Genomic DNA, 57,671 nt, shown 5'->3' on the forward strand with positions numbered 1-57,671 from the left:
CCTCTGGCTCAGCAAACAACTCTTCGATGCCATCAAGCTCACTGTAATCCTCCTCAACTGATGTTTGCTCAGTCGATTTTGCTTTGGTCTCGATCGTTTGAGTATCATCCTCGTTCTCAATTGACTGAGTATCATCTTCATTCTCAATCGGCTGAGGATCAACTTCGTTCCTAATCGACCCAGCATCAACATCACTTTCAGCGACAACTCCATCAAGCCCACTGTCACCATCCTCGGCCGATGTTGCCTCTGTCAATTCCTCTTCTGTCTTAAGCGACTCGGCATCACTTTGATCGACTTCACCGGCGGATAAACCACTGTCTAATGCTGCATTGTTGGCGGAGTTCTCTGGCTCAGCAAACAACTTTTCGATGCCATCAAGCTCACTGTAATCCTCCTCCTGATTGTCGTCTAATGCGGCACTATCACCGGAGACCTCTGGCTCAGCAAACAACTCTTCGATGCCATCAAGCTCACTGTAATCCTCCTCAACTGATGTTTGCTCAGTCGATTTTGCTTTGGTCTCGATCGTTTGAGTATCATCCTCGTTCTCAATTGACTGCGTATTATCTTCATTCTCGATCGACTGAGTATCAGCTTCAGTCTCAATTGACTGAGTATCAGCCTCAGTCTCAATCGGCTGAGGATCAACTTCGTTGCTGATCGACCCAGTATCAACATCACTTTCAGCGACGCCACCAAGTTCACTGTCAACATCCCCGGCTGATGTCGTCTCTGTCGATTCCACTTCTGTCTTTATCAACTCAACATCACTTTCAGCGACTCCACCAAGCCCACTGTCACCATCCCCGGCTGATGTTGTCTCTGTCCATTCCTCTTCTGTCTTGAGCGACTCGGTATCACTTTGATCGACTTCACCGGGGGATAAACCACTGTCTGATACTGCTTGGTTGGCGGAGTCCGCTGGCTCTGCAAACAACCCGGCAACGCCATCAAGCTCATTGTAATCCTCACCGGTACCGCCGGTTTGCTGAGTAGCATCGGGCTGTGCACTAGGGTCTGTTGCAGAGTCTGTTTGCCCGGAAGGACCCTGCATGATGCCGGGCATCAGCGAAGTCTCCCCTATAACAGGATTATCAATCATCACTGCTACTGCGATATCATCCAAGGGGTCTGTAACACCTCCGGCATCCGCAGAGTTGATGGAAATATCCTGATCAGCCGGGCTTGCCTCAGTCAGACCCTGCGCTGTTGTTTCAGTCCTTACAGAGCTGCCATTGCCCGGCCCCACCTCAGGCTCGGTTTGAGAAGGCTGGTCCGTTGTGGCTGTATGCACTGGCCCTGCCAGAGAACTTCCCATTGTCTGTTGTTGAGCTATCGGACCACCATCAATGTGCGTGGCACTGACAGAACCGTCCTCAACTCTGGCCCGCACATTGATGGTAAGCAGACATTGTCTGTTTTCAAGCTTGGCAAAGTCATTAATACCCGAGGACTCCTCCCCGATTTGTTGGTCAATGTCCGAGACTTGCTGTTTCAGATTGGTGATTTCCCGGTCAGTGCTGGCCTGATCAAATGATGCGAAGTTTTCATCGCGATGCTTATCAAGAATCTTTACGGCTTTATCCATCAGATCGCCCAGGTTGAGCTGATCTTCCAACTCTTCCCCGGGGGGGATCAGGCTCAACTTTTCGCCACTTTTAAGCGTAATTTTAACCTTCAGGGCGGGCGGGAAGTCTGCGTTTTTAAGTGCCTCAAGAGCCCTCTTCGGGCTATCGTTCTGAGCATTTTTCAATTCGGCTACTGACTTTTTCAAGCCTGTCAGAGAGGCATTTACCGCCTTGTTTTCACTACTTTTCTTAAGCAGTTCATCGGCCTGGTTGAGCAGCTGGCCTTGCGTTTCCTTCAGTTCTGTCTGGTCAGGTTTATCCAGCTGATCACCCTTAACAGAGGGCAGCGATTGATCAGTAGCCTGTTGAATACTCCTGTCACTGAGCGCTTTATCACCGATGGCGTTCCCCGTATGGTCAAAACTGTCTACCCCCGATTGGCTCACTTGTGGTTGCACATCCTGCATGACTTCAGCCTGGTGAGTCGCAAATTTGCCAACAGTCGTTTGAGAGGATGGCAGTGGCACCGAAGCATGTTGGACTGAGCTGGGGTCAATGGCACCAGAAGGGATGCTGCAAAGTGGGTATCTCAGGAAATTGTGCATGATTCATAACTGGTCAGTAGTATTGCCATTGCTATCGGCAGCAGTCGGGAATTAGCAACATCTTCGTAAAGCCATTCGTTCGGGCACAATCACATGGTGATCTAAAACAGGAGTGTTTTCTGTGGGGCGGCCATCCGTGGGGCGGCCATCCGTGGGGCGGCCATCCGCAGGGTAGCCATCCACTTGTTTGTGTGTGTTTGCTTTATCCCCCTATGTAATAGTAACCAGTGTAACCATATTGGCTAAAGACAACTCTCTGATAAAAAAGCGAATGTTGCCCATAAATGGTATGCCCCAGACCACTAACTCAGGAAAAGGACTGCTGCCAAAGAGAAACAATTAACTATTTACCGTAACAAGCCCAGAAAACGCTTGGTATACCACTTGTAACTCCGATGTGGAATTAACCTTGGTGGTAGCTATTCAAAATACCTAACATAAATCTGGAATTTTCTGATTTATATACCATTCTCTTAAACATTATTGTTTATCAGCACTTATCAAAATTAAACGACTTCAGACTAAAGGTTTCTCTAAACGTCATTCTTTATTTTTTGATATTGAAGGACAGATGTTTGATATAGAAAAACCGGATACATTTTTAGTGGCGGCCTGCAGGTCTGAAGTCAAAAACTGTACATATGGAGACCTTAGTAAGGCTATGGACGTCTATCTTAACCATGACGATTTTCTGCCATCCAATGTAAGTTTACCAGTCACTGTTTGGTAATAGCTGTTCAAAACTACAACAATATACCTTTGCCGTGTGCTGAATTATTACAAAAAACAATAGCACCTGATTTATCCGTTTATCTGCCAGAAAAAATCATAACAAAAATGGCCAACACATTGTTTCATGCCAATTGACCAAAACACAGGTATCAGGTAATGAATAACCAGATAGCGCCAACGACACTCACTTATCAGAATGCATACACTGCTGAGACTGTTCACAGTGACTTAGCAGAACAATCAACCCAAAAGAAATTCCTATCTTATCGAACAAGTGCCGAGTCAGATGTCCAGAAACTGATTAATAAAAACCAGGCAGAAACAAAGGTTCTGGAAGGCAAGATACAAAATATGCAAAAAAAATTAACTGAATGCCTTCAGTATCACGCTCATGATAAACTTTTCATTAAGCCTGAACCTGGAAAGAACCACAGCAATAACACTGAGACAAATTACCTTGCTAACAAACCGCTAAACCCATTATCCGACAACACCACCACCACCGACATTAGCCCGGAAATCACACGACTACCGCCGGGTTCTGCCATTGACAGCACTGTCTCATCACCCGGCGTACCAGCTACTGACAATACCCTCACGCCATCAATACCCGCACACACAACCCTTAACGACGGTTCAGCAACGGCTTTAACCACTCAATCGGTAAACACAACCCAGGCAACCAATGGAACAAGTGCAATTATCCCGACTACTGCCCTCCCACTACTGGGAGAGCTGGTTTCCGATAGTGTGAAAATCACGTTACTGACGTCACTGAGAGACAAGCTGGCAAACTATCAACAACAAAACAGGCCCATGGCAACTGCCGATAATCACGGGGGGAGTATCACCGGGATAGGCCGGGAGCCGGAGACCATGATCGGGATAGGTCAGCAGCCCGACTCCCTCATCGATGTACGTCCGGATGATCAAACTCTTCGGCTAATCCATCAGTTCCTTCAGCAGCATTCAGACCCAACTTCACACCCAACGTCACAATCAGCGGTTGACTTGTCCCCGTTAATATCAAGTATTGAAAAAAGGGTGGTAATGTATAAATTATTCAATCTGGTATTAATGGTTTCTTCCTTCACTGAGTCTATTAAAAAATCCTTCCCAGCCGTAGCCACGATTTATGACAATGAACTGAAACAGCTCACCAATGAAATAAATAATTACGCCCTGCAGAACGAACAGGATGACACGAAAATCAAAAGAACCAGAAGAACCATTACGAAAGAATTAACTGATATTCTGCTCAGAGCGCTGAGAAATTTTGAACTGACGCCAATGACTCACGAAATGAAGGTATTCTTCAAAGGCTTCGAAGAAAGGCGCAATGCCTTCAACAAAGCTCTGTATAAAGACGACAGCCTTATTGATGACCATGAATTTAAAGATATGTTTGAATGCATGAAAAACAAAAGAACACTTATTCTGGGACTGAAAAATTACAACCAGGAAATTGAACAGGCCATTGCTGACGGCAATTATTACCGGGTTGGCCAAATCACCTTCAGTGTTAATACACTTCATAACAAAGTACAGAGCACACCGGATAACTTCATATCAGGAAATCCTTATCTTGATCTGTTAATCAAGATCAGTAATTTAGAAGCCAAACAGATTAAACCCTTACTATCACTGGCCAATGAGGCAGCTGCCTCGGTCCCTATTAATGCACTCATTTTAGAAGCATGTGCGCAGGATGCCCTGGACCTGGCATTCAATGAAGGTTACTCACCCGGATTTTGTGCCGGGGATTTAATGGCCACAGCCATTGCCGGTCGTTATGGAATGTTCACCAATTCATTGGTGAGTCTGGCAAATTCAATATTATATGGTTTCGATTACAGTCGACTACCACTCCAGGTCAGAGTGACCTTGCAGGATGCATTATTTTACAAGGCCCACTCTCATCCCTGGAACCATGCCGAATCAGCGGGCCTGGGTGACCAAAGCCTATATGTCTTGAAGGTGCTGAAAAAATCTGTTCCTGTGGGGACAGGTATAATGTCTCAGATTCGCGCGCACACTTTCAATTCAATGAATAGTCTGATCAATATAATGTTAAACAGTATTCCTGTTCGCAACCTTGGCACTGAGTGGGTCCAGTTTGCGGTTGGTCCTAATGAGAAACATGTCTGCTACTTTGCTTTCAGCAAAAGCAACAATCTCTTCAGGCTCACTGTTCAAGATCATATTACCGGTGTGACCACGGTTACCGGTACTACTCTGGAGCAGCTAAAAACTGCCATACCAAATGCGTTAAGGCAATTTGCTCATACCTATAAAATACCGCTGACCCCCGGGCCTCAGGCTGTCCCCGTTCCCGGTAGAGGTCTCTTTCTCCTTGGCAACTCGATACTGGACCCGCTGGAAGACCTGGAACTTATCAAGGATTCAGCACTCACCGTTAAAGATATCCTGACCCACGCCCCCTCCCAACTCCAGGAACTGGACAAGGAAAGAATCGGAGCCCTGACGACAAAATACCTTGAAACCGTCAAAAATGCTGCCACCCGGAAACTTCTGAACATCAACCTGAAATCCCTGTCACAATCAGAGTCAGAAGCACTGGCAGAAATTGCGCAAATGCCCATGGTTTATCTGATGCGGGAAGTCCTGACAATGCTCGAACTGCATCAGAATCTTGCTGCATACCTCCCTAACAAACTTACCGACGTAAAGTTGATGAATGCCCACGTTGTTACAACGCTGCATAAGATTGACCAGGCCGCCTCCGGGAAAAACACCGCTGATGCCGATGCCCAATCAGAGCCACAGGGTGCAGCATCGGCACCAGCAACCACTGACCTGACCGCCAGCACTGCCGGAGAGCTGATCAAGCTGGCTATTGAAAGGGACTTAAGCCTGCTTGACCCAGAGCCGGTCACTGATTCCGTTACAGTGCAACCCGGCGGAGCCGGAGCCCATGCCGCGCCCGAAAATACAGCGCCAAAAAATGCTGCGCCCAAAAGCCATGGCAGCAGTGTTAAAGGCATAAGTACGGGAGGGAAAATCGGTGGCGGGCTCGCCAGCTTTGCTACAGCGGTTATCGGACCTTTGGGATTATTCAAGCTTTCCTGCCCCGGCTGCCTGACAGAAATGGCCAACGAACTCACCGAGAGTGTTGGCGACAGCCTGACAAACGTCATTGGACGAGTGTCACAACACGCAGGAGAAGAAGTCGGGGAGAAAGCCGGGGAGAAAGCCGGGGAAGAAGCCGGGGAAGAAGCCGGGGAAGAAGCCGGGGAAGAAGTCGGTGAAAAAATCGGAGAAAAAGCCGCGAAAAAAGCCCTCAAAGAGGCTGGAAAGAAAGCAGCAAAAAAAGCCCTTACATGCAGACGGTCGGTTGGCGGCTGTAACCGGGAAAACGGCGAAAATGATGCTGGTGAAACTGGCGGTGAAACTGGCGGTGGAGCCGGTGGTGAAACTGGAGCAGGCCTTGGAGCTGGTGGTGCAGTTGGTGGTGCAGTTGGTGGTGAAGTTGGTGGTGAAACCGGTGGTGAAGTTGGAGGAGGCATTGGAGCAGGTGGTGTCGCGGCACATAAAGCAGGCAAAACACTTAAAAAGTTGTACGAGGCCATAAAAAAAGCTATCGAAAAACATCATCATAAAGAACACTCTGAAAAGCAAACCTCCCAAGGCTCAGCAGCAAAACCAAACCAACCGCCAATAGTGCCGGTGATCATTGCAGAAAATGCAGCAAAAAAGGTAATCGCTGCAGAGCACACTACGATACAGCCAACAACCAAACCAGCGACGGCATCAAGCACCGGAAACAGCAACCATATAAATGCAGGTATTGCCACTGTTCCAGACGATGCAACCAGTGCTGACCAACCAACAGAAACATTAACAACTGATAAAAAAGCAATACATCAATCGATAACCGGACAAACAGCATTATCATCTGAAACCACCTCAAAAGAAGGCAACCTTGGTATATCTGACAGTACAACGGTGTCTCCAGCCTCAAAAGTAATCTCAACCGCTGCACAAACCAGGCAATCAAGCCAGACGACAACAATCCAAGACACCACCACTCAGCCAGTCACTTCTGGCTCCACGGATAGCTCAGCTGCTTCTTCATCAATAACGCCTGCATCAACAGGCACGACAACCGAACAGACAACAGCAACAACTGACAGCACCCCGCAAGAAAAGACTGCCAGTATTTCCGATCGTACAAACCCAAAAGAAACCCCAACAGACACTGCAACAACAAATGCTTCACCTGCGCCACAGACAGAATCTGATAACAACCAACAACTGCTGGGAGTCATCAAATCATTTAAAGACAAAAGCAAAAAGATCCATTCACGCTTCAATAAAAAGATGGCCAAAGCCTATATCCGCACACGCAACCAGGTCCGCCGGGCACCAACAACCATGGGGCAGCCGTTAAGCAGTTTTAAAAAAGGGGTTCTTCTGGGGGATTCTTCACTGAACAAACTGAATCAACAATTCAGTAACGATTTCCTGAGTATTTATAAATCTGCTCACCGGTTTATGAAGTCTCTACGCTCGGTTTCGGTCAGTGAAAATAGCCGCCGTACCGCCCAATCCATTATCAGCAGCAAGGTCATTTCCGAGTTCCGGGCAATGTATGCCACATTCAGCAATATACGTCTACAGATGCTGTCTGACCTGGGCTATACCAACCAGCAATCACTGGACCATGCCACCATCATACGACTTTCGTCTGGTGTTTATACCCCTCCTGCAACGGCCTCCGTGAATACAGCTCATTTGCTCAAGGCTATAGAGCAGCAACCACAGTCAACCAACCCTGACGGCTTTGATCGTTTTATGAACGATCTGGGCCAATTTCTGCATGGAAAAACCGGCCAGAAACAACAGACGACAACAGAAACCGCAAACTCCCGACCACAGTTGAACCCTGAGCCAACGGAAAAAGTGGAAAAGCTGAACAGTGATATCATTGCCCGGCAAAACAGGCCCCACAACCATGAGTTATTAACCCGTATCTTGCAACAGGAGCAAACCCTGTTGCTTGAGAGTATCCAGCAGCAACCCAATATAAATCCTGTCAGGAAACTGGAAAGTAACACCACTCCAACTCTTCAAACCCAAGGCATAACCAGTGTCCAGCCTGACCCGGGAAAATCCGGCGACCATCCGGGACCCATTTCCGGCAAAACCAGCACACCACCGGCCATAGCCAGTACACCCAGCACCAATGGCCAAACCGCCACAAGTGCCATAACACCGGCAAACTATCCCCTCACCGACAACCTGACGCTGGCCAACATGCTGGCTGCAAAAATCAGCGATCATCCCATACACCTGAACCACACCGTGGCACCAGGAACCACAGGAAAGAACTCCTCCCCGCTTGACCAGTCATCGGGCATGAAGCTGCTGACTGACAGCCTGGCCCTGGCCGGACAGCTGCACAAAGAGCTTTCGGCCCTGGCCAACGATCTGACCACCCCCGATAAAAATATCAGTACACAGTGGGACCAGGACGATCTGATTAACCTTGCCATTGTCCAGACCCTGCCTGAAGCATCCGCTGGCAAGGCAACGGAAAACTTTCTGTCAAGCGTCCTCACCTCAACGACAGTGGGCATACAACACCGGCAACCTGGCCATCTTTTCCGGGCCGATGGCTCCCTGCGTGGCACCAGCCAGGACCCTGGCACACCACTTTTCCATGACCCGTCAACGGGCCAGACCATCGACCACAGTGCAACCCGGCAACTGGCGAGCATCATGTTACAGGCCATGGCCAGAAGCCGACTGGCTGAACAGACAGAGAACGACGGTATACCACAACATCTGTCCAGCAAAATTATTGACCAGGCGGCAAAACTGCAGAGTCACCAGTCCCAGAGGTTTGTCGATCGAGTAAGTCAATGGCTTTGGCTGGAGCAGGGTTCGGAGGCACGCACCAGGGCCTCACTGGCCTCACGATTTGAGCAACGACTGTCGTCCAAGCAGAGTATCGACATCACACCACCAACCGGCCTGCCACTGATCAACGATCTGGTCTCCGGTCGTTACCATAAAACCCAGTCCCGCTTTATGAATCTGGGCCCGGCCAGGCAACTGGAGCTATTGAAGTCCCTGGCCGACAGCCCTGACTACCTGGGGCTTGACCATTTTGCTGAACCCCTGGCCCGGTTGGAAGCCGACTTCACGACAGCTACATATACACCATCGCCTATCCCGGAAGACTCGAATCAGATTTCGGACAGCCAGCCCCCCGATTGGCGGACCTTCCAGCTCAACCAGAAAGCCTGGCAACTGTTTACCCATCTGTATAACGCCCGGTTTGAGGCACCGGCAGAGGCCATCAACCGGATAAAAACCGCGGCACTGATCCAACGCCAGGGCATTGAGTCCCATCCGGATGAGGCCCAGCGGCTTAATCAGCTGGTGATAACACTGCTGCCGATGCGAACCAGTGCCAGTGACCGGGCCCAACTGATCAACACCAGGGACAAGGCGCTGCCGAAGCCAGTCAGACTGCACCAGTTCAACCAGCAACGCATCACCGAAATTCTCAGCAGCTATGCAACCATCAAGTCGCTGGCCAGCAGGCAATTCCCGCAGGTATTCGGCGACCAGGTCAGTGATGCCCGGTTAAAGGATGAACTGGTCTCCCAGATAGCAAGGGCGAGTTTGCAGAAGCTTAAGGGCAAAACGACAACCGGTCAGTGGCAACAGGCAGTGACAGGACAAATGATCAGGGAGTTTGCCGACTTCCGTAGCAACTGGGCTGAAGCCAGCTGAAAAATCAGTTATTCAATCCATTCCATGGTTAACCACTTTAATTAACCAAGACACAGGTTACCGGTAATGAATAATCAGATAGCACCAACAACCGCTACTTATCAGAATACTTATACTGCTGAAACCGTTCAAAGCGACTTACCCGAACCATCAACCAAAAAGAAATTTCGGTCTTATCGAGCAAATGCCGAGCCAGATGTCCAGAAACTGATTAATAAAAACCAGGCAGAAACCAAGGTTCTGGAAGGCAAGATACAAGATATGCAAAAGAAATTAACTGAATGCCTCCGACATCGTACCGATGATACACTTTTCATTAAGCAGTCCCCTGTGCCTGGTCAGAATACTCATCAGAATAACAGCAATAGCCCTGGCACAAATTCCACTGCTCACAAACCGCTCACACCATTATCCGAAGACTCCACTACCACCGACGTCAGCACGGAAACCACAGAACTACCACCAGTCTCTATAACTGACAGTACTGCCTCGTCACCCACCTTATCGGCTGCTGACCATGCAGCCCATAACAGTGCTTTCACATCCTCAATACCGACACACACAACTGTTAACGACAGTTCAGCAACGGCTATAACAACCCAGGTGGTAAACACAACCCAGGCGACCAACGGAACAGGCACAATTATCCCGACGACAGCTCTCCCTGCACTGAAGGAGCAGGTTTCCGACAGTGTAAAAATCACGTTAATGGCGTCACTGAAAAACAAGCTGACGGAATATCTACAGCAGCGAAACAAGCACACAGTAAATACGCCAAATTACCCGGGCAATGTCACTGGGCTAGTTCAGCAGCCTGAAACAATCATCGGTAAACGTCCGGATGATCCATTGCCGCACATTCGTTACAGTCAGCAACCACACCCAATGAGTGACTTGTTCGAGTTAATATCAAGTATTGAAAAAAGGGTGACAATGTATGAACTATTCAATCTGGTACTAGTCGTTTCAACCTTCACTGAGGCCATTAAAACATCCTTCCCAGCCGTTGCCCGGATTTATGATAACGAACTGAAACTGCTCACTGATGAAATAAAAAATCTCCTCCCAGATCTCGAGCAGGGTGACACGAAACGCAAAAGAACCAGAAGAACCATGACAAAATCATTCACTGATCTTCTGCTCAAGGCGCTGGTTAAATTTGAGAAAGCGCCTATGACTAAAGAAATGCAAGTATTCTTCAAAGGCTTCGCAGACAGGCGTAATACCTTCAACAAATCAGTGTATACAGACAAAAGCCTTATTGAAGACGACGAATTTAAAGAAATGTTTGAGTGGATGAAAAACAGAACAACAATTATCAAAGGAATGCAGAAGTACAACCAGGAAATTGCACAAGCCATCGCTAACAGGAATTATTACCGGGTTGGTGAAATTGCCTTCACTGCTAATATACTGCACCAAAAAGCATACTTTAGCCCAGAAGACTTCGTATCAAACGACCCTTATCTTGACTTTTTAATCAAGGTCAATCATTTACTGGCCAACAACATTAACCCCTTAGTAACACTGGCCAATAAGGCAGCTGCCTCGGTCTCTCTGAAACCACTCATTCTTGAAACAGCTGCCCAGGATGCCCTGAACCTGGCATTCGATTCAGAATTTGCAAGAGGATTTTGTGCCGGGGATTTCATGGCCACAGCCATTGCCGGTCGTTATGGGATGTTCACCAATTCATTGGTGAGTCTGGCCAATTCAATAGTATTTGGTTTCGATTACAGTCGACTCCCGCTCCAGGTCAGAATTGCCTTGCAAGATCTAATGGATTACAAGACCCCCATAAAACCATTCTACCATCCCGAATCGATTGGTCTGGATGCTGAAAGCCTGTATGTTGCCCAGATTATTAACAAATCTATTGCTGTGCGCAAAGATCTATTGTCTCAGGTTGACTCGGGCAGTTTCAATTCAATGAGTAGTCTGATCGATAAACTGATAGACCAGATTCCTGTTGGCAGCCTTGGCACTGAGACGATCCAATTTGCAGTCCGTCCTGTTGCGCAACACGTCTGTTACTTTGCTTTCAGCAAAAGCAACAATCTCTTCAGGCTCACTGTTCATGATCATCTAACCGGTGTGACCACGGTTACTGGCGCAACTCTGGAGCAACTAAAAGCAGCCATACCCAATGCGCTGCAGCACTTTGTTCATGAATATCAATTACCGATGCACGCCGGGCGTCAGACTGCCCCTCTTCCCGGTAGTGGTTTCTGTCGCCTTACCAGCGCTTTGCTGGATCCGATGGAAGACATGGAAGTGATCAGGGATTCAGCGCTCACAGTTAAAGATATCGTGACCCACCTCCCCTCCGAACTCAAAGCACTTGACAAGGAAAGAATCAACGCCCTGACGACAAAATACCTTGATACCGTCAAAACTGATGCCACTCGAAAACTTCTGAACATTAACCTGAAATCCCTGTCACCATCAGAGACAAAAGAGCTGGCAAAGATTGCGCAAATGCCCATGGTTTATCTGATGCGGGAAATCCTTGCAGCCATTGAATACATTAAAACCAATCCTGAACTCACCGATCACCCAATATTTACTAACTTCAAGCTGATGAATGCCCACGCAGTCACCACACTGCATAACATCGGCGAGCACCTGTCCACTGCCCCGAAAAAAACCGCTGATGCCGATGCTCAATCAGTGCCACAGGGTGCGGCATCGGCAACCACTGACCTGGCCACCAGCACTGCCGGAGAGCTGGTCAAGCTGGCTATTGACAGGGACTTAAGCCTGCTTGTCCCAGAGCCGGGCGCTGGTGCCTTTGGAGCGCAAGCCAGTGGAGCCCAACCCGACGGTGCCCATGCCGCACCCGACAGCAAGGGCAGCAGCGATGTATCCAGTAGTACTATTGGTGGGATAATCGGTGGCGGGATCGGCGGCGCTGCCGCAGAAATTGGCATGGCAGTGTTATCATTCATCGCCCGTTGCCCCGAATGCCTGTCACGAATGGCCACTGAGGTCACCGAGGATGCTGCCGACAGAGTCCTTAGCCGGATATCTCAAAACACCGGCGAGAGCGTCGGGGAGAAAGTTGGAGAAGAAGCTGGGAAGAAAGCTGCCGAAGAGGCCGAAGAAAAAGCCGGGAAAAAAGCCCTTGAAGAGACTGGAGAAAAAGCTGTAAAAAAAGCTGGAAGAAAAGCTCTTAAATGCAGGCGGTCAACTGGTAGCTGTGACCAGGGAGACGACGGTGAAGGCGGTGAAGGCGGTGAAGGCGGTGAAGGAGTCGGTGAAGGAGTCGGTGAAGGAGCAGGCACTGGTGGTGCTGGCGCTGGCGCTGGAGCTGCTGCTGGCGCTGGAGCTGGTGCTGGCGCTGGAGCAGCTGCTGCTGGAGCCGGTGCAGGGGGAGCAGCCGGCGGGGCAAGTGCCGGTGGCGGGGTAGCCGCTGGCGGTGGTGTTGTCGTGTTAAAGAAAGTAGGCAAAACATTAGAAAAGCTTGTCAAGGCGATAAAAAAAGGTATTGACAAACACAAAAAACACGAAAAAGAGCAACACGCAAAACAGGTGGTTATTGCAGAAGATGCAGTAAAGCAGGCGATTATCGCAGCACATGCCATGCAACAGTCAACAACAAAACCAGTGGCGTCTACAACCTACGGGATCAGCAAAAAAACTAATGCAGCTAATGCCATCGTTCCAGACGATACAACTAGCCCTGACCAACCAACAGAAGCAGCTACTGCTTTAGTAACCAGGGAGTCTTCAAATGGCAGGGAGTCTTCAACGGGCAGGGAGTCTTCAACGGGCAGGGAGTATTCAACTGGCCAAACCGAAACTCTTGATGCCATTACAATATCTGCTCCAGTGACAACACAGGCTGCACAAAGAGAAATAACAACAGATGAAGATGAATCAACAAATCAACCAATAGCCTCAACAACGCCTGAGACTATCACCAAGGAAAGCACCTCCAACATTCCAGCTGGCACAATAGCAGCTTCAACACCAACGGAAGACTCGACGGCCACAGAAACTGATCAATCTACGACAGCCACTACAACTCAGGCAGCAATTGAGAAAACAGTAAGACATCAATCGACAACCGGTCAAATAACATCATCAACACCGGAAACCACCGAAACAGAAGGCGACCCTGGCATACCTGGCAGCACAACAGCGCCTCCAACCCCAAAAGCCATCTCAACCGATGCACAAACCAGACAATCAAGCCAGGCGGCAACAACTATCCACGACACCACTACTCATACAGTGACTTCTGGTTCAAGAGATAGCTCAGCTGCTTCTTCGTCACTGCCTCCTGCATCAACAGACACGTCAGCCGAACAGACAACAACGCAACAATCAATCACTCAAGAAAAAGCACGATCAACGTCTGATGCCACCAGTCAAAAAATGACTTCTGGCATTTCGGCTAGCACAACTGCCGCTACACTGCTGACAGAAACTTCAACAGCCACAGGAACCGCTCCATCAACAAAATCACCAATAGCCGCTACAACTCAGACAACAACTGATAAAAAAGCAATACATCAATCAACAACCGGACAAACAGCATTCTCGTCTGAAACCGCCGCAACAGAAGGCAACCTTGGTCTATCTGACAGCACAACGGCGTCTCCAGCCTCAAAAGCAATCTCAACCGCTGCACAAACCAGGCAATCAAGCCAGTCGGCAACAACAATCCATGACATCAACACTCATACAGTGACTTCTGGTTCAAGAGATAGCTCAGCTGCTTCCTCGTCATTGGCACCTGGATCAACAGGCACGGCAGCCGAACAAACAACAACACAACAATCAATCACTCAAGAAAAAGCACGATCAACGTCTGATACCACCAGTCAAAAAATGACTACTGATATTTCAGATAGCACAACTGCCGTTTCACCGCTGACAGAAACTTCAACAGCCACAGGAAAAGTTCTATCAACAAAATCACCAAGAACCACTGAAACTCAGGCGACAACTGATAAAAAAGCAATACACCAATCGACAACCGGACAAACAATAATATCAACTGAAACCACTGCTACAGAAGGGAACCCTGGTATACCTGACAGCACAACGGCGTCTTCAACCTCAGAAGCCATCTCAGCCGATGCACAAACCAGACAATCAAGCCAGGCGGCAACAACTATCCACGACACCACTACCCATACAGTGACTTCTGGTTCAAGAGATAGCTCAGCTGCTTCTTCGTCATTGGCACCTGCATCAACAGACACGCTAGCCGAACAGACAACAACGCAACAATCAATCACTCAAGAAAAAGCACGATCAACGTCTGATGCCACCAACCAAAAAATAACTTCTGGCATTTTGGATAGCACAACTGTCGCTTCACTGCTGACAGAAACTTCAACAGCCACAGGTACCGCTCCATCAACAAAATCACCAATAGCCGCTACAACTCAGACAACAACTGATAAAAAAGCAATACATCAATCAACAACCGGGCAAACAGCATTCTCGTCTGAAACCACCGCAAAAGAAGGCAACCTTGGTATATCTGAGAGCACAACAGCGCCTCCAGCCTCAAAATCAAGCTCAACCGCTGCACAAACCAGGCAATCAAGCCAGTCGGCAACAACAATCCACGACACTAACACTCATACAGTGACTTCTGGTTCAAGAGATAGCTCAGCTGCTTCTTCGTCATTGGCACCTGGATCAACAGGCACGGCAGCCGAACAGACAACGCAACAATCTGTTTCTCAAGCAGTATCTCAAGAAACAGCACAATCAACGTCGGATAGCCGCGGACTCCCGGTAACTTCCGGCACTTCAGATAGCGCAACGACCGCTTCACCGCTGACAGAAACTTCAACAGCCACAGGAAAAGTTCTATCAACAAAATCACCAAGAACCACTGCAACTCAGGCGACAACTGATAAAAAAGCAATACACCAATCGACAACCGGACAAACAATAATATCAACTGAAACCACTGCTACAGAAGGGAACCCTGGTATACCTGACAGCACAACGGCGTCTTCAACCTCAGAAGCCATCTCAGCCGATGCACAAACCAGACAATCAAGCCAGGCGGCAACAACTATCCACGACACCTTCACTCAGACAGTGACTTCTGGTTCCAGAGATAGCTCAGCTGCTTCTCCATCAATGACGTCTGCATCAACAGGCAAGACAACCGCACAGACAACAACGCAACAATCTGCACCTCAAGCAGTATCTCAAGAAACAGCACAATCAACGTCGGATAGCCAGGGACTACAAGGAACTTCCGGCACTTCAGATAGCACAACGACCGCTTCACCGCTGTCAGAAACTTCAACAGCCACAGGAACAGCTCCATCAACAAAATCACCAACAGCCGCTACAATTCAGACAACAACGGATAAAAAAGCAATACATCAATCGACAACCGGACAAACAGCATTCTCGTCTGAAACCACCGCAAAAGAAGGCAACCTTGGTATATCTGAGAGCACAACAGCGCCTCCAGCCTCAAAATCAATCTCAGCCGATGCACAAACCAGGCAATCAAGCCAGGCGGCAACAACAATCCACGACACCTCCACTCAGACAGTGACTTCTGGTTCCAGAGATAGCTCAGCTGCTTCTCCATCAATGACGTCTGCATCTACTACAGGCACGGCCGCTGAACACACCACAACACAACAGCCAACCACAGCAGCGTCAGCATCCGACCACACCACGCAAGAAAAGACCGCCAGTATTTCCGATCCTGCAAACCACACCGAAACCACAACAGACACTGCAACAACAAATGCTACATCTCAGACGGCATCTGATAACAACCAACAACTGCCGGGAGTTATCAAATCATTCACAGACAAAAGCAAAACAATCCATTCACGATTCAATAGAAAGATGGCCAGAGCCTATGTCGAAACACGCAACCAGGTCCGCCGGGCAACAACAACGCAAGGGCAACCGTTAAACAGTTTTCAAAAAGGGGTTCTTCTGGGGGATTCACTGAACGAACTGAATCAACGATTCAGCAACGAGTTCCTGAATATTTATAAAAATGCTCACCGGTTTATGAACTCTCTGGACTCCGTTGCAGCCGGTGAAAATCAACGTCACACCGCACAATCCATCATCAGCGGCAAAGTCATTTCCGAGTTCCGGGCAATGTATGCCACGTTCAGTGGTATACGACTGCAGATGCTGTCAGTCCTGGGCTATACCAACCAACAGCCGCTGGACCGTGCCACCATCAAACAACTGGCGTCTGGTGTTTATGCCCCGCCCGCCGCAGTCTCCTTGAATACAGCCCACCTGCTCAAGGCCATCGAGCAGCAACCACAGTCGGCCAACCCTGGTGGCTTTGATCGTTTTATGGCGGAACTGAGCGAGTTTCTGCTGAACACCGGGCCAGTGGAAAAAGCAGAAGAGCTGAACAGTGATATCATGGCCCAGCAAAACAGGCTCCACAACCATCAGTTATTAACCAGTATTTTGCAACAGGAGCAGGCGCTGTTGTTTGAGAATATCTGGCAACAGCCCGATATAAATCCTGCCAGGGAACTGGAGAGTGGCTCCGTTCCAACTCCCCCATCCCATGGCATGCCCCGTGTCCAGCCTGACCCGGGCAAGACCAGCACACCATTGGCCATAGCCAGCACACCCGGTGGTACCGCCAAAAACGCCATAACACCGGCAAACTATCCGGTCACCGACAACCTGACACTGGCCAACCTGGTGGCCGCAAAAATCAGCGATCGTCCCATATATCACACCACAACTCCACAAACCATGGATAAGACCGCCTCCCCGCTTGACCAGTCACCGGGCATGAAGCTGATGACGGACAGCCAGGCCCTGGCCGGACAGTTGCGGGAAGAGCTTTCGGCCCTGGCCAGCGATCTGGCCAATGATTTGGCCACCACGGACAAAAAAATCAGTTCACAGTGGGACCAGGACGATCTGATTAATCTGGCCATTGTCCAGACCCTGCCAGAAGCATCTGGCATCAAGGTAACGGAAAACTTTCTGTTAAACGTTCTCACCTCAACGTCGGTGGGCATACAACACCAGCAGCCTGACCATATTTTCCGGGCCGATGGCTCCCTGCGCGGTACCAGCCAGGCCTCCGGCACACCACTTTTCCGTGATCCATCAACGGGCCAGACCGTCGACCATGGAGCAACCCGGCAACTGGCAAAAATCATGTTACAGGCCATGGCCAGAAGTCGGCTGGCTGAGCAGGCAGATAACAACGATATACCACAGCTTCTGTCCAACAAAATAATTGACCAGGCAGAACAACTGCATAGTCGCCAGCCCCAGAAGTTTGTCGAACGAGTAAGTCAATGGCTTGGGCTGGAGCAGGGTTCGCAGGCCCGCGCCAGGGTCTCACTGGCCATACGTCTTAAACTACGTTTGTCGTCCAGTCAACGGGTTGACCTCACACCACCAGCTGACCTGCCACTGATCAACGGCCTGGTTTCCGGTCGTTACCATAAAACCCGGTCCCGCTTTATGAGTCTGGCACCGGCCAGGCAACTGGAGCTATTGAGGAATCTGGCCAGCAAACCGGACTATCTGGGTCTTGACCATTTTGCTGAACCCCTGGCCCGGCTGGAGGCCGATTTCGCCGGAGCGACACAGACACCATCGGCTATCCCGGCAGGCGCAGATCAGCCTTCGGAAAGGCAGCCCCCTGATTGGCAAACGTTCCAGCTGAGCCAGCAAGCCTGGAAACTGTTTACCCATCTGCATAACGCCCGATTTGAGGCACCGGCAGAGGCGATCAACCGGATGAAGACAGCGGCACTGATCCAGCGCAAGGGCCTTGAGCCCCATCCGGATGATGCCCAACGCCTCAATCAGCTGGTGATAACACTGCTGCCGGTGCGCACCAGTGCCAGTGACCGGGCCCAACTGATCAACACCGGGAGCAAAGCGCTGCCGAAGCCAGTCAAACTGCACCAGTTCGGTCGACAACGCATCACCGAAATACTCAACAGCTACGCAAACATCAAGTCGCTGGTCAGCAGGCAATTCCAGGAATTATTCGGCGATCAGATCAACGATGCCCAGTTGCAGGAGGAAGTGATCGCCCAGATAGCAAGGAGCAGTTTGCAGGAACTCAAGGGCAAAACAACCGGTCAGTGGCAACAGGCAGTCACACAGCAAATGTTCAGGGAATTTGCCGACTTCCATAACGACCCGGCTGAAGCCAGCTGAACAATCAGTCATTCAATCAAGTTCAGGGTTAATCTCTATGAATCATCCAGTCCCATCAACGACATCTGCCTATCAACCTGCGGCGACTTTCACCCGTGTTGACAGTGCTTCCGGCCAATCAGCAAAGGGCAAATTCAAGTCCCGGCAGATAGCGGCCAACTCACAGGCGCAGCAATTGATCAGGAGTGAAGAAAAGTTGTTCCAGTTGCGCAAGCAACTCAGTCTGCTGGAGCACAAATTGTCCGCCTGTCTAAACCAGCAGCCATCTGCATCCGTTGGGCAAAACAGTCAGCGGCCGGAAACCCACACGACCACAACCCCTGGAAAAGCGTCGTCTACCTTGCAGGTACCACAGACCTCTACCATCAGCTCCGGTACCACCATCACGCCATCAGCTACTCAACTGTCAGACAGCTCAATGGCAGTTACCACGACCACTGACAACGTCACCATTGCGCCGTTATCACAGTCCGTTACTGATAAACCGCTATCGAACATCACCCAGTCGTTCACCGACAGCACCAAAGGCATCACCCGGCTGTTCAATGAGGGGATTGAGGCAACTCGCAACCAGACACTGACACACATCCAGCAATTACCCACTGCTGATCAACAACAACACAGCATTCAGAAACGGATCGCGCTGGGTGACGGACTCAACAGCTTCAAGGGGCAGTTCAGCGACCACTTTCTGGATATTTTTCAATTAGCCCATAATGCCAGCCAGTCAATACGCTCAATAGCAACGGATGATGACCAGTCAATGCTGTCAGCCAGTAGCGGAATCACCAGCACACTGATCTCCAGCTTTCAGAACATGTATACGGCCATGGAAAATCTTCGCCTGCAGCTGTTTGTTGACGCCAACTACATTGACAGCCAATGGCTTAGCGGGAGAGACAGCAGGCAACCGGAGGCAACTGACAACCAGGGCAGGAATGCTTTGGCTGGAGACAACCTGGTCAAAGCCATCAAACAACAACCGTCGTCTCAATCCCCGGACAGCTTCGACCGTTTTATGGTGGATATGGGCCTGTTACTGGAAAGTCAGGACAAAATCCGGCAGTTGCACCAGGCAGAGACTGAGTCGACAACCAGCAACCCAGTGGCTCGCCAACAGGAACAGCTGTGGGCAGCAGCCATGAAGTTTACCCGGGCCGAGATCAGCCGGACACTGGTTGCCGATCCGGACAGAGCCCATAATCAACAGGTGTTAACCGATATTCTGCAGCGGGAAAAAGGGCTGTTTATTGATGACGTCCAGCAAATCCACCTGAACCACGGAGGCCGATTTGACGGCGAAATCACCCGGGCAGAGGCGGGCCCGGATGTACTCTTCCTGCCATCGACCTTCCTGGATGTTATTCGCGACCCGGATGGTTACCGCTCAGGCCGCCCCAACAAGCCAGCAAAAGACCTGGCAACTTCAGCCGGACAAAGCCACGGGCCAATGGGACATCAGCCGGGCAACACGACGGCCAGTCTTGAGCAGCCAGACACCGGTCGTCAAACCTCCGGCGATACTGCCGCAAACACCCACACCGGGAATTATCGATTGTCAGCGACCACCATCAAACAGTTTGTGGACAAGGCCCTCCACAATCAGTCACGATTCAACCAGGGCATTGCCGGGACCTACCACCAGGCACTGGCACAGATACGCCAATTGGCAGGCCCGGACACAAACCCCGGCAGTATTAAGAAACGCATCATTCTGGGTGATACGCTGAACCGGCTTAACAACCAGTTCAGCGACAGTTTTCGCCGTATTTTCCAATCTGGCGACCAGTCTATGAACACCCTGTCCTCACTTTCAGATGATGACACTCAGCCAATTGTTACCGGTAAAGCCCTTATCCGTGCCCAGTTGACCGATAAATTTATCGACATGTACGCCACTCTTAACGATGTTCGTCGACAGCTGTTTTTTGCTGCTGGCTATAGCGACAAGCAGACAATGAGCGCAGAGGACATACGACAGCTGGCAAGTGGCACCGATGATCGCACGGGCAGAAATCCATCGGCTTCAACCCACCTGATCAAGGTGCTGTTGCAACAGCCGACGGCATCCGATCCTGATGACTTTGACCTGTTTATGACCGACCTCACGCTGGCGCTGGAAGGTCGGGATGAGCGCAGCCAACTGCAACAGGCTGAAACAGAGTCAGGAACCGACAGTCCGGTGTTACAGGCGCGTGAAAGCCTCTGGTCAGCGGCCATGAATACTAACTCCAGCCGACACGTCGATAGCGATCTGCTGGCCAAACCGCAGAGCTCAGACAATCAACCGTTACTGGACACTGTCTTGCGGCAGGAGAAAGAGCTGTTCATTGATGACCTGCAAAAAACCTATCTGCGCAACCATGGTCATGGTGCCGATGAAGTCGCCCCTGGTGAAGCCGGTCAGGATGTACTTTACCTGCCGTCTACCTTTATGGATGTAATCAAAGATCCGGATGGCTATCGTGCTGAGCTGCCAAAACCGGTAAATCTGCAGCCAGCAAGCAGCAGGAACCAGAGTCACCCCAGAAAGCGCCGGGATCTCTCCGGGCAGCCCACCATCTCAGGGGCAAGCCAGCATAAAGGTATGCTGGCAGGCGCTGTGCAAACTCTGGGTCAGCTGGCTGGCTATCTGAATCCGCTGTCACTCCGGGGCAGTGCACCACCGGCAATTAACGGCAATCTCCAACAAAGCAGCAACGCCATCCTGACCCCGGCAAACTACCCGGTTGCCGGTACACTGATGCTGGCCAATCTGCTGGCCGCCAAAGTCAGTGGCCGCCCGCTATTGCCTCAGCACCAAGGGGTTGCAGCAGATAACAGCCAGAGCGCCAGGCTGATTGGACAACGACTGAACGCCACAAACCCGATTGACCATCTGCCAGCAAAAACCGTTCCCCTGACCAGAGAGCTGGCCAGCGGCAACTATGATAAAGCTCAATCCGGCTTTATGAAGCTGCCACTGTCTGAACAGCTGGAGCTGCTGGTATTGCTGGACAAACAGCCGGATCACCTGGGCCAGGATTCTTGTTCCGGACCGCTGCGGCAATTACAGGCCGATGCTCGCAGCCTGGCGGCAGCCAACACTGGTGAAATTGGCACCCGGACACCTGACTGGCAAAGCTTCAGGCTGAGCCAGAGAGCCTGGCAACTGTTTACCCACTTGCACGACACCAGGGTGGAAGCCTTGGGTGAAGCGATCAACCAACAGAAAATTACCAAACGAATTATCCGCGAAGGGATTGAGCAAAACCAGGAGAATGCCCACTATCTTGGTCAACTGGTGGTGCAGTTGCTGCCGCACCGGACCAGCGCCAGCGAACAGGCCAACCTGATGGCAACCGGCACCGAGTCCATGCCGACCGTGGCCGGGCTGCACCGGTTTACGACTAAGGGTATTACCGACATACTCAGCAGCTACCGCACCATCAAGTCGCTGGTCAGCGAACACTTCCCACAGCTGTTTGGCAACACGGTCAATGATCCCCAACTGCAAAATGAATTAATCGCCCAGATAGCACGAACCAGTCTGCAGGAATTACGGGGCAAAACCACAGCTGATGGCTGGCAACAGGTGGTCAGGGACAATATGCTGGCAGAGTTCGAGGAGTGGCTTTGAGCCAGGTACCCATGACCGACATAGTGATCGTGAGACCTGGTATTTACTGGACAACACAATACTTTCTGTTGCTCCCTTCCTTGCCAGGCATTGATCAGGAACTGCTGGCAGTAGGTATTGCCCTTCTCGGCAGCGATGTGCAGCGGGGGCATCATCTGCTGCCCGGGTGGCGTTCAGATCCGCCCCCTGCCTGATCAGAAGCTCGACGATCTCCTTGTATCCGTTCTTTCATGCCAACATCAAAGCAATGTAACCATCATTCTTTTTTGTGTCTTGTCTGCTGGCTAAAACTCACGCTTCATCAGCTCTGCCTCTACCAGCTCCTTAATTTCACCATGACACGCTTCAGGGGCTAACGCTATTAAAGACTGTTCAATATCAGCACCGTGTTCAATAAGACGTTTAACAACGTCAATATGCCCGGCTTTGATCGCCATCTGTATCGGGGTTTCGCCCTCGTCCGTTTTATGATTGATTTGGACATCAGCCCGGGTGAGTAATTTTTCCACTATTTCAGCGTGACCATAATAACAGGCACTGTGTTTTGATCCCTGATTTCAAATCCTTCAGGAGTCACCTTCAGAGATAGGAGATGCCTGCCGGTATTGAGATGAAAAAGGCGGCTGCCCTGTGCCGGAGTCGTTTTTGCAATCTTGTTTAATAATAGGCACAAACCGGGTTCGGTAAGCCCAATCGGGTATGCGGGAGTTGAGTGTAATATCGGAGTATTGCTATCAGCAGCTGAGGCAATCCATTGCGCCGTCTGCTCTGTATTTTGATCAGGCACTACTGTGTGCAACGTGGTGTTTTGCGGCACCTGAAAAGCCAGCAGTGATTCACAAAAAGGCCGCAGTTTTAATAAAAAAAGTGTCTGATGATCTTGCGTAGCAGGATCGTCTTTAAACATCTGCTGCGCAACTACAATGGCATCAGCCAGATGAGCGTAGTACTTATTCCAGCATACCCAGCCCAATGCCGGATCCTGGCTTAGGGTGCCCAATAGTTCATCATATTCCTCCGGACACCCCATCTGCTCGTATAGCACGTAGCTTGATGCAAGACCAAAGCAACAGCCTTTACTGAAATTATAAAGTCTTGCCTTATCCGTACCATCAAACCGGGTTGATAGTGACATCAGGTTCTTAAGCAAAAACGGATATCTTCTCTGCGGCTCTGATTTTGATTGCTCAATTTTCTGCTTTCTGGTTGACAGAAACTCTCCATAAGTAATCAGGTGGGTCAACGGCCTGAATATAATTCGCTCAGCCAGACTGCGTAAAAAAGTTGTTGATTGAGCGATTGCTGCAGACTGCCTGTGTAGAACGGTTTGACCACCGGTATTATTGACCTGCCGGTGTTTAAATCGCCCTGAATGCAGGTCCTGCTGCGGGAGTATCTGATCACACTGGACCCGATCAGTCGGCGGGAGTGGCTCTGTTTTCATAGACCTTCCTGAGTCACAACATGACCGGTCGCAAAATTTCGCTTCATTCCTCCGAGTGGTCACTGGTTGCTGGCCGCGATGGTTCCATCAGGATGCGATCACGAACTGACTTGTCCAGGCCTTGCAGCGCAGCGATAGAGGATGCCCAGAGTTTATTGGCAACCCCGCCCAGTACCCAGGCATAAAGCACCTGGGCCGCCAATACCGAAGGGGTCTGTTTGACCATGATTTTCTGGAAAATATCTTTATGGGACAAGCCCAGTGCCCGTGCGTTAGCGTGGGTTTTCAGAAAATTATTCAGCACCCCGACAACTCCGCCCAGACTTGTCTGGATCACCGTCATTTGTGCCAGGGATATCTCTCCGGCCTGATGACGGGCAATCAGATGGCGATCATTGCGATCCAGACTAAACATCAGGAAAGTACTGAGAAAATTGCTGGCACTGCCACGCACAGGGTGTGCCAGCAACCCTTGCAGGAAGTGCTGAGGTCCCACCGCTGATGTATTCTGCCGGACCTGTCGGTAGACCTGCATGGAGGTCATGGGCTGACTGGCACAGGTCATCATGGCCGACGAGGCCGCATCCACCAGCAGGGTTAACTTTTCCTGTGGCTGTTTTGTTGAAGGAATATCAGTCTCATTGATGTTTGCCAGCCTCTTGATGGCCTGCTCACTGGCCAAACGGGCTGTGTCAGCGATGAGATAACGAATGCCGGTACGACCCAGGGCAGGCAGCCACCCCCGTGACGAAAACATAAGGCGCAGCTCAGGCCGTTTTCCATCGTATTGTGACTGCATCAATGGCCTGGCCAGAGAGGTGGTGATTGGCGTATTCATCAAGGCAGGTAATAACATGCTGTTGCCTGCCCAGGCCGTCAGTGTGGTCAGCCGGTATCCCCAGGACAAGACCTGAACCTGCTTTTCTGCCGGTTGAATGTCCGCTTTTTTTGGGTGCTCTGCAAGGGTTGACGATGAAGAGGTCGCAGACGGTGATACAGGCATATTTTGACCTCCGGACAGGATATTTACGTTATAGTTGGATTTTCGGCTGGTGTCATGAAATTAAAATACTATTCTTATTACTCATTTATTGTTTCACCAGAACAACAACGCAATAAAAAACCATGCTTGCATCTGCACAATACTTTCAACCCCCGGGCACAAAACCTTCCTCATTGCCGGCACCTGATCATTGTAACCAGGCTGACAATTCAACAATTAAACGGATAGAAAAACACACTCAATATGACTGGGCAAAAACACTCACAAAGTCTATATTCCAAAGATTTATCAAACATGCACAGGCAGCACGATTTATTTCCATGGACTTATTACAATGGGAGTCATTAAAAGAAATCAGTACAATTTTAACCATCTGGGATACTCTGAAAAAACACATTCCCCACAGCCCTGATGATAAATTGATCGCTTTAGATGTGGGTGCGGGTCCAAAACCAAAACTGGGGGCATGGATAGCTTTAAATACTGACTGGCCAGTACTGTCCATTGACCCGGTATTACAAACACCTAAATCAGTACTGCCTGACAATCTGACGCTGATTGCCAAGCCTGTCGAAGAGGTCAATCTACCGAAAAAATATGATCTGTCAGAATATCATGTGATTGTTTTAATGATGCATGCCCATGTTTCAACGGATCAGGCATGCCTGCCAGTCAAGACTTGTAAACAGCTCTCATTGATCACTATTCCATGCTGCGAGTTTACTTCCAGACAGAACGACATTCATAACGTCCCCTTTGATTTTGAACTTGAAGCCAGAGATATGTTATCCGCCGGTGGCACTGTGCGGGTATGGTGTTCCAAATCCTTTCCTCTCATTCCGACTCGACCATTGCAGAAAGATAAATGTATTGGCATTGAAGATGTGAACGAAGTCCATCCGCTATACGCAGAAAAAAACGTTCAGCATATTAAAGTGGATACTGCCAATATATATTCTGAGTATGACGGCACTATTGAACATATTGATCATTTTATAAATCACTGGCAAAAATCACTACGCTATTCCCGACATCTAATGTCTGAAGATGTATATAGCAGACCCTGGTTATTCAAGAAAAATAATATGATTAGCTGGTTATCCCGAGCCATTCATATTGAGGGAATTGCAAAAAAAATATTGCCTGATAAATACGCTGACAGAAAGACTCAGGAGAGTGTATCAGTCGTTATTGTCGAAGCAGGAAGAAACCCCCGTTTTGGCGCATGGCTGTCCGGCAAACTGAAGAAAAAAATCATATCTATATGCAAACCCTCTGATAACAAGCAACTTTCACCTCACTGGAAGGTGGGTGTTAATCTTGAAATATGCAGCCTTGATGATCTGGATATTCAGAAAAAAAACTATGTAGTTATCGTTGTCAGTGACGAGTTTACGCCGGATGGGATTGTGCCTTTATTTCATCAGGCAAATCGACTGTCAATGATTTTTAATACCAGCTACCCATGTCATCGTCGTGGACAGATCAAACCAGATGAAAGCCAACTGATCTGGGACGTCATATCACCACTCAGAAGGTTTCATATCTGGCACTCAGTGCTTTTACCAGGCGAAACCTGAAGAGCTCCCGGTATTGGAACTATTCCCTTTTCGAGTGGTCATATATTGCACAATAATTCAAACTGTTGCTGAGTATCGATATGATCCATTCAAAATTAGCCCCATTCCCTCCCCTTGTTCATTTCAAAGATGTACTGAAAGCGAACAGTGAAACAGAAAAAAAGGTTAGCGCCGGTCTGTCTGTCACCCCCCCCGATATTGAGTACCAGCCTGCAAATTACCCAAAAAAAATCAGAGAATACAAGAACATTGAAAGCATCACCGCCCCCTTGCCAACCAATAATTCTGACAAGTTATTTGCTTGCATTGTGGAAAAAATGAATGAATTGATTAACAAGGATGCTACTGAATTGATTGATTATCTGAACAATGCCGACACGGTCGAAAAAATCAAATCACTGAATGCCGAAGAAACATCAAAGCTCACCTGGATACTGTTTAATGGCCTTAACCGCCCTGACCTCCAATCAGCTTTAGCCAGTCAAACCGGCCAATACCTGGTTTCCCGACCAACATCAGACCAGTTTATGGTGGGCTTCACAGGCTGCCTTATTGAAGATAGCGGGCTATTGAAGCAAGCAGAGCGTGCAGGCGAAAACGTCTGGCTGGATGTCTTTCGCGCTCAGAATGCATCACATCTGCCAGAAAGCTCTACCAGAAACTTATCGTTTCCTGTGGCCAGTGAAAATGAGGAGTACTTTGGGCTTGTTGATGGCAATGCAACAAAAAATATTGCCGAATCCTGCCCAATCTGCCGGATTCCACAGACGGATCCCGGTGAGCACAATAAAATTTTCCACCCGAACAATCTGATGGCATTTGGGCCCGATCACCAACTCACCACACTGATTTATGCACAGGACTTTTTAGCGTTCATGGCTGGCGACCAGTTAACTGCCGGGGAAAAAGATCGCCTGTTTCCACCGGTTCTGTGTCGCCTGTTTAATGAAAATGGCATCAATTACTCTGCCTTCAGTGAGAGTGCCCTGATTTTACCGGAAGCATTTCTCAGCCCTGCGCTATGCCAGGATATCGATAATTTACGAAACTCTGTCGTCCAATATATTGCTGAACACATATTCAATGATGTTGACACTCCTGAGAAACTTATAGCGCTTACCAGGTGTTGCCGTTCGATGATAGAGTTCAGTACTCAAATACCGGTACTTGCCAGGGTTGGTGCTGAGATAGAAGCATTACTTCAAGCGCAAAATACCCCAAAACCCAATGGCACCGTAGCGGATCGTTACTATGTCCAGAAATTTCCTGCTGCTATTCGATGGGAATCTATCCGTAGCGATGAACTCGACACTCCCAAACGTCTGCTCGCCCTGAATATGTCGCAACATCTCAATACCTACTCTTTCCTTGCTGGCAATAATGGCACGAACCATGAACAGCGCTTTTTCCAACGGGAACAAATGCAGGGCATCGTTCGCAAAGCCATGAACAAAGTCTGTGCAGACAGTGGTAGTGATTTACGCCCGGGCTCAGCGCCCATTTTTATTGGTTTTATTCCGCCGGACATTGCCAACGCTATTGCCAGACAGCACGGTTTTCTTGACAGCAACTGGGCCGGTAATTTTTTACACGGCAAATATTCTCACCCATTGGCCCTCACCTGCCTGGCCAATCTCGCTAACCTGGATCAGACCCTGTTGAAAACCATCGTAGATAAGAATTTTTGGTCCATCATTCTCGATCAAAACCCATACAATCTCATTGATATAGAACCTGCATTCCCGGACTTACCATTTTTACGTGTTAACCACAGGGCAGCAGTCGCTAACTTTGCTACTTCACCTTTTAAGCATCAACAATTACTCACCACCGGGCAGCTCTCGGTCAACCTGGAAGACATAGCCAAAGTGATTTCAATTCACCCTGTCGAAGCACAGGGTGAATTACTGCAAGCACTTACCCGGCGTATGGGGATGGAAGACACGTTAACATTGGATAAGCTGCAACAGATAACCGAAAATATCCGGGTTCTTGAAATGGTGTTGTCAACCAAACACTTGAATTCAATGGAGGCGATGTACAAGGTAGATACAGATTCCAAAGATTTACCAGGGCACTGGAGGATCGAAAGTCCTGAAGGATACCAAATTGGTAATATAACGCCCTCTGGTACTCAATTTGCAAGAATAAAAGCAACAAAATATTTCCATAAAGATGGCTATCAGATTAAAGGAATCATCAAAACTGATAAGAACAACATGTGTGATAAGAAGCTCAAATTGTTGGATATAACGAATGAGGAGAAGATTGAAAAATGTCACGCCTTTATCGTCTTTCCACCGGACTGTAAATACCAACAAAGTGAATTGAATAAAATGTAACTACATTTGATAACAAGACGATCAGGGCAGGCACTTTTCTAAGGTCCTGCCAATTTGAACATATTTGCGGTGGTTTAAAGGGCCAACACGCCAACGCCAATAAATATCACCACCAGCCAGAAAACAGAAATCTTCAATACACGAAGCAGGAAACAGCCAATCAGAACCAGAGCCATCGCCATTGCCGAATGAACCGCAGAGGTAAATACCGGCGAGTAAAGCGCAGACAGCAGCAGCCCGACAACAGCAGCGTTAATACCGGCAATCGCCCCGGCAATCCGGGCCCGTGCGGCCAGAGCCTGCCAGGCAGGAAGGACACCAATCACCAGCAGAAAACCGGGCAGGAAAATAGCCAGCGTCGCGGCAATAGCTCCCAGAACCGGAGTCGACCCGGAAGCAAAATATCCGAGATACGTAGCCAGGGTAAACATCGGGCCAGGTACCGCCTGGGCTGCGGCATAGCCGGTCAGGAAGGTATCGGTGCTGATCATGCCTTCCGTTGTGCTCTGCAGCAATGGCAGAACCACATGGCCACCGCCAAACACCATACTGCCCGCCTGATAGAAGTCACTGATCACGGCTGCCAGGGGGGAATAATCAGCCAGCAAAGGCAGGCCAAACAGCAAAATGGCAAACAGAATAAGTGGCCAGAAAACAAAGCGACACCTGATCTGACTGTCGTCATTACCCGGTAACCAGCGATAACCAATCAGAGCGGCTGCAATCAGACTAGCCATCTGAACCAGTATGCCAGGAAACACCAGCAACAGGGCGGCACTGAAAATACACAAACTAATAGTCAACTGACTTTTACAGAAAGACCGGAACATCTGCACAGTGGCATCCGCCACCACAACAACGGCCAGCAATTTCAAACCGGCAATCATCCCCTGATACCAGTCAGCAGACAGGAACAGCTGACTGCTCATGGCTACCACCAGCAGAATCGCAAAAGACGGTAAGGTAAAACCGGCAAACGCTGCAATGCCGCCGGGCAATCCTGCCTTCCGGTAGCCCAGGGCAAAGCCGATCTGGCTGGAACCGGGGCCTGGCAGGAACTGACTGAGAGCAATCAGTTGAGCATATTCAACATCGGTTAACCACTGGCGTTTTTCAACGAAGGTATTACGAAAATATCCGATATGGGCAGCCGGGCCGCCAAAGCTGGTCCAGCCCAGCAAGAAAAACCGCCAGAAAATAGTGAATAACTTAGCCACAGGCAACTTACCAGAATATTAATAATGTTATTAGCCGATGATAAACAGCTGTTGTTTATTATGTATATTGATTCTTTTGCCTGATCAAAAGCAATACCATTAATTATTCTGGCCCTGATTTTCGGCTATGCCTGTGCCTGGGTCGGGCATTTCTTTTTTGAGCACAACAAACCCGCCACCTTTAAATACCCTGTTTACAGTTTTCTGGGCGACTGGGTCATGCTTAAAGACTTTCTGATCGGGTGCTTTCGCAAAGGTTAACCCGGATATTGAATTTTCGGGCGAATATTGTGTCTGACCCAACACTCTTGTCAGCGTCAAGCGACCAATTATGCAGCCCAATACCTTATCATCTCAAGGGATGGCCAGTTTTGTGGAAGGCCAGTCATCCAACACTGGCAAACCAGAGGATAGCCCGCACCAGGGTGTGGCCTACGCCCGTAACGTCGTTGCTGCTCACAGTCGTTTACCCGGTCTCGCCCACCCGGGGCATGGCAGCGAACATGCCGTTACCGGAGAGCGACCCGCAGATGATGAAGACACACCGCCAGACACCGGCTTAATCGCCCGGGTAATAACAGAAACCGAGGCGTTATCAGTCCGGAATGAGTCGCTCCCTAATTGCGGCATCAGGGTTGTCACCGCTGGCAGTTATCCATCCGCTATGGCCAGTAAACCAATTGGCAAGCCGGTGATCTGTGACGATTCTGACCTCCCTTGTGGACACACCTACCAGCCATATTTCTGGATATCCCGTTGGGCCCATCGTCTGCTGGCTCCCACTATTGGGCAGCATGCAGGTATTCAGCGTTGGGTCATTGAACAGCTGCAGATGTCAGAGGCCGAGGTCCAGCAAGACTTTCTGGCGCGGTTTGAACACCGGCTGGTTGATTATGGTTTTACCTGTCCTGACAGCTCTGGCAGGCCAGAAAAAAATTACGGTGTATTTGCCAGCACGCCCTTAGAAGAAGGGGAGTTGCTTGGGATCTATTCCGGTTCTGGCAATTTCACGGTCCCCGTCTGTATTGCCACCAGGAGAGTTGCTGCCGGGCAGGAGCTATTGCTGGATTACTGTGTCGATCCTGATGCCGAACAACAAGCGATACTGACGTTGACCGCAGCTGAGGAAAGGGCAATTCATAACAGTAATCTGCAGAACCAGCTTGGCATGGCCTGTCTGGTCAATAGCGCTGTGCCGGGCGAAACGCCTATATCACCGTTTGTTGCCGCACCGGCTTATTATGTGTCGGAAGAAATTCGGAAAAACGGTCGGCGGGCAAGTCGCAAAAAACATCAGTCCCGGGGCATTGAATTTTCGGGCGAATATTGTGTCTGATTCAACACTCTTGTCAGCTTCAGGTGACCAATTATGCAGCCCAATACCTTATCATCTCAAGGGATGTCCAGTTTTGTGGAAGGACAGTCATCCAACACCGCTAAACCAGAAGATAGCCAGCACCAGGGTGTGGCCTACGCCCGTAACGTCGTTGCTGCTCACAGTCATTTACCCGGTCTCGCCCACCCGGGGCATGGCAGCGAACATACCGTTACCGGGGAGCAACCCGCAGATGATGCAGATACACCGCCAGACACCGGCTTAATCGCCCGGGTAATAACAGAAACAGAAGTTTTGTCAGCCCCGAATGAGCCGTTACCCCATGGCGGTATTAAGGTTATCACCGCTGGCCGTTATCGACCCGATGCGCTCAGCAAACCGATTGGCAAGACTATGGTCTGTGACGATTCTGATCTTCCTTGCGGGCACACCTACCAGCCATATGTCTGGCTATCCCCTTTTGCCCACCGTCTGCTAACTCCCACTATTGGGCAGTATGCAGTTATTCAGCATTGGGTCATTGATCAGCTGCGAATGTCAGAGGCTGAGGCCCGGCAAGACTTTCTGGCGCGGTTTGAACACCGTCTGGTTGATTATGGTTTTACCGGCCCTGACGCCTCTGGCGGGGCAGAAAAAAATTACGGCGTATTTTCCAAAACTAAAGTACCAAAAGGGGAGTTGCTCGGGATCTATTCGGGTATCGGATATGTACTCAACAAACCATCGTGGGCTAAGAAAAATCACAATTGGAAACTTGAATATTTGCATCAGAAGTTTACTGACGATATGCCAGATTTCATGAGTTACTGCCGAACCATGATGGCCGGTCTCAGGGGTAAAGAGCAAACGCAGCGCACGCTGTCGAAATACACTCAGGAAGGGGCGGTTAACGACCCCTTGAGTATGGTCGCCATTTTGCCGGACAACGAGCGTTATACGCCTTTTCACTTTGTGAATTCCGCCAACAGGACCGAAGATGTCAATACGTCTGTGGAGTTTATCGCTATCACAACCGGTTTTGGCAATTTTACGATCCCCGTCTCTATTGCCGTCAAGGGCATTGCGGCCGGACAGGAGTTATTGATGGATTACTACGTCGACCCTGATGCCCACAAACAATCGTGCCTGACGGGGACCGCAGCTGAGGAAAAAGCACGTTATAACAAGATTTTGCAAAGCCGTCTTGGCATAGTCAGAAAACTCAGTGATGATGTGCCCGGCAAAACGCCGATATCACCGTTTGTTGCCGCACCGGCTTATTATGTGTCGGAAGAAATCCGGAAACACAATCAGCGGTCAAGTCGCAAAAGAACATCACTCCCGCGACATTGACGTATTTCGCGATTGAGGTCGTGTGGGTGTGCTGACCCAATGGCACTGACTTAAGGGTGAAAGCCTTGTCATACGTGGGCTTTTAGGCACCCGGCGATTGGAACCACAAAGCACACAAAGAGCACAAAGGAAAAGAAAAGCTCTTCTTAGTGCTCTTTGTGTGCTTTGTGGTTCCAATTCAAATCTCTAAACCCGTATCAATCCCCATGTTTGCTGGGCTTTTAAGCTTAAGTCAGTGCCATTGGTGTGCTGACCTTGTTTTTTCGATAGTCCCTGGACGAGACTTTTCCTGCAGGTGCAGCACCCGCAACCACCTGTCGCTCACTTACGTCAGGCGTTGTATTTCAAGCGGTAACTATCAGCAACCATTCCCCTATCCGCCCCCCCTGGCCACATCACTGCCTCACCTCGAACACCGAATTCGGTAATCACCTCGTTGACGATAAGAATCATTTTCAGTTCAATGGTCGGTTATAAATTAGCACAATAGAACCAAATTAAATTCATCGCGCTTTCTTCCTCAGCATGCCAATATCTTCCTTAACAAGAAGTCGCAGCAGGCAACGCAGAAAGCGATATGAAAAGTGTTAAGCGCCCAGATTTCACCCAAAAGGCCGTTCATTGAAACTACTCTGGAAACTCCGGTTTATTCTGAAGGACTACTGGCAGCAATACCTGCTGGCCTTTATCTGTCTGCAAATTGTCTCTGCCCTGAACCTGTTGCCACCCTGGCTGATTGGCCATGTGATTGACAGTATAAAGGACAACAGCCTTACCAACCGGGAACTGGCCGGTTATGTTGCCGGGATACTGATTACGGGCATCGTCGTCTATGGCTTCCGATATATCTGGAGAGCCAAACTGTACGGTGCTTCCATTGAGCTGATCCGTCAGCAGCGCAGCCGGTTGTTTGCCCATTTCACCCGGCTCTCTCCGGAGTTTTATCAGCACCATACCACCGGTGACCTGATGGCCCATGCCACCAATGACCTCAATGCGGTTGAGGAGAGCGTTGGGGTCGGGATCATGACCCTGGTGGACTCCCTGATCGCCGGCTTTACCGTCCTGTTCGCCATGATATTCCTCGTCAGTGGTCAACTGACCCTGCTGGCGATGCTGCCTTTCCCGGTACTGGTCTGGGCGACCAAACGCTACGGTGTGGCATTGTACTCACGCTTTGGTCGCTCTCAGGCTGCTTTTTCCAATCTGAACGAAGAAACCCGTGAATCCATCACCGGTATTCGTGCGGTCAAAGCACACCAGTTGACCGAACGACAAACCCGGCGCTTTGAACAGCTGTCCATGGAGGCAGTGGCAGCGAACAGCAGCGTTGCCAGGGTCGATGCCCTGTTTGGCCCAAGTATCAGCCTGTTTTTCGGTCTCTCTTTTGTGCTGGCCCTGGTGGGTGGTGCCTGGCTGATCAGCCATGGACAGATGACGGTAGGCCTGTTAACCAGTTTCACCCTCTACCTTAGCCAGATGCTCGGCCCCATGCTGCAATTTGGCTGGCAGTTCAATGTCTTCCAGCGCGGCAGTGCTTCCTGGGGGCGTCTGGAAAAACTGCTGTCCCGCCAGCCAAAAGTGAGTAATGCTCCGGATGCACGACAGGCTCCGGACGACACCAGTCTTTCGATAAACATCCGGTCTTTTGGTTACGACTCCGTTGCTGACCAGAAGCCGGTACTCCAGGGTATCTCTGCCGAGATACCCGCAGGCGCATTTATCGGGATTACCGGTCGTACCGGCAGCGGTAAAAGTACCCTGCTCCGGCTGATCCTGCGTGAATTTGATCTGCCCGAAGGCTCCTCCATCCAAATGGGCAATATTCCACTGCCAAAGCTGAGTGTGGAATCCCTGCGGAAAAAACTGGCCTGGGTCCCCCAGGAGCCCATGCTGTTCTCCGGCACCATCACCGACAACATTCGCTTCTCCACACCGGATGCCAGCCAGCAAGCCGTCGAACAAGCCGCCAGACTGGCGGCTATCGATGACGAAATCATGGGCTTTAAGGATGGCTACAACACCTTGCTGGGTGAGAACGGCATCAACCTGTCCGGAGGCCAGAAACAACGTCTGGCACTGGCCAGGGCCCTGCTGGCTGACAGTGAAATATTGCTGCTGGACGATGCCTTCAGTGCCCTGGATATGAGAACTGAAGCCCGTATTCTGAAAAACCTGATGGCCATGAAAGGTAAGAAAACCATTATTCTGGTCACTCAGCGGCTACCCGAGCTGATTAAGGCAGACCATATTCTGGTACTGGATCGTGGTCGCATTATCGAGCAGGGCAACCATGAACAACTGCTCTCTAACGGTAAAGAAGCCACCGACCAGCCTGAACAGAATACGACCGAACACTGGTATGCAAAAATCTTCCGACAGCAGGCAAGAACCCTGCTGCAACCCCTGGAAGTGAAGCCCGATGCCGTGAACACACGGTCCGATGTTGCCTGAGGAATAATGCAGTGATCGCCAACGACGAGAAAAAAACATCAGGCTACCGGGGACTGGCCAGGCTGGTTCACTATGCCAAACCTTATCAATGGCCGTTTCTGGGTGCCTTTCTGATCCTGCTGCTGGCCACCAGCCTGGAAATGCTGGCACCGTGGCTGATGAAGATCATTCTGGATGAACATATCGCCCCCGGAGTGAATGATGCCCTTCATGACTATATGGGCCTTGCCATCATGGGTGCAGCCCTGTTTGGTACTTATCTGGGTTCAGCCATTTTACAATACATACAAAATGTGATGTTTCAGGAAAATGCCCTGAAGGTAGTGCACGACATTCGACGGATGCTATTCGCCCATGTGCTGAAGCTGCCCATGCACTATTTTGACAGCGAACCAACCGGCCGTCTGGTGTCCCGTATTACCAATGATTCGGAAGTACTGCGCCAGATGTTTGTGGGCGTTATTCCGGCGATTCTGCAGGCCTTTTTCCGGGTGGTGGGTATCTTTATTGCCATGGCTCTGCTGGATATCCGACTGATGTTGATGACGGCGCTGCTGATTCCCGTCATGCTGCTGGCGATTCACCTCTACCAGAAAATCAGCCACCCCGTCATTCACGGAGTTCGCAGCCAGCTGGCCAACATCAATACCCGTGTCAACGAATCCCTTAATGGCATGCGTATTATCCAGGCGATGGGACAGGAAGCGCATCTGCAACAGCAGTTTGACCGGGACAATGAACAATGGAGCCAGCTCAAGCAAAAGAACATCCATATCGACAGCCTGCTGCTGATGCCTTTCACGCACCTGCTCAATGGTATTGCCCTGGCAGTTGTGGTGGGCTGGTTTGGCTACCGGTCCGGATTTTCTCTGGTCGAAGTGGGTACGCTCTACGCCTTTATCAATTACCTTGGGCGATTCTTTGAACCTTTCCGACAGATCACCATGCAAATGAGCAGCCTGCAGCAATCTCTGGTGGCCTCGGAAAGACTGTTCCAGGTATTGAACGAAAAGACAGAAGACACTCACTATGGTCAGGGCGATAGTCAGAGCCCGGAGATTCATAGCGGTAAACTGGCATTCAATAACGTAACACTGTCTTATGACTCGAAAAACCTGGCGCTGGATAATGTCAGCTTCACCGTCGAGCCGGGGCAGTTTGTCGCCATTGTGGGTCACAGTGGCAGTGGTAAAAGCTCGGTAATCAACCTGTTGATGCGCTTCTATCAACACCAGGAAGGCCAGATTCTGATCGATAACCAGCCTTTGTCCACCCTGCCGGAAGACACATTGCGCCAGGGTTTGGGTCTGGTATTCCAGGAGCCTTATATTTTCAGTGGCACGATGGCCGAAAATATCAGCCTGAACCATCGCCAGATCACCGATGAACACATTCAGGCAGCGGCCAGAAAAGTGCATGCGGACCCGTTTATCCGGGGGCTGGAAGAAGGCTATGAACATAAGCCCGGACCCGGAGGCAAAGCACTGTCCACTGGTGAAAGGCAGCTATTGTCGTTTGCCAGGACCATTGCCCAGAATCCGAAAATTCTGCTGCTGGATGAAGCCACCGCCAATATCGATGGTGAGACAGAGCACCATATTAAAGAGGCGCTGATTACTCTGCGGGAAAACCGGACCACCATTGCCGTGGCTCACCGCCTGTCAACCATTCAGGATGCCGACCAGATTCTGGTGATGGATAAAGGCAAGATTGTTCAGCGTGGCACCCATGAACAGCTGCTGCAACAGGAAGGACACTATCGCGATCTTTACCTGGCACAGCAGACTGAAGAGCAGCTGGGCAGCACTGCGCAGTCAGGCCTGATGGTGACCGCAGCCAGCGCCTGATAACCCGGCCAAAAACAGGCAGTCATCACTCCCCCAGCTTCCCGGAAACAGAAAGTCCCTTAATGGCTGCTTGAGGGTATTCTCAACCAGGAGGCTGACCGAGAATAGCGCCCTTCCAGGCACCCCCGTAGCGAGGATGGCAGTTTTTCTATTTCTACACGAAAGTTTGAACTTTTCCGGTTTTTTGTAACCTAATTGCAAATGCACTATAAGGAGTAGACTGACCTATGAATTCTTCAGCAGCCCAATCCGAACTGTGCCAGTATTTAGGGGATATGATCTCGGAAGAAAGAGCATATGAAGATGAATGTCCCATCTGCGCCGAACCCTACTATGGGCGTCAAGTATCTCCCGTCATCGTGACTGAATGTAAGCATCGCTATCATTTGGACTGTTTCGCTAAAGCTATGCGTGCAATACCTATAACCTCTCGCTCGTCGTGTCCGAATTGTCGGCAATTTCCGTTACCGGTGGTACGAGAATCGGGTGCCTTGCTTCATGAAGACTCCCCCTATTGCGCAGATCTGCCATTTGAAGCCTGCAGAACTGGAGACGTGGAGACGTTACAAGAATTGTTGACGCAGGATAAAACCATTGCCCAAAAGAAGTACAGTTCTGAAATTTTAGGAATGACTTATTATTTACTGCACATCGCCGCCAAAAAGGGGCATCTCGCCTGCGTGCAAACCCTGATTAATGCTGGGGCAGATGTCAACGCCGCCCTGCCTAATGGCGCTACCCCTTTGTACCTTGCTGCCCAAGAGAACAAGAACAACATCCTGCAAGCCCTGCTCAATGAAGGGGCGGATCCCAACTTCTCTCCGATTTCGGATGGTTCCACCCCTTTGCACGCCGCTGTCTGGAAGAACAACATAGCCTGCTTGCAAACCCTGCTCAATAGCGGAGCTAATATCAACGCTGCCAAGACTTCAGGAGCCACCTCTTTGCACATGGCCGCCTACAATAACAGCGTAGACAGCTTGGAAACCCTGCTCAATGGCGGGGCTAATATCAAGGCTACCATGACTCCAGGATTGACCCCATTGAAAATCGCTGTCCTGCTGAACAATGAGCCCTGCCAGCAAGCCCTGATCACTGCCAAGGAGAAACTAAAGGCCGCTCAAAAAAAAGATGGGGAATATTTTAACATTACTAAAAAACTACGATAATCAGAATTATCCGGGTTTAACTACATCGTCAACGTCACTGCTTACCGGAGTAAGTCATACGCAAATCTTCTGTAGGGATTAACCAATTTGTCACAAACCTGTTTTTTGTCAGTGGCAGAGCCAGCCTCCTGACAGCCCCTTGCGTAACAACACGACAGAAGTTTAACAGCCACTGTTTTGCGGGCAAAAAAAAGCCCATCATCAAGATGGGCTTTTCTGATATGGCGCGCTCGGGAGGATTCGAACCTCCGACCGCCTGGTTCGTAGCCAGGTACTCTATCCAGCTGAGCTACGAGCGCGCTGCGTCAACGAGGGCGAATCATACTGAAATTCCTGCCGGAGTCAACAACAATCGTTCAACTCACTGGCAGAAAAGCTGACCTCGGCAAAGCAATTTAGAGAAAAACTCAGCAGCCCTGAGCAGACTGTCAAGGCTGTTTGTCACCATAGAGGAAATCATGCAACTCTCTAAACTGATGGCGAAGATCGCTCAACATAGTTTTGGAATGATCTTCAGCACATGAATGCCCATCTCGTTTTATTTCATCGTAGGCAAATCCAGTGGTTACCAGGCCGTAAATTCCAAAATTAATACCCTCAGCAATCAGCATGGTTGGGTTTACAAGCACCGGCAAAGAGGCCACGACCCCAGCCGCACCAACGATTTGACCAGGAAGCCAGCCAAGATTAGCACCCCGGTGGAAATCTTTGATGACGTATTCCTTCAGGGGCTTTGTTGACTTCTCGCACAGGCCCAGCTTTGCTCCTGCCGCTCTGGCCAGCTTGACAGAGCCACCTCTTACGGCACCGACAGCAGCACCACCGACACCAAATATGACCTCAGTACTTATGCTTAAGGACTCAAATAAAACGTAGGGAACAGCTATAAACAACTTGCATACAACTCGACCAAAGCATTTTGCCGCTCTTACCGATGCCTCTCCAGTTGAAGGGATGGGTGTTGTTGTTGCATTAGGACTGACAGGAACGGTTACAGAATCCATTTTATACTACCTCCATTAATTTTATTATTGTCCCTGCTGCAGGAATTAACTGCATTCGCGCAGGGAATCAATCGCACTCATTAAACGACTATTTTTTAGGGAATAAATTGCTCGGTTTGTAAGTAGTGTCCTCCTTTTTATCACCATAAAGGAAATCATGAAAATCTCTGTTCTGTTGGCGGATAGTTTTCAAGAAATTTTTGGTATTATCTTCCGTTTCTGAGTGTCCAGAGGATTTGATTTCCCGGTAGGCAACGACTCCATCTGCAATGCCGAATGCTCCAAAAATAACGCCACAAACACCCAGTGTGGCAGGATGCACAAGCAGAGGCATAGCGACCACCACCGCAGCCGCTCCAACGATTTGACCAGGAAGCATACCAACATTAGTACCCCGGTAGAAATCTTTGATGATGTATTCCATCAGGGGCTTTGTTGATTTCTCGCACAGGCCCAGCTTTGCTCCTGCTGCTTTGACCAGCTTGACAGTACCACCTCTAACGGCACCGACAGCACCACCACCGGCACCAAACAAGGCTTCAGTGCCTAAGCTAAAGGCTTGAAACACAAGATAAGGAACAGCTACGAACATCTTGCATACAGTTCGACCAAAGCATTTTGCAGCCCTGAACGATGCCTCTCCGGTTGAAGGTATCGGTGTTGTTGTTGCATCAGGACTGACAGGGACGGTTACAGAATCCATTTTATGTTACCTCCATTAATTTTATTATTGTCCCTGCTGCCGGAATTAACTGCATTCGCGCAGGGAATCAACTGCGTTCATTAAACGACTAATTTTTAGGGAATTATATCGTTAGGGTTGAAAGTACTGCCCTCATCCAGTTCACCATAAAGGAAATCATGAAAATTTCTGACCTGTTGACGGGTACCTTTCAATAAATTTTTGGAAAATTCTTCCGTATCCGAGTGTCCAGTGGCTTTGATTTCCTTGTAGGCAATGACACCTTCTGCAATGGCGTATGTGCCAAAAACAGCGGCACAAACACCAAGTGTGATGGGGTGCGCAAGCAGCAGTAAATTGGACGCCACCACAGCTGCTCCAATGATTTGACCGGGAAGCCAGCCAACATTAGCACCCCGATGGAAGTCTTTGATGATGTATTCCTTTAGAGGCTTTGTTGACCTCTCGCACAGGCCAAGCTTTGCTCCTGCCGCTCTGGCCAGCTTGACAGTGCCACCTCTTACGGCACCGACAACAGCGCCACCGGCACCAAATATGTGTTCAGTGCCTAAGCTAAAAGCGTGATACAAAACATAAGGAACGACGATGGCCATCTTGCATACAATTCGACCAAAGCATTTTACAGCTCTGACCGTTGCCTCACGAGTGGAAGGGATAGGGTTTATTGTTTGATCAAGACTGTCAGGAACACTTACAGCATCCATAATACGCTACCTCCATGAGCTTTATTAGGAATTGGATTACCAGTTAACAATTTGTCTTGCCATAAATCACTAACAGGTTAGTCAGATACGATAACAGTCAACAATGACGGCCCAGTGAGGTAAACCGCGTCATCATCGGCAATTCTTTACCCACATCAATAATGTTGTTTTCCTGCTCCGAATAGCATCAATCAAGGTCAACTGCTGCGATACACTCCAATTGTTTAACAACGGATGTCACGGCTTTTGGCTTCGCAAGGCTTGTGGTGGCAGTCCAAAGGTGCGTAAAAAAGCTCTTCTCATATGATTACGATCACTAAAGCCGGTTTGTCTTGCCACCTCTTCTACGGAATGCTGGCTTTGTTCGAGTATTGAGCGTGCGGTTTCAACACGGATGCTTTGTACAGCTTTAGCCGGTGTTTGGCCGGTTTCCTGGTAAAAACTGCGACTGAACTGCCGTGGGCTCAGGTGAGCAACAGCGGCTAACATTTCTACATTAAGATCTTTGGGCAAATTTTCACGGATATAGGAGATCACTTTCTGCATGCGATCCGATTCGGGGGACATTTCCAGCAAGTTAGAATATTGCGATTGGCCGCCTGTGCGACGATGGTAAACCACGAGTTTACGAGCGACATTTTTTGCCAGTTCAACGCCATGATCATCTTCCAGCAGTTGTAACGACAAATCGATACCTGCCGTCATTCCGGCCGACGTCCAAAACGCCCCGTCTTTAACGAATATTTTGTCTGCATCAACCTTGATCTGAGGATATTGTCGGCCCAGCTCAGCGGCACTGTGCCAGTGCGTGGTAACCTGACGACCATTAAGCAGCCCGGCTTCTGCCAATAAAAAAGTCCCCGTACAAATCGCTACGATACGGCGATAGCGTTCAGGTGCATCCCGGATAAATTCTATTAATTGGCTGGGTGTGGGATGCGGATGCTCACCGCCTCCCACGATGAGAGTGTTGCCCCCGTGTTGGTGCAGGCTGCCACTATGCACGTTCATACCAGATGATGTGTTTACCGGGCCGCCATTGAGAGAAATAAACTCGACGTCGTATAGCATCGCTCTTTTGACCTGGTTGGCAGTCTCAAAAACCGACGTGGCGGCCAGGGCCATGACAGAGTAGCCCGGATAAAGTAAAAAACTGATACGTCGCATATCGCTCCCCAATACGTCTTAAATTGACGCATATATGACATTTAAGACACTCCAGATCAGGATATACTTACATTGTCTAACAAATCAAATAAACACAGGTGATAAGTTATGAGTACATTGGGAACAGCGTTAGTAACCGGTGCATCAACAGGTATTGGTGCTATTTATGCCGACCGCCTTGCCAAGCGCGGTTATGACTTGATTCTTGTGGCGCGCAATGAGCAGCGGTTGCAGGGGGTAGCAGAAACTATCCGTGGAGAAACTGGCAGAAAGGTTACCGTGTTGCCTGCAGATCTGAACAATGCCAGTGACCTTGCCAGGGTAGAAGCGGTACTTCGTGACGATAGCAGCATCACAATGTTGATCAACAATGCTGGCGTAGGCTCAGTCGCCTCTGCCCTGAATGCCGATATCGACAAGATGGAGGCGATGATCGGACTGAACATTACCGCTTTAACACGCCTGAGTTACACGGCGGCTCCAGCTTTTGCTGAGCGCGGCACTGGCACCATTATCAATATTGCCTCAGTTGTTGGTATCGCAGCAGAGATCCTGAACGGCGTTTATAGCGCTTCCAAAGCCTACGTGATTGCCTTTGGTCATTCGCTGCAAAATGATCTGGCGGCTAAAGGCGTACGAATCCAGTCGGTACTTCCCGGTGCAACCGCCACCGAGTTCTGGGATGTGGCAGGTTATTCAGCACAAAAAGAGTCAGCCATTACCATGTCAGCAGAAGATGCAGTAGACGCTGCTCTGGCTGGCCTGGACAGCGGCGAGTTAGTCACCATCCCCGGTTTGCACGAAGGTGAAGCCTGGGATCGCTGGGAAGCCGACCGCCGAAATCTGTCGCTTAAGTTGGCGAATGCCAAACCGGCCCCACGTTACAATATTGCCTGAAAGCGGCCTAACAAACGAACGACAGACTCTGTACAGAAGGCACATCCATGACCAACCAGATTTCCAAGGGTAGCGCACTGATCCTGGGTGTTGGTGCTTACAAAGGGCTGGGAGCAGCCATCGCCCGCCGTTTTGCCAAAGAAGGCCACCCGGTTCTCATTGCTGGTAGAACAGAAGCAAAGCTGCAAACAACCATAGAGCAACTTAGCCAGGAAGGTTTGCAGGTTGCCTGCGCCGTAGGCGACGCTACCAAACCGGAAGATGTAGCACGTTTTATTTCCGAGGCCGAAAAGCTGGCTCCACTGCAAATCGCCGTGCAAAACGCGGGAGAGAACACACCCTCTCCGTTTCTTGAGACACCGGCTGAGCGTTTTATCGAGCACTGGCAAGTGCATACGCTCTCTGCCTTTTATCTGGCACAGGCCGCCTTGCCCAGGATGCTGGAACATGGTGGAGGAAGCTTATTTTTTACCGGAGCCAGCGGCTCACTGAGAGGAAAGGCAAACTTTGCTCCTTTCGCGTCGGCGAAAGCGGGCCTGCGAATGCTGGCACAAAGCCTTGCCCGTGAATTTGGTCCCAAGGGCATTCATGTCGCATCAATCATCGTGGATGGCATTATTGATGGCGATCGAACAGTCGAATTACTACCGATGCTCAAAGGTAACAGAGGCACTGACCGTATGTTGCAGGTTGATGAAATTGCCCGGGCCTATTGGCATCTTCATCAGCAGCACCGTAGTACCTGGACACTGGAAATGGATCTGCGCCCCTATACTGAACATTTCTGAGATAACCATTTATCCAGTGCTGTTAAGCCCTGATATACCTGAACAAGCACCTTGGCCATATAAAACCCGACGATTCCTGGCAGGCAAATGTCCTGTCAGGTTTCCCCAAAGATCAATATGTTGATCTTGAAGATGAGGATTGCAACGCAATCCGGGAAACGTCAGTTGACTACCACCTCTACTTCCGAAGGTACAGTTCCAGAGAAGTACCAATAAAAGGAGATTCCTCCTTAATCGCTCCAGGCGCTCTTTTCGGTTTAATTCTCAGCAGACTCTACTATCCTGAACCTTCCTGTTGTCGCCGGAAGGTCTGTCTATGTATTGCATCGTCAAACACCTCAAAACCAGCGATGTCCATCAGGATGTACAAAGTCCCATTGAGTTTTCGGCCAGTGGCTTTGGCCGGTTTATTGGTGCATTGTCGGGTGATTCACTGGCTAACCTGTTAAGTTATCTATCGATTCAAGATCTGGCCAACCTGGAGTTGTTGTCCCGCAGGGTACGTACCATTTTGCATGATAAATGTGGCATGTCGGTAAGCCAGCTCCACAAGTACTACCAGTATTTTTTATCCCTGCCAAAGGCAGAACAGCATTTTTATCAGGGGATGGCCACCGGTAATCAGCAACTGCTGCATCACCTCAGGACGGTACCCACCGTTTTCAGTCCCTGCTACCCTGTCCAGTGCAGACCAGAAGCCCTTTGTGCCTATTACACCAACCATTTCTGTCAGCAGGTGATTCATGCACCATCAGTCACTCTGAAAGCTTCAGGGCGTATGGAGTTCCTGCCGATTGTGTCGGCTTTTTTCCTGAATACCAACCACAACTGTCTGATCAATGAAGACAGCCGGACCAAAACCATGCATATATGGGCTCCGGACAACAGTGGCAGCTGGCATCGGGAGTGTTCGATGGATTACACGACAGGGATAAACATGCACAACCAGCCCGGGGGAAATATTCTATTTCTCCCCTCTCGCCGGCTGTCCGGTGAGCCATCTATGCCCGACCCCGAGGGTAGCGCTCATGAACACTTACTGTCCGTTGTCAGGCGCAGTGATTCCGGTATCTGGACCGAGGCTCAGCAAATGACAGCGGCCGATATCTATCACAGCCTGGTACACCGGCGTATAAATGAAATGATAGTATCCGACGATGGCAAGTCGCTGGTGTGCATTGACCGTGAATCGGGAGGGGCCATCCTCTGTTGCGGGACCGATGGCAGGTGGCGGCATAATAATCCTTTAAGCTGGGGTGATAACCATGAAATTCGTTTTAGTCCTGATAGCCAATATCTTGCCCTGTTCGACGGTGCTGAGGTTTCTTTCATAACCCGGGGTGATGATGAGTTATGGTCGTGTAGCAGCAAAATTGACTTTGGGCTGAGCAGCGATGCTGCTGCAGCCGGTCGGGCAGCATCGGACAATGAACGACTGTTTGACAATATGGAGTTTGATATGGCATTCAGCCCGGATAGCCGCCATTTTGCTGCATGGTCCGATGACCTCGGGATATACGATGAGGCGATTCCGGGTACAGAAAAAGAGTTTTATGTCAAAGTTGCCGGGCTTGATCATAACCAACGCTGGTCACACAAGGTGACCATTACCAAAACACACAGTGACCCACGCCACTGCTTTTTGCTCAGCGTTGATTTTAGCCCTGATGGCAGACTGCTGGTTGTTGCCACTATCAATGGCTTCGACATCTGGAGCCTGGATGACGACAGCTGTTCGCCGGTGATGGAGGATCAGGCTTATATTGAGGGAGCCGGGCAAGTGCTGCGGGACCTGCCAGACATGAAGTTTTCCATGAACTCACGGCTGCTGTTTTTTATGATGGCAGCATCGTCGCTGAGCATAGACGACAATGAACTAAGGGCCAGTATCTGGCACCGCCGGGACTCAGGACAGTGGGAGTGGGCACACACACTGCATTCCAGCACCCTCCTGAAGGCCAGCCCCCGGGGCAATGCGCTGGTGTGCGGAGGTGAGTCAGAGAGTACGGATATATATCAGTACACTGATAGCGGCCAATGGTGGAGGCAACGTATTAAACTGTCTATTCTGGAGGCGCGCTTTAACCGGCAAGGCTGCCTGCTCGCCGCACGAACCGACGACGGCAGCCTGTTGCTTCTTGGGTTGAGCAGCGACGGAACCTGGCAGGAAAAAAAACGATGGCGGCCAGAAGGACAGATCAGAGATTTTGAGTTCAGCTCCTGCAGCCGCTCTTTACAAACCAGGATATATCACAATGGGAAAGAGGTTCTCACTTTCTGGCAGATCACGCCTGATTTGGGGGTTATTCGATGAATGTCCAATACTATCGTTTTTACTCTTGACTCCGGAGATGCTCGTTTGTGTTATCTTTTTGTTTGCCGAGGTTTTCAGCATATTGTTTCCCTGATATCACCGTGAATATCCCACCAAGTATAATAATTGAGGATAGAACCAATCGCATGGATACAGCCTCATCAATGAGTAATGTGCCGCCTGCTGCTGCCATTACAGGCACCAGAAGTTGCACAACAGCAGCCTGTACTGCTGAAAGTCTGCCTAATGCTATGTACCACAGGGTATAACCAATGCCTGAAGTCAGAGCGCCTGCCAAAACCGCAAGAAAAATTCCTTTCAGGGAAAGGTGTGAGGATTCAATAGTAAGAACTGTCAGTGTGATAAGGAAAGGCAAGGTTCTAATAAAGTTACACATTGTATCACTCAACGGATTGGTGGATTCTTTACCCGCTAACGTGTACATCCCCCATGCAATGCCAGAGACTGCCATCAGAATAAAACCATTCAGGGAAGGTGTGGACAAGGTTGGTGCTACCAAATACATGAAGCCTGAAAAAGCGGTAGTGATACCAATCCATTCAATGAAGCGAACTTTTACTCCTGAAATAAAATTGGCCAGAATCATGGTGATTTGCACCGAGGTAAACAGGATTAGTGCTCCAATTCCGGTATCTAAAATAATGTATGCATAGGAGAAGGTAACGGCATAAATAAACAACATGACGGAAGCATACCAGCTACCTTTTGCAATTTTTTTGTCGCCAGGGTTTAGTAATTTATAGAGTAAAACCAGAGAAATAATACCGGACAAGAGACGAATAGAAGTAAAACTTGCAGCATCTATTTCTTGTTCACCCAAAGCCATTCTGCAAAGAATGGAATTTCCGGCAAAAGCCAAGAGGGATATTGTAGTGAGTATGACTGCTTTCATTATTGAATTAAGATATTTAATGAGTTGGGTAAAAACATAACACTTGGGTTACGGGACGCCGAAGGCATCCCGATCAAATACCCAACAGGTGTTATGCACTTTTCCTCATGGTTTGCATGACCAGGAAACTGTCGGCCTAAAGACTGTTGAAACAGTTCTTCGGATTTTTACTGCCCGACTTCTGAACCAAACCTTAAGTCTTTGTAATAAAATTCTTTATCTTTTTGACCGATTTCTCGCAATACCCGGCAAGGATTTCCCACCGCAACAACATTTGCAGGAATTTGCTCTCTCTTTTTGCTTTCAGAAGGTCGGGTATGATTATAATCATAAAGAATTTCCAGACATTGTGTTTGCTCATCAACAAGGGCTTGATCATCTGAAAAATATATTTCACTATTGTGCATTTTGCTCTTAATTTCATCGAGAGACATGTGAATACTTCTCCAACTCACTACTTATAGACAGCCCGAAGAAGATGAGAGCAATGGCAAGTAAAATTGTGGAAAAACTGTTTTTTCCCATCGAGAGATTTCATATCATTTAACAATCAAAAGTCAAACATCTAAAAATTAATGCTCACGATCAATATTCCAGGGCAGCACTTGACGCTACTGTACCAGACGTTGGCATGGTTGAATAGACTCTGATGATACAACTATACGCGGCAAACAAGGTGAGAAGTGACTGTGAGAAGCAGATAGAAAATGTAATAGAAAAGTAAACTTTTCACAACTACCTCACCAGTCAAGTAGAACAGACTTACGAATATATTGTGAAGTATGGTAGAGGACAGGATTTGAAACTCTTTCTCTATCTTCAATAAAATGTCCTTCGTCATTGAGGAACATATCTGATTCATATAAATCATGCCATATATTATTCCCGCGCGGACATCCATCATACAATGATTGAAAATGAGTAGCTTCATCCATTGTAAGACCTTGAGCTGTTGCCACCATGATGGGAAGCAGACGGTTGAATCTTGCTAAATGAGCCAGTTCAAGAGCATTGCTATTTGCCCATGTTATACGCTGGCGCAGTAACTCATTGGTATAAAAAGGCAATAAATCCAAAGCCAGATCTTCATTGTTTGTTTTAATAGCTAATACCAGGGGTGTATTTTTTCCAAACTGTCCTGACATTTTTTTTTGATTTGGCGTAATCAATAATTCATGGTGTGTTTCTTTCAGATAATTGAATATAGCTCTCGATAAACTTTTATCTCTGGCTGCAATTGCCGCAGTAAATGGTGTATTTACAAAAGGTGTTGCATCTAATTCCAGCAATGTAGATTCAATTCCTTCTCTTTTCAGAAGCAATGCAATGAACCCTTCCCGCTCTTTTGAATTTAAATTCTTTTTTGCTTCAATTTTTGGAGTATTGGTAATATCAACAATAACCTTAAATAACACATTGGGCCTGAAAGCACTCCCTCTATAGGCAAAAGGATCACCTCCTCTTCGCAATAGTTTTAATGCTCTACCCCAGTCAACCTGATCGGCCGAAAGTACTTTAACAAGCGCCTGCGTTGCTGAACTTTTGCCAACTTCCAGACTTAAGGTGAGTGGTCTTCGCACTTTATCAGAAATAGGTATGTATGTAAGTTTCAGTGGATAAGGAGATACTCTTTTCATCACCCGAAAAGAGCGTTTACTTAATTTTCCAATATCTCCCTTGTGTATAGGGTTACTTTTATCAAAATACCAACTCCTGTATGATAGATCGTTCACAGAAGATGGAATCATACCATTACCTCATAGAGAACAAGATCACTTAACTTGAGTTTACTAACATCCCGTTTTACTATTTTCTTAATTTCTTAATTTCTTAATGATGATATCTGTGCAAAACCTCGAAGATCACACTGTTTATCCAAGGATTGTCAGGATGACTGAATCAATATTACCATTATACGTCGGCTGCATAGTACAAACCTCACACTCTGTGGATTTTATCGGCAGTACGGTTAGACCACTTCAATTCGAAAAGGTTCAACATTTCTTATTTGACCATGATCTTTCTGGCTTTACTTCATCATCATTTTTAAAGACAGTTTTTCCTGTTTTGGATGGTTAAGTAGCTAACCATCTGGAACTAATTTCGTTATGACTTGTCTACTCGCCATAAAGTAAAACTTTTTCAACTCCTGGAACTTCTCATATGCAGTCATTACAGACTACCTCCTCCAGCACCATGCAGTGTGAAAAATATGAATCATCGGAAATTACAGCTAAACATTCACCCTCTAAATATTCACTGGACTTTTTAACAAATCAAGAAACATCAAGAATTGATCATGCTATTGTAGAATTCAAGAAACCAAAATATCTCCATGAATGTAACAGTAATATTCTTAAGACCCTACAGAAACTACCTGATGAATTAACCAAAAAGGTAGTGGTAGTAATTGCAACTCACGGAGGCAATGGAATTATCACTTACTTTAAAAAAAGTTATAATCATCATGTTTTTATTATGGGTAAAACAGAAGATGGCTTAAGAATATTTGATCCACAGATTCCTCACTCTACATCTATAAAATCCAGTCAGTGGGTTAATGAAGTTTACGAAGAAGTACCAATTAAACATACTCTAACTAACAGCTGTACATTAAGATCATTACCTCAATTCAGGCTTGTTGATGGATTAACATACCTTGAGAATTATGAAGAGTCATGTGAATTTGACACTTTAAATCCTGATTATGCAATATCGGAAAACAGCAGCATTCTAAAATCTCAATTATGGAGAAAATCATTTTCACTCAATTTGTATGAAGTAACCAAATTGTTTACAGGAGTTGATTCATACGAAGATGCAGTTCTAAATCATAGAGATAATGAAAGTCCGTTGAAACGTTTAGAAGCTCAGCATATTGCATATTTGCGAGAGATTTTTGTAAACAGTTAATACCAATTTCAGAGACACCACAAACGTCCGTTGGAATTTATTTCTAGTTCACAAGCCAGTGATAAGATAGTTGTTGAAATAGCCGTCAGTCCCTATCAGTGCTATGTTTTCTTTAAACGGCTTTGTAGGTCTAAGCTTCGTTAGCACTACAATGCGTCTGGCTAACGAAGTTTAGTAATTCATTTTCAACCTTTGGCAATATAGATACTGCCAAAAACTCTGTAATTTAGACATTACGTCAGATGACTTACAGTTTCCAAAACACCCACTATCAACATTTGAACACCAATGACTGTCAAAATTAATCCCATTAATCGCGTAACAATATCAAGCCCACCTTTTCCAATCAGTGCCATTATCTTAGAGCTAAATATAAAGCAAAAGAAAGTTATCAGACACAAAAGAGCAAAAATAGAAATAGTCATCAAAATTCTGGTTAACTCACCAGATGCAGAATAATTCATAGCTGTTGCAATGGTTCCCGGCCCTGCAAGTAAAGGTACTGCTAAAGGTGAAACTGCAATATTTTCGAGATTACTTTTATGACTGGACTGTAAACTTGAAGCGTTACCATTAAGCATGTGGTAACCAACAAGAAAAACAAGAACGCCTCCCGAAATTCTTAATGCTGGAAGTGTAATTCCGAAAACATGAAAAATACCTTTACCTAAAACGGAAAAAAGTAACACTATACCGAAAGTTATTGTGAGAGATTTTGCTGCAATTCTAAATCTCTCACTACTGTCACTGTTTCCTACCAAACCATCAAAAGCTGCTGTATTTGCTATTGGATTCATAATTGCAAAAAATCCCAGGAAAACAGACACCGCATGTGTATAAAAGTCTTTGCCCATCATTTGCTCCAGCAATATTTCGGAGAAAAAGAACTGTGCGATTCAATCAGAAACACCACCAAGAATAATATAGACAAATATTAATATGTTACTGTTGAAATTGGCGGTTATGCAGTGAGTTCACGCTAAATTCATCGGTGCAGTAGGCGTCTGCTGAAATTTTTGGTTTAGAGACTGCCACCCTCTGGTCGCAGTTCAGGACTCACAGAAACTCGTGATCATGTCATTGGCCAGGTTCGCTATGATCTTGCGCTGTTCCTGCCTTCATTAACTAAACCAATGCAATGTGGAATTCTCGGAGTGTGCAGAGAAAAGTTAACTTTAAACTCAAGTTTCAAATCAGTGATTTCAGATCATCAGGTTTTGTGAAAACACTTATCGTACAGAACTGAAACCTGAAACAAGCTTATAGAATAAAAGGAGAGAAAATCAAGGAGGTAGAGAAAGGTATATGGCGGTGAGGGAGGGATTCGAACCCTCGGTACGCGATTAACGTACACACACTTTCCAGGCGTGCTCCTTCAGCCACTCGGACACCTCACCATTTGCTCAAAACGTTTATCGCCCCGAACAGGTGGCGTACTTTATATCACCTTCCTCTCAAAGGCAAAAAGAATATATACCTACCAACAAAAAAATTACCGAAAGCGATTAAGACCAGACATTTTGCCCGGACACGATAGCCTCTTTGCTGAAACTACAGAGCCAGCCCCACCGGCCTGTGCCGCTGGAGCATCTTGGTAAACACTGCATCTTATGGCTTGCAGGCCTGGTATCCCTTTCCGGCTCAGTTGTAGGCACCCGCTGAGTAGGTCAACTCATAGCTGTGGCTGTAGATCTCCAGGATGTTACCAAACGGGTCTTCCATGTAGATCATGCGGTATGGTTTTTCACCGGGGTAGTAGAACCGTGGTTTTGCCATACGCCGCTTTCCTCCTGCGGCCACAATCTTTTCTGCCAGGCCTTCGACATCCGGATCCTGCACGCAGAAGTGGAAAATACCGGTTTTCCAGTATTCGAAGTTATTTTCAGGGTTTTCCTGATTTTTAAACTCGAAGATTTCAACACCGATCTTATCACCTGTGGATAAGTGAGCAATGCGGAAGTACTGCCATCCTGCACCAAACACATCGGTGCACATTTCACCAATTGCACTATCGTCTTCTACAATCGTGGTGGGTTCCATAATCAGGTACCAGCCCAGCACTTCGGTGTAAAACTTGACGGCCTTGTCCAAATCCGGAACAGAAATACCGATATGAGAAAAGGTTCGTGGGTATACTCGGTCTGTCATTGTCTTCTACCTCAACAGCAATGACATCAGTTTATAAGCTTATTCTGGCAACAAAAAATTATCTTTTTTGATCCTGTTGATAATCTTCCGTTATGGTAAATCCCCTCTGGCTAAAGACCTTTATTACCCTGGTTGAGCAGAAGCATTTCACTCGCACCGCCGACTTGCTGCACATGACGCAGCCGGGTGTCAGTCAGCATATCCGCAAACTGGAATCGTATTACCAGGCCACGTTGATTAACCGCAATGAAAAAGGCTTTGAGCTGACACCGGAAGGAGAAAAGGTGCTTCGTTTTGCCCAGAAACTGGTCGTCAGTGAAGAACAGTTGAAAGAGTCCCTGAAAGAGGACAACCCTTATGAAGGGACATGTCGGCTCAGTAGTCCGGGAGCGCTGGCCATGAGGCTTTACCCTCAGTTATGTGCCCTGCAGCAGCAATATCCACAACTGATGATGCAGTATGAGGTGGCTCCAAACCACAGGATCGTGTCAGAACTGATGAACAATACCATTGACCTTGGCCTGATTACCCATCAGACCGATGAGCCGGAACTGGTCACCTGCCCTATCGACCGGGAGCAATTGCTGCTCGTAGTACCCGCTCGTTTTCGTAATGCCGACTATCGTGAACTATGCCAGCTGGGTGTCATTATGCATCCCGATGCCAGCCATCATATTTCCTCGGTGCTCAGATCAAACTATGCTCAATTCCGGCATCTTTCTGAGTTTCCGGTAAATGGGGCGGTTAACCAGATCAACCTGATTCTTGAGCCGGTGGCAGCCGGTAATGGCTTTACCGTTTTGCCAGAGTCCATGGTGAAGGCTTTTCACCAGCAACAGGCGATCAGCATCCTGAATATGAGCACGCCCGTGTATGAAACCATTTACCTGACTCATAAGCGGTATCGCCCCATGGCTAGCCGCTACCGGTTTATTCTGAATACACTATTCCCGAACCAACTGTGACTGGACGGCTCCGGGCTGAACCGTCACTACCCGCACACCAAACTGCTTCAATTCCATTCTCAGCACATCAGACAGTGCATTGAAGGCAGCTTTGAAGGCGCAGTAACTGCCCGAAAACGGGGTAAACAGAACACCGGAGATACTGCCAATATTAACGATAGCTTCTTTGCTAAAACTCCAGAGCCAGTTCCCGGGCAATGCCACTGGAACATCCGGTAATCAGTACATTTTTATTGCTGGAAGGCATGATTTATCTCTTTCAGACTCTGTCAATAATTTTCAGCTTCACGCTAAAGCTTATCTCCAGAGCATGCAAAGCCTGAAGTTTCCTTTGTTTGATATGAGTGGAACCTGTCTGCAGATTCTCTATATATGGAGCCTCCGGGGAAAAACTTGTCCGGATCTGGCGGTAAAAACATTAGTTCTGTTAGCGTATATGAGAATTGTTTTTTAGAGCTAACCTCATAATTGGGAAGCATAAGTGAAATTAAGTAATTACCCTCGTTTGTAAAGGCATTCCACGTATTAGTCTCCCACAAAAAATCATCATTTGTAAAAGATGCATAATATTCTATATGCCCTTTTGTCAACTCTGACTCCAGACGAGGGAATGATGGCACAAAATGAAAATATCGACGTTGTGGTAATACAAATTCATAAACACACGGGATGTCAACTTTCCCCAAGAATACATCGTAGCCGCTTGTTTCCCTGTATTCAGTAATAATATCACTAACAGTATTACCCGCTTTACACCCAAAGTAATAATCTAAAATGGTGTCATTAAGTATGTACTCAGGTAGCTTATCCACCGGCTCAATGTAGTGTTTATCGTCTGGACTTACTTTATTGCCGGTAAGATAAATTACATTTTTTTCTGAAGCCATAATTTTTTGAAAATGACTTTTATCTCTGACCATAAGTGGAGCCATTAGAAGCCAGCCTCTTGCTGACTCCACGGAAGTCATACCATAGCCCCCCCATGATGATGATTGACTTTGCGCTGTATGAGGAGTGTTAGTTGCTTCCTGTAAACGGTGAAAAACGGATTGTTTGGTGATTGAAGTATTCACTGCTGTCTTCCCCAACTAATTCATAAACCCATACGTGGAAAGACATTTAAATAGCAAGATAATTCCATGCCTACCCAAAACCATGATGTGCCGAGGTACTGATATTGCAGAACTCTACGAAGCTGTTATCTTTTAACAGCATCAAAAAGCGCACAGGAGCGCTTTTCCTTGTACGCTTTTTGAACAATTTACTTTCCTCTATTTGCAGCCAATCGCTGAGAACACCAATGCAGAAATTTTGATAGTCCAACAGGCTACCCGCTTAATGACATCTCATGTGTGTCGGAGACATACGCAATTTAAAAGGCGTCACTTTGAGGGGGGATCTTCTGACCGGAACTGCTGCTCATAGCCTGGCCAGGAATATTCGGGATGCTCTTGTTCCAGCCTTGCCAGTTCTGCTTCAAGAGAAGGCAGCTCCCCTTCGGGTGAAGGCATATCAATGCCCAGTTCCGAAAGTTTGGACTCCAGCACAGAAAAGTCCGGCGTAGTCGGGAGTTCACCTTCGCCCGGGACGGTACAGTCTTCTGCGGAAAGATCAGTCTGATACAAGTTGTCAGAAGCCTGGGCAAATTCCGGGCTAGGCCTTGCCTCCAGAGAAGCAAGATCAGTGGAGTGATGGTTATGAAGATGGGCAACAGGCTGTTCTGTAGTCCGGTCAGCAGCTACATCAGTTTCAGATTGTGGATAACTTTCGGACTCAGTTGCAGACAGGTTATCCACAACTGGCCGGGATAACGGTTTTTCATCAACGGCTTCTGCTGGTTCGTTCGGCTGTTCAGTGGTGTCGGCAAAAGCCGAGGCCCCTGCGGTCTCAGGTACAGACTCTTGTGCAGAGGGCACGGCCTCCTGATGGGCAGTCATTTCATCAACCGGCGCAACAGCTGGCTGTGCCTCCGCCTCAAGTGCTAATAACTCTTCTGCTTCCAGTGGTTCCAGGTCGGCTGTCTCCAGAGTCTTGGCAGGCAATTCCTTCTTGACCCGAACCCCCAGTGCCAGAAACTGATCCGCCTGGGCAATCAGGTTTCCACGACCGTGCTTCAGTGTGCCCATGGCATCGTCGTAAGTGGTGCGGGCATTGCCGAGCTGGATATCCAGCTTCTCCATCTTCTCAACAAAAACACGAAGTTTGTCGTACACCTGGCGGCCTTTATCAGCCAGCTTGCGGGTGTTGGCATTTTGCCGCTCAATGGTCCACAGATTGGCAACAGTGCGCAGGGTGGCCAGCAGGGTAGTGGGTGTGACAACCACGATGCGTTTCTCAAAGGCATCATTAAACAATTTCTGGTCATACTGGAAGGCCGAAATAAATGCCGGCTCTACCGGCATGAACATAAAGACAAAATCAGGGGCCTTTATTTCCGGCAGGCTCGGATAGTCTTTCTGGTTCAGGCTGTTGATATGGTTGCGGATGCTCTGGATATGGCGGGCCATGGCAGCATCACGGTCAGCATCGGTCTCAGCGTTGACATACGCCATGTAGTCCACCAACGACACCTTGGAGTCGATAATCAGATGTTTGCCTTCAGGCAGGTGGACAATAAAGTCAGGCCGCTTGTTCTGGCCATCTTCATCCCTGAAGTTGGGTTCCCGCTGGTATTCCTGCCCTTTGATCAGGCCACTGCTGTCAAGAATGGTCTCAACCTGCATTTCACCCCAGTTGCCCTGGAGTTTCTTGTCACCCTTGAGTGCCTTTGCCAGGTTCTCGGCATCGTCGGTCATCTTGCGATTGAGTTGATGCATGGTTTCCAGCTGCTGTTTCAAAGCCGCCCGGCTGGCACTGTCTTCACGGTGAGCCTCTTCAACCTTGTTACGGAATTCACCCAGCTGCTCCCTGAACGGTGCCAGCAGTGAATGCAGCTGCTCATGGTGCTGATCAGAGAGCACTTTTCCCCTGGCTTCAAAGATTTCGTGGGCCAGATGCTTGAACTCCTGCTTGAGGGCTTCCTTGTTTTCCTGAAGCTGCATCAGGGCTTTCTGGTTCTGCGCCTGTTGTTCTTCAAGGCGGGTTTCCAGCTCCTTTACCCGCTGTTCAGCCTGGCTCCGGCCAGAGCGCTCAGCAGCCAGCTCTTTCACCCGATCCTGAAGATCCCTGTTTTTTTCTGCTTCACGCTTGCGCTCTGAAATCAGCATGGCCTCCAGCCGCCCGACCTTCACCTGATGCTGATGGGCCAGCTCGTTGAGACGTGACGTCTCCTGATGCAGAAGGGCTTTGCCAGCGTCCAGCTGTTCCTGCATAACCACGCCCTGTTCCGTCAGCTCGTCCTGCAGATCGGCTTTCTGCTCTGTCAGCTGGGCAATCTGCAGATGCTGGGCATCCACCTCCCGTTCCATTTGCAACCGAAGGCTGTGCTGGGTCTGTCGGCAGACGAACCACGCCATTGCAAACGACAGCAGTGAAGCTAGAGCAACTACGACGAGGGCAGTAAGCGTCATGAAACAATCTCTCTGGAATTACACTAATGACTTTTTGACAGGTTCGACGAGATAAAAGTTCAGGTCAATAGCAAAAAATCTTGCTAAAGACCTGACTTGCAGCTTTTATAGCTGAAAAAAGGGCTGCAACAGCCGGGGAACCAGACCTTTGAAGCGGAGAGGGCCATCCGTTGCAATAAGACAGATACAGCCTTCATGGGTATCGGCAACCGGCTGATGGGTGATATCCGGGTCAACATCCGCCACATCGCCCACAGAGAAGCGCCCCAGTTCATCGCTATAGGAACCCTTAAGGACCAGGGTGAGTTCAGAGCCACTATGGCCGTGGGACGGCATGAAGGTGCCCGGGGAAATTTTCAGCAGTCGCAGTTTGCCCTGGGAGGCTGGCAGAATAAACTGCTTCATGCCCGGAGCCATGGTACGCCAGTGGAGATCACTGAACCATTGGCCAATCATCGGGCGCAGAGGAGCCGGAATATCGCCGTCAGTTTGATCGTCTGGTATTGGGCGGGTCTCGAAATATGCCTCGTCGACCGGTTCGTCCAACATGGCCAGCATCGAATCCCGGGAGCTTTTGGATATGGATTTCAACGGTTCCTGCTCCATCAGCCCAAGGCCGATCAGCTCAGCGTCCGCAACCTTGTCATGACAGTGGTCACAAACTGCCAGATGACAGGCAACGACCATGGACAGTGCGTCCGGCAGGCTGCAGGCACCGTAGCTGAGCAGGGTGCTGTCATCGGGGTGGTGATTGCAGTTCATGACCCACCTCCAATGCGAACCCGTAATTTATCAAATGCGAGCCTGAGGCCAGACTTGACACTGCCAATGGGCATGTCCATATCTTCGGCGATTTCTCGATGGGATTTTCCTTCGTAATACACTTTATAAACCAATTGAGCCTGTTGCTGAGGCAGGGCACCCAGGGCATCTTTTAATCGCCCTGAATCACAGGCCGCCATGCTGGGTGTGTAACCTGCCTCGGGATAACTGTTCAGCGGGGAGAGCATGTCAGGCTTCTCTTTACGAAGCCGATCGATCCATAGATTTCTGGCGATACGAAAAATCCATGTGGACGCTGTTGCTTTTGCCGGATCATAGCTGGAAGTCTTGCGCCATACCGATAACAGGGTTTCCTGAACCAGCTCTTCAGCCAGTTCTTCATTAGCCCCTTTCCTGACCAGAAAGCTTTTCAGCCGCGGGGCGAAATAGTCGTAAATCTGCATAAACAGCTGTTTATCGCGACTTTTCGCCAGATCAACAAGAACGTGCCTGAAGTCCTGCTTTTGCGCTACCCGATCAGGTTTGAATTCCATAGAGGTTTCAACAAGCCGAAGATGTGCCATAGTTCTTTAAATTTCTTATACATAAGTGGTTATACGTAAAAAGTGCCAATAAGGATCCTTTACGGTGAATACAGCCACTGTTCTGCATAGTACCTCTATTAAAAGCCCTGCGTAGCTTT

The 57,671-nt window shown here is 48.7% G+C and carries 36 protein-coding genes, 2 tRNA genes and 1 pseudogene; 17 read left to right on the top strand and 22 right to left on the bottom strand.

What is annotated here, in order from left to right; all coding sequences use genetic code 11:
- On the bottom strand, positions 1–2,176 hold a 2,176-nt coding region (locus J7438_RS15435), incomplete at its 3' end, for a midas domain-containing protein (RefSeq protein ID WP_209277248.1).
- 888 nt (positions 2,177–3,064) lie between these two features.
- On the opposite strand from J7438_RS15435, the gene J7438_RS15440 reads away from it, so the two are divergent.
- From J7438_RS15440 to J7438_RS15455, 4 genes are all read left to right on the top strand, one after another.
- Positions 3,065–9,673: a hypothetical protein gene (locus J7438_RS15440; protein WP_209277249.1), complete on the top strand. Its 6,609-nt coding sequence runs from the start codon at positions 3,065–3,067 to the stop codon at positions 9,671–9,673.
- Between the two features lie 66 nt (positions 9,674–9,739).
- Entirely contained in the window at positions 9,740–18,838 is a 9,099-nt protein-coding gene (locus J7438_RS15445) for a hypothetical protein (RefSeq protein WP_209277250.1), read from the top strand.
- Positions 18,839–18,875: 37 nt separating this feature from the next.
- Complete coding sequence (locus tag J7438_RS15450; protein WP_209277251.1) at positions 18,876–22,457, top strand: hypothetical protein; 3,582 nt, start codon at positions 18,876–18,878, stop codon at positions 22,455–22,457.
- Positions 22,454–22,651 carry a hypothetical protein gene (locus tag J7438_RS15455; protein WP_209200733.1) on the top strand — a complete coding sequence of 66 codons (198 nt, stop codon included), beginning with the start codon at positions 22,454–22,456 and terminating at the stop codon, positions 22,649–22,651. The genes J7438_RS15450 and J7438_RS15455 overlap by 4 nt, the downstream gene beginning before the upstream one ends.
- Positions 22,652–22,741: 90 nt before the next feature.
- Here the strand turns inward: J7438_RS15455 and J7438_RS15460 are convergent, their stop codons facing one another.
- From J7438_RS15460 to J7438_RS15470, 3 genes are read right to left on the bottom strand one after another with little or no spacing between them, the layout of a single operon-like run.
- Positions 22,742–22,969, bottom strand: a complete 228-nt coding sequence (locus J7438_RS15460; protein ID WP_353620143.1) for an ankyrin repeat domain-containing protein — start codon at positions 22,967–22,969, stop codon at positions 22,742–22,744.
- Positions 22,966–23,901 (bottom strand): hypothetical protein, encoded by a 936-nt coding sequence (locus tag J7438_RS15465; RefSeq protein WP_209277253.1) that lies wholly within the window; start codon positions 23,899–23,901, stop codon positions 22,966–22,968. Before J7438_RS15465 ends, J7438_RS15460 begins: the two co-directional genes overlap by 4 nt.
- Positions 23,902–23,944: 43 nt before the next feature.
- Complete coding sequence (locus J7438_RS15470) at positions 23,945–24,904, bottom strand: hypothetical protein (protein WP_209277254.1); 960 nt, start codon at positions 24,902–24,904, stop codon at positions 23,945–23,947.
- A gap of 320 nt (positions 24,905–25,224) precedes the next feature.
- Here J7438_RS15470 and J7438_RS15475 point away from each other — a divergent pair, with 320 nt between their 5' ends.
- Both J7438_RS15475 and J7438_RS15480 read left to right on the top strand, forming a co-directional pair.
- Complete coding sequence (locus tag J7438_RS15475; RefSeq protein WP_209277255.1) at positions 25,225–26,484, top strand: hypothetical protein; 1,260 nt, start codon at positions 25,225–25,227, stop codon at positions 26,482–26,484.
- A 317-nt stretch (positions 26,485–26,801) separates the two neighbouring features.
- Positions 26,802–28,826, top strand: a complete 2,025-nt coding sequence (locus J7438_RS15480; protein WP_209277256.1) for a hypothetical protein — start codon at positions 26,802–26,804, stop codon at positions 28,824–28,826.
- A 74-nt stretch (positions 28,827–28,900) separates the two neighbouring features.
- On the opposite strand, the gene chrA is transcribed toward J7438_RS15480, so the two are convergent.
- On the bottom strand, positions 28,901–30,043 hold the full coding sequence (gene chrA, locus J7438_RS15485) for a chromate efflux transporter (protein WP_209277257.1): 1,143 nt from the start codon (positions 30,041–30,043) through the stop codon (positions 28,901–28,903).
- Positions 30,044–30,160: 117 nt separating this feature from the next.
- On the opposite strand from chrA, the pseudogene J7438_RS15490 reads away from it, so the two are divergent.
- The 3 genes and pseudogenes from J7438_RS15490 to J7438_RS15500 all read left to right on the top strand — a co-directional run.
- Positions 30,161–30,304, top strand: a pseudogene (locus tag J7438_RS15490) (Mpo1-like protein); the annotation flags it as partial.
- 70 nt (positions 30,305–30,374) lie between these two features.
- Positions 30,375–31,379, top strand: coding sequence for an SET domain-containing protein (locus J7438_RS15495; protein WP_209277258.1), 1,005 nt, complete (start codon positions 30,375–30,377; stop codon positions 31,377–31,379).
- Positions 31,380–31,412: 33 nt separating this feature from the next.
- Entirely contained in the window at positions 31,413–32,711 is a 1,299-nt protein-coding gene (locus J7438_RS15500) for a hypothetical protein (protein ID WP_209277259.1), read from the top strand.
- A gap of 330 nt (positions 32,712–33,041) precedes the next feature.
- Here J7438_RS15500 and J7438_RS27785 read toward each other — a convergent pair whose 3' ends face one another.
- Positions 33,042–33,164: a hypothetical protein gene (locus tag J7438_RS27785; RefSeq protein ID WP_286196617.1), complete on the bottom strand. Its 123-nt coding sequence runs from the start codon at positions 33,162–33,164 to the stop codon at positions 33,042–33,044.
- Between the two features lie 168 nt (positions 33,165–33,332).
- Here J7438_RS27785 and J7438_RS15505 point away from each other — a divergent pair, with 168 nt between their 5' ends.
- The 3 genes from J7438_RS15505 to J7438_RS28355 all read left to right on the top strand — a co-directional run bounded on the left by J7438_RS15505 (position 33,333) and on the right by J7438_RS28355 (position 38,181).
- Entirely contained in the window at positions 33,333–35,165 is a 1,833-nt protein-coding gene (locus tag J7438_RS15505; RefSeq protein ID WP_209277260.1) for an ABC transporter ATP-binding protein, read from the top strand.
- Positions 35,166–35,176: 11 nt separating this feature from the next.
- Positions 35,177–37,012, top strand: coding sequence for an ABC transporter ATP-binding protein (locus J7438_RS15510; protein WP_209277261.1), 1,836 nt, complete (start codon positions 35,177–35,179; stop codon positions 37,010–37,012).
- A gap of 275 nt (positions 37,013–37,287) precedes the next feature.
- Complete coding sequence (locus J7438_RS28355; protein ID WP_353620144.1) at positions 37,288–38,181, top strand: ankyrin repeat domain-containing protein; 894 nt, start codon at positions 37,288–37,290, stop codon at positions 38,179–38,181.
- A gap of 222 nt (positions 38,182–38,403) precedes the next feature.
- On the opposite strand, the gene J7438_RS15520 is transcribed toward J7438_RS28355, so the two are convergent.
- From J7438_RS15520 to J7438_RS15540, 5 genes are all read right to left on the bottom strand, one after another.
- Positions 38,404–38,480: transfer RNA gene (locus J7438_RS15520), tRNA-Arg, on the bottom strand.
- 129 nt (positions 38,481–38,609) lie between these two features.
- Positions 38,610–39,185 carry a hypothetical protein gene (locus J7438_RS15525; RefSeq protein WP_209200722.1) on the bottom strand — a complete coding sequence of 192 codons (576 nt, stop codon included), beginning with the start codon at positions 39,183–39,185 and terminating at the stop codon, positions 38,610–38,612.
- Positions 39,186–39,273: 88 nt separating this feature from the next.
- The gene (locus J7438_RS15530) at positions 39,274–39,888 is read right to left on the bottom strand and encodes a hypothetical protein (RefSeq protein ID WP_209277263.1); all 615 of its coding nucleotides are present in this window, start codon (positions 39,886–39,888) and stop codon (positions 39,274–39,276) included.
- A gap of 95 nt (positions 39,889–39,983) precedes the next feature.
- Entirely contained in the window at positions 39,984–40,592 is a 609-nt protein-coding gene (locus J7438_RS15535) for a hypothetical protein (protein ID WP_209277264.1), read from the bottom strand.
- 237 nt (positions 40,593–40,829) lie between these two features.
- Complete coding sequence (locus J7438_RS15540) at positions 40,830–41,759, bottom strand: GlxA family transcriptional regulator (protein WP_209277265.1); 930 nt, start codon at positions 41,757–41,759, stop codon at positions 40,830–40,832.
- 108 nt (positions 41,760–41,867) lie between these two features.
- On the opposite strand from J7438_RS15540, the gene J7438_RS15545 reads away from it, so the two are divergent.
- From J7438_RS15545 to J7438_RS15555, 3 genes are all read left to right on the top strand, one after another.
- Complete coding sequence (locus J7438_RS15545) at positions 41,868–42,656, top strand: SDR family NAD(P)-dependent oxidoreductase (protein ID WP_209277266.1); 789 nt, start codon at positions 41,868–41,870, stop codon at positions 42,654–42,656.
- A 47-nt stretch (positions 42,657–42,703) separates the two neighbouring features.
- On the top strand, positions 42,704–43,444 hold the full coding sequence (locus tag J7438_RS15550) for an SDR family NAD(P)-dependent oxidoreductase (protein WP_209277267.1): 741 nt from the start codon (positions 42,704–42,706) through the stop codon (positions 43,442–43,444).
- Positions 43,445–43,739: 295 nt separating this feature from the next.
- Positions 43,740–45,758 carry an F-box/WD repeat-containing protein gene (locus J7438_RS15555; RefSeq protein ID WP_209277268.1) on the top strand — a complete coding sequence of 673 codons (2,019 nt, stop codon included), beginning with the start codon at positions 43,740–43,742 and terminating at the stop codon, positions 45,756–45,758.
- Between the two features lie 19 nt (positions 45,759–45,777).
- Here J7438_RS15555 and J7438_RS15560 read toward each other — a convergent pair whose 3' ends face one another.
- The 3 genes from J7438_RS15560 to J7438_RS15570 all read right to left on the bottom strand — a co-directional run bounded on the left by J7438_RS15560 (position 45,778) and on the right by J7438_RS15570 (position 48,419).
- Positions 45,778–46,671, bottom strand: a complete 894-nt coding sequence (locus J7438_RS15560; RefSeq protein WP_209277269.1) for a DMT family transporter — start codon at positions 46,669–46,671, stop codon at positions 45,778–45,780.
- Positions 46,672–46,838: 167 nt separating this feature from the next.
- Positions 46,839–47,105, bottom strand: a complete 267-nt coding sequence (locus J7438_RS15565) for a maltose acetyltransferase domain-containing protein (protein WP_209200715.1) — start codon at positions 47,103–47,105, stop codon at positions 46,839–46,841.
- A 306-nt stretch (positions 47,106–47,411) separates the two neighbouring features.
- Positions 47,412–48,419: a hypothetical protein gene (locus tag J7438_RS15570; protein WP_209277270.1), complete on the bottom strand. Its 1,008-nt coding sequence runs from the start codon at positions 48,417–48,419 to the stop codon at positions 47,412–47,414.
- Between the two features lie 415 nt (positions 48,420–48,834).
- Between J7438_RS15570 and J7438_RS15575 the strand changes: the two genes are divergently transcribed.
- The gene (locus tag J7438_RS15575) at positions 48,835–49,584 is read left to right on the top strand and encodes a hypothetical protein (protein ID WP_209277271.1); all 750 of its coding nucleotides are present in this window, start codon (positions 48,835–48,837) and stop codon (positions 49,582–49,584) included.
- 233 nt (positions 49,585–49,817) lie between these two features.
- Here the strand turns inward: J7438_RS15575 and J7438_RS15580 are convergent, their stop codons facing one another.
- From J7438_RS15580 to J7438_RS15590, 3 genes are all read right to left on the bottom strand, one after another.
- Positions 49,818–50,441 carry a MarC family protein gene (locus J7438_RS15580; RefSeq protein WP_286196618.1) on the bottom strand — a complete coding sequence of 208 codons (624 nt, stop codon included), beginning with the start codon at positions 50,439–50,441 and terminating at the stop codon, positions 49,818–49,820.
- 449 nt (positions 50,442–50,890) lie between these two features.
- A tRNA-Ser gene (locus tag J7438_RS15585) sits at positions 50,891–50,981 on the bottom strand.
- 244 nt (positions 50,982–51,225) lie between these two features.
- The gene (locus tag J7438_RS15590; protein ID WP_209277272.1) at positions 51,226–51,732 is read right to left on the bottom strand and encodes a lactoylglutathione lyase family protein; all 507 of its coding nucleotides are present in this window, start codon (positions 51,730–51,732) and stop codon (positions 51,226–51,228) included.
- A 92-nt stretch (positions 51,733–51,824) separates the two neighbouring features.
- Between J7438_RS15590 and J7438_RS15595 the strand changes: the two genes are divergently transcribed.
- Complete coding sequence (locus J7438_RS15595) at positions 51,825–52,697, top strand: LysR family transcriptional regulator (protein WP_209277273.1); 873 nt, start codon at positions 51,825–51,827, stop codon at positions 52,695–52,697.
- Here the strand turns inward: J7438_RS15595 and J7438_RS15600 are convergent.
- The 5 genes from J7438_RS15600 to J7438_RS15620 all read right to left on the bottom strand — a co-directional run bounded on the left by J7438_RS15600 (position 52,677) and on the right by J7438_RS15620 (position 57,522).
- The gene (locus tag J7438_RS15600) at positions 52,677–52,901 is read right to left on the bottom strand and encodes an SDR family NAD(P)-dependent oxidoreductase (protein ID WP_209277274.1); all 225 of its coding nucleotides are present in this window, start codon (positions 52,899–52,901) and stop codon (positions 52,677–52,679) included. The two genes, J7438_RS15595 and J7438_RS15600, sit on opposite strands and share 21 nt — an antisense overlap.
- A gap of 86 nt (positions 52,902–52,987) precedes the next feature.
- Positions 52,988–53,770 carry a hypothetical protein gene (locus tag J7438_RS15605; protein WP_209277275.1) on the bottom strand — a complete coding sequence of 261 codons (783 nt, stop codon included), beginning with the start codon at positions 53,768–53,770 and terminating at the stop codon, positions 52,988–52,990.
- A 309-nt stretch (positions 53,771–54,079) separates the two neighbouring features.
- Entirely contained in the window at positions 54,080–56,206 is a 2,127-nt protein-coding gene (locus J7438_RS15610; RefSeq protein WP_209277276.1) for a DNA recombination protein RmuC, read from the bottom strand.
- Positions 56,207–56,311: 105 nt separating this feature from the next.
- The gene (locus J7438_RS15615; RefSeq protein WP_209277277.1) at positions 56,312–56,968 is read right to left on the bottom strand and encodes a ChrR family anti-sigma-E factor; all 657 of its coding nucleotides are present in this window, start codon (positions 56,966–56,968) and stop codon (positions 56,312–56,314) included.
- Positions 56,965–57,522 carry a sigma-70 family RNA polymerase sigma factor gene (locus J7438_RS15620; RefSeq protein ID WP_209203712.1) on the bottom strand — a complete coding sequence of 186 codons (558 nt, stop codon included), beginning with the start codon at positions 57,520–57,522 and terminating at the stop codon, positions 56,965–56,967. Before J7438_RS15620 ends, J7438_RS15615 begins: the two co-directional genes overlap by 4 nt.
- Positions 57,523–57,671 lie beyond the last annotated feature (149 nt).

This window comes from Thalassotalea sp. G20_0 (genome assembly GCF_017744175.1).
Lineage (GTDB): Bacteria > Pseudomonadota > Gammaproteobacteria > Pseudomonadales > Endozoicomonadaceae > Endozoicomonas.

Excerpts from the sequence above, each read along its gene's own strand:
- J7438_RS15440 (WP_209277249.1), top strand. The coding sequence starts at position 3,065 with ATGAATAACCAGATAGCGCCAACGACACTCACTTATCAGAATGCATAC.
- J7438_RS15445 (WP_209277250.1), top strand. The coding sequence starts at position 9,740 with ATGAATAATCAGATAGCACCAACAACCGCTACTTATCAGAATACTTAT.
- J7438_RS15450 (WP_209277251.1), top strand. The coding sequence starts at position 18,876 with ATGAATCATCCAGTCCCATCAACGACATCTGCCTATCAACCTGCGGCG.
- J7438_RS15465 (WP_209277253.1), bottom strand. The coding sequence starts at position 23,901 with ATGAAAACAGAGCCACTCCCGCCGACTGATCGGGTCCAGTGTGATCAG.
- J7438_RS15470 (WP_209277254.1), bottom strand. The coding sequence starts at position 24,904 with ATGCCTGTATCACCGTCTGCGACCTCTTCATCGTCAACCCTTGCAGAG.
- J7438_RS15475 (WP_209277255.1), top strand. The coding sequence starts at position 25,225 with ATGGACTTATTACAATGGGAGTCATTAAAAGAAATCAGTACAATTTTA.
- J7438_RS15480 (WP_209277256.1), top strand. The coding sequence starts at position 26,802 with ATGAATGAATTGATTAACAAGGATGCTACTGAATTGATTGATTATCTG.
- J7438_RS15495 (WP_209277258.1), top strand. The coding sequence starts at position 30,375 with ATGCAGCCCAATACCTTATCATCTCAAGGGATGGCCAGTTTTGTGGAA.
- J7438_RS15500 (WP_209277259.1), top strand. The coding sequence starts at position 31,413 with ATGCAGCCCAATACCTTATCATCTCAAGGGATGTCCAGTTTTGTGGAA.
- J7438_RS27785 (WP_286196617.1), bottom strand. The coding sequence starts at position 33,164 with ATGATTCTTATCGTCAACGAGGTGATTACCGAATTCGGTGTTCGAGGT.
- J7438_RS28355 (WP_353620144.1), top strand. The coding sequence starts at position 37,288 with ATGATCTCGGAAGAAAGAGCATATGAAGATGAATGTCCCATCTGCGCC.
- J7438_RS15525 (WP_209200722.1), bottom strand. The coding sequence starts at position 39,185 with ATGGATTCTGTAACCGTTCCTGTCAGTCCTAATGCAACAACAACACCC.
- J7438_RS15530 (WP_209277263.1), bottom strand. The coding sequence starts at position 39,888 with ATGGATTCTGTAACCGTCCCTGTCAGTCCTGATGCAACAACAACACCG.
- J7438_RS15535 (WP_209277264.1), bottom strand. The coding sequence starts at position 40,592 with ATGGATGCTGTAAGTGTTCCTGACAGTCTTGATCAAACAATAAACCCT.
- J7438_RS15540 (WP_209277265.1), bottom strand. The coding sequence starts at position 41,759 with ATGCGACGTATCAGTTTTTTACTTTATCCGGGCTACTCTGTCATGGCC.
- J7438_RS15545 (WP_209277266.1), top strand. The coding sequence starts at position 41,868 with ATGAGTACATTGGGAACAGCGTTAGTAACCGGTGCATCAACAGGTATT.
- J7438_RS15550 (WP_209277267.1), top strand. The coding sequence starts at position 42,704 with ATGACCAACCAGATTTCCAAGGGTAGCGCACTGATCCTGGGTGTTGGT.
- J7438_RS15560 (WP_209277269.1), bottom strand. The coding sequence starts at position 46,671 with ATGAAAGCAGTCATACTCACTACAATATCCCTCTTGGCTTTTGCCGGA.
- J7438_RS15565 (WP_209200715.1), bottom strand. The coding sequence starts at position 47,105 with ATGTCTCTCGATGAAATTAAGAGCAAAATGCACAATAGTGAAATATAT.
- J7438_RS15570 (WP_209277270.1), bottom strand. The coding sequence starts at position 48,419 with ATGATTCCATCTTCTGTGAACGATCTATCATACAGGAGTTGGTATTTT.
- J7438_RS15575 (WP_209277271.1), top strand. The coding sequence starts at position 48,835 with ATGCAGTCATTACAGACTACCTCCTCCAGCACCATGCAGTGTGAAAAA.
- J7438_RS15580 (WP_286196618.1), bottom strand. The coding sequence starts at position 50,441 with ATGATGGGCAAAGACTTTTATACACATGCGGTGTCTGTTTTCCTGGGA.
- J7438_RS15590 (WP_209277272.1), bottom strand. The coding sequence starts at position 51,732 with ATGACAGACCGAGTATACCCACGAACCTTTTCTCATATCGGTATTTCT.
- J7438_RS15595 (WP_209277273.1), top strand. The coding sequence starts at position 51,825 with ATGGTAAATCCCCTCTGGCTAAAGACCTTTATTACCCTGGTTGAGCAG.
- J7438_RS15610 (WP_209277276.1), bottom strand. The coding sequence starts at position 56,206 with ATGACGCTTACTGCCCTCGTCGTAGTTGCTCTAGCTTCACTGCTGTCG.
- J7438_RS15615 (WP_209277277.1), bottom strand. The coding sequence starts at position 56,968 with ATGAACTGCAATCACCACCCCGATGACAGCACCCTGCTCAGCTACGGT.
- J7438_RS15620 (WP_209203712.1), bottom strand. The coding sequence starts at position 57,522 with ATGGAATTCAAACCTGATCGGGTAGCGCAAAAGCAGGACTTCAGGCAC.